This window comes from Bradyrhizobium sp. AUGA SZCCT0105, from assembly GCF_018129565.1.
Classification (GTDB): domain Bacteria; phylum Pseudomonadota; class Alphaproteobacteria; order Rhizobiales; family Xanthobacteraceae; genus Bradyrhizobium.
Window position 1 is genome coordinate 513121 of the sequence record NZ_JAFCMK010000004.1, and the last position, 56190, is coordinate 569310.

The 56190-nt window shown below is 64.9% G+C and carries 55 protein-coding genes and 2 pseudogenes (2 of these 57 cut by a window edge); 23 read left to right on the plus strand and 34 right to left on the minus strand.

Annotated features, from left to right (window positions below):
• Together JQ573_RS21990 and JQ573_RS21995 are read right to left on the minus strand one after the other, a co-directional pair.
• Positions 1-228 carry the 5' portion of a CaiB/BaiF CoA-transferase family protein gene (locus JQ573_RS21990; protein WP_212312202.1) on the minus strand. Its footprint begins 1011 nt before the window's first position, so 228 of the gene's 1239 nt are visible here — the first part of the coding sequence; the start codon lies at positions 226-228; its stop codon lies off the left edge, out of view.
• Positions 215-916, minus strand: a complete 702-nt coding sequence (locus JQ573_RS21995; RefSeq protein ID WP_212312204.1) for a haloacid dehalogenase type II — start codon at positions 914-916, stop codon at positions 215-217. The genes JQ573_RS21990 and JQ573_RS21995 overlap by 14 nt, the downstream gene beginning before the upstream one ends.
• Before the next feature lie 96 nt (positions 917-1012).
• On the opposite strand from JQ573_RS21995, the gene JQ573_RS22000 reads away from it, so the two are divergent.
• A complete protein-coding gene (locus tag JQ573_RS22000; protein ID WP_212312206.1) occupies positions 1013-1915 on the plus strand; it encodes a LysR family transcriptional regulator in 903 nt (300 codons plus the stop codon).
• Here the strand turns inward: JQ573_RS22000 and JQ573_RS22005 are convergent.
• Positions 1912-3321: an MFS transporter gene (locus JQ573_RS22005; RefSeq protein WP_212312208.1), complete on the minus strand. Its 1410-nt coding sequence runs from the start codon at positions 3319-3321 to the stop codon at positions 1912-1914. The genes JQ573_RS22000 and JQ573_RS22005 overlap by 4 nt on opposite strands.
• A gap of 300 nt (positions 3322-3621) precedes the next feature.
• Here JQ573_RS22005 and JQ573_RS40630 point away from each other — a divergent pair, with 300 nt between their 5' ends.
• Positions 3622-4968 (plus strand): YXWGXW repeat-containing protein, encoded by a 1347-nt coding sequence (locus tag JQ573_RS40630; protein WP_212312210.1) that lies wholly within the window; start codon positions 3622-3624, stop codon positions 4966-4968.
• Positions 4969-5086: 118 nt separating this feature from the next.
• Here the strand turns inward: JQ573_RS40630 and JQ573_RS22015 are convergent, their stop codons facing one another.
• The 4 genes from JQ573_RS22015 to bioB form a co-directional block, all read right to left on the minus strand.
• Complete coding sequence (locus JQ573_RS22015) at positions 5087-6349, minus strand: adenosylmethionine--8-amino-7-oxononanoate transaminase (RefSeq protein WP_212312212.1); 1263 nt, start codon at positions 6347-6349, stop codon at positions 5087-5089.
• Positions 6346-6978 (minus strand): dethiobiotin synthase, encoded by a 633-nt coding sequence (gene bioD / locus JQ573_RS22020; protein ID WP_212312954.1) that lies wholly within the window; start codon positions 6976-6978, stop codon positions 6346-6348. Before bioD ends, JQ573_RS22015 begins: the two co-directional genes overlap by 4 nt.
• Complete coding sequence (locus JQ573_RS22025) at positions 6975-8129, minus strand: 8-amino-7-oxononanoate synthase (protein WP_212312213.1); 1155 nt, start codon at positions 8127-8129, stop codon at positions 6975-6977. Before JQ573_RS22025 ends, bioD begins: the two co-directional genes overlap by 4 nt.
• 64 nt (positions 8130-8193) lie before the next feature.
• Positions 8194-9189 carry a biotin synthase BioB gene (gene bioB / locus JQ573_RS22030; RefSeq protein ID WP_212312222.1) on the minus strand — a complete coding sequence of 332 codons (996 nt, stop codon included), beginning with the start codon at positions 9187-9189 and terminating at the stop codon, positions 8194-8196.
• A 122-nt stretch (positions 9190-9311) separates the two neighbouring features.
• Between bioB and JQ573_RS22035 the strand changes: the two genes are divergently transcribed.
• On the plus strand, positions 9312-9950 hold the full coding sequence (locus JQ573_RS22035; RefSeq protein WP_212312224.1) for a GntR family transcriptional regulator: 639 nt from the start codon (positions 9312-9314) through the stop codon (positions 9948-9950).
• A 17-nt stretch (positions 9951-9967) separates the two neighbouring features.
• On the opposite strand, the gene greA is transcribed toward JQ573_RS22035, so the two are convergent.
• The 5 genes from greA to JQ573_RS22060 all read right to left on the minus strand — a co-directional run bounded on the left by greA (position 9968) and on the right by JQ573_RS22060 (position 16767).
• A complete protein-coding gene (gene greA / locus JQ573_RS22040; protein WP_212312226.1) occupies positions 9968-10450 on the minus strand; it encodes a transcription elongation factor GreA in 483 nt (160 codons plus the stop codon).
• A 130-nt stretch (positions 10451-10580) separates the two neighbouring features.
• Positions 10581-13727, minus strand: a complete 3147-nt coding sequence (locus tag JQ573_RS22045; RefSeq protein WP_212312228.1) for an efflux RND transporter permease subunit — start codon at positions 13725-13727, stop codon at positions 10581-10583.
• Positions 13724-14959 carry an efflux RND transporter periplasmic adaptor subunit gene (locus JQ573_RS22050; protein WP_249132086.1) on the minus strand — a complete coding sequence of 412 codons (1236 nt, stop codon included), beginning with the start codon at positions 14957-14959 and terminating at the stop codon, positions 13724-13726. The genes JQ573_RS22045 and JQ573_RS22050 overlap by 4 nt, the downstream gene beginning before the upstream one ends.
• 251 nt (positions 14960-15210) lie before the next feature.
• Positions 15211-16344, minus strand: coding sequence for a hypothetical protein (locus tag JQ573_RS22055; RefSeq protein ID WP_212312230.1), 1134 nt, complete (start codon positions 16342-16344; stop codon positions 15211-15213).
• A 282-nt stretch (positions 16345-16626) separates the two neighbouring features.
• On the minus strand, positions 16627-16767 hold the full coding sequence (locus tag JQ573_RS22060) for a hypothetical protein (protein WP_212312238.1): 141 nt from the start codon (positions 16765-16767) through the stop codon (positions 16627-16629).
• A 205-nt stretch (positions 16768-16972) separates the two neighbouring features.
• On the opposite strand from JQ573_RS22060, the gene JQ573_RS22065 reads away from it, so the two are divergent.
• The 5 genes from JQ573_RS22065 (at position 16973) to JQ573_RS22085 (ending at position 20271) form a co-directional block, all read left to right on the plus strand.
• On the plus strand, positions 16973-17350 hold the full coding sequence (locus tag JQ573_RS22065; protein ID WP_249132088.1) for a TfoX/Sxy family protein: 378 nt from the start codon (positions 16973-16975) through the stop codon (positions 17348-17350).
• A gap of 70 nt (positions 17351-17420) precedes the next feature.
• Positions 17421-18533, plus strand: coding sequence for a helix-turn-helix transcriptional regulator (locus JQ573_RS22070; protein WP_212312246.1), 1113 nt, complete (start codon positions 17421-17423; stop codon positions 18531-18533).
• A gap of 254 nt (positions 18534-18787) precedes the next feature.
• A complete protein-coding gene (locus JQ573_RS22075) occupies positions 18788-19093 on the plus strand; it encodes a hypothetical protein (RefSeq protein WP_212312248.1) in 306 nt (101 codons plus the stop codon).
• Between the two features lie 13 nt (positions 19094-19106).
• On the plus strand, positions 19107-19748 hold the full coding sequence (locus tag JQ573_RS22080) for a glutathione S-transferase family protein (protein ID WP_212312250.1): 642 nt from the start codon (positions 19107-19109) through the stop codon (positions 19746-19748).
• A 7-nt stretch (positions 19749-19755) separates the two neighbouring features.
• A complete protein-coding gene (locus JQ573_RS22085) occupies positions 19756-20271 on the plus strand; it encodes a DUF1697 domain-containing protein (protein WP_212312252.1) in 516 nt (171 codons plus the stop codon).
• 166 nt (positions 20272-20437) lie between these two features.
• On the opposite strand, the gene JQ573_RS22090 is transcribed toward JQ573_RS22085, so the two are convergent.
• The 14 genes and pseudogenes from JQ573_RS22090 to JQ573_RS22155 form a co-directional block, all read right to left on the minus strand.
• On the minus strand, positions 20438-21676 hold the full coding sequence (locus JQ573_RS22090; RefSeq protein ID WP_212312254.1) for a threonine ammonia-lyase: 1239 nt from the start codon (positions 21674-21676) through the stop codon (positions 20438-20440).
• 66 nt (positions 21677-21742) lie between these two features.
• Entirely contained in the window at positions 21743-21892 is a 150-nt protein-coding gene (locus JQ573_RS22095; RefSeq protein WP_212312261.1) for a hypothetical protein, read from the minus strand.
• Positions 21893-21981: 89 nt separating this feature from the next.
• Positions 21982-22137, minus strand: a complete 156-nt coding sequence (locus JQ573_RS22100; protein WP_224943765.1) for a response regulator — start codon at positions 22135-22137, stop codon at positions 21982-21984.
• Between the two features lie 54 nt (positions 22138-22191).
• On the minus strand, positions 22192-22602 hold the full coding sequence (locus tag JQ573_RS22105) for an aminoacyl-tRNA deacylase (protein WP_249132090.1): 411 nt from the start codon (positions 22600-22602) through the stop codon (positions 22192-22194).
• Between the two features lie 123 nt (positions 22603-22725).
• The gene (gene bchE / locus JQ573_RS22110; RefSeq protein ID WP_212312263.1) at positions 22726-24252 is read right to left on the minus strand and encodes a magnesium-protoporphyrin IX monomethyl ester anaerobic oxidative cyclase; all 1527 of its coding nucleotides are present in this window, start codon (positions 24250-24252) and stop codon (positions 22726-22728) included.
• Between the two features lie 112 nt (positions 24253-24364).
• On the minus strand, positions 24365-25105 hold the full coding sequence (locus JQ573_RS22115; RefSeq protein WP_212312265.1) for a di-trans,poly-cis-decaprenylcistransferase: 741 nt from the start codon (positions 25103-25105) through the stop codon (positions 24365-24367).
• Positions 25106-25134: 29 nt separating this feature from the next.
• Positions 25135-25515, minus strand: coding sequence for a transcriptional regulator (locus JQ573_RS22120; protein WP_212312267.1), 381 nt, complete (start codon positions 25513-25515; stop codon positions 25135-25137).
• Positions 25502-26119: a hypothetical protein gene (locus JQ573_RS22125; protein WP_212312275.1), complete on the minus strand. Its 618-nt coding sequence runs from the start codon at positions 26117-26119 to the stop codon at positions 25502-25504. The genes JQ573_RS22120 and JQ573_RS22125 overlap by 14 nt, the downstream gene beginning before the upstream one ends.
• A 128-nt stretch (positions 26120-26247) precedes the next feature.
• Positions 26248-26607: a DUF1428 domain-containing protein gene (locus JQ573_RS22130; protein WP_212312277.1), complete on the minus strand. Its 360-nt coding sequence runs from the start codon at positions 26605-26607 to the stop codon at positions 26248-26250.
• Positions 26608-26691: 84 nt separating this feature from the next.
• Positions 26692-27429: a thioredoxin family protein gene (locus tag JQ573_RS22135; protein WP_212312285.1), complete on the minus strand. Its 738-nt coding sequence runs from the start codon at positions 27427-27429 to the stop codon at positions 26692-26694.
• Between the two features lie 18 nt (positions 27430-27447).
• Positions 27448-27810: pseudogene (locus JQ573_RS22140) on the minus strand (SRPBCC domain-containing protein); the annotation flags it as partial.
• Entirely contained in the window at positions 27795-28256 is a 462-nt protein-coding gene (locus JQ573_RS22145) for a helix-turn-helix transcriptional regulator (RefSeq protein ID WP_212312289.1), read from the minus strand. The pseudogene JQ573_RS22140 and the gene JQ573_RS22145, both read right to left, overlap by 16 nt.
• 133 nt (positions 28257-28389) lie before the next feature.
• Positions 28390-28677, minus strand: a complete 288-nt coding sequence (locus tag JQ573_RS22150; RefSeq protein ID WP_212312296.1) for a DUF3551 domain-containing protein — start codon at positions 28675-28677, stop codon at positions 28390-28392.
• 168 nt (positions 28678-28845) lie between these two features.
• On the minus strand, positions 28846-29817 hold the full coding sequence (locus JQ573_RS22155) for a tripartite tricarboxylate transporter substrate binding protein (protein WP_212312304.1): 972 nt from the start codon (positions 29815-29817) through the stop codon (positions 28846-28848).
• 200 nt (positions 29818-30017) lie between these two features.
• Here JQ573_RS22155 and JQ573_RS22160 point away from each other — a divergent pair, with 200 nt between their 5' ends.
• Together JQ573_RS22160 and JQ573_RS22165 are read left to right on the plus strand one after the other, a co-directional pair.
• Complete coding sequence (locus JQ573_RS22160; protein WP_212312306.1) at positions 30018-30437, plus strand: VOC family protein; 420 nt, start codon at positions 30018-30020, stop codon at positions 30435-30437.
• 218 nt (positions 30438-30655) lie between these two features.
• Entirely contained in the window at positions 30656-32236 is a 1581-nt protein-coding gene (locus JQ573_RS22165; RefSeq protein WP_212312308.1) for an AMP-binding protein, read from the plus strand.
• Positions 32237-32349: 113 nt separating this feature from the next.
• Here the strand turns inward: JQ573_RS22165 and JQ573_RS22170 are convergent, their stop codons facing one another.
• The 4 genes from JQ573_RS22170 to JQ573_RS22185 all read right to left on the minus strand — a co-directional run bounded on the left by JQ573_RS22170 (position 32350) and on the right by JQ573_RS22185 (position 37948).
• Positions 32350-33639: a cytochrome P450 gene (locus JQ573_RS22170; protein ID WP_212312310.1), complete on the minus strand. Its 1290-nt coding sequence runs from the start codon at positions 33637-33639 to the stop codon at positions 32350-32352.
• A gap of 142 nt (positions 33640-33781) precedes the next feature.
• A complete protein-coding gene (locus JQ573_RS22175) occupies positions 33782-34879 on the minus strand; it encodes an HD-GYP domain-containing protein (protein ID WP_212312312.1) in 1098 nt (365 codons plus the stop codon).
• A gap of 295 nt (positions 34880-35174) precedes the next feature.
• Complete coding sequence (locus JQ573_RS22180) at positions 35175-37460, minus strand: molybdopterin cofactor-binding domain-containing protein (RefSeq protein ID WP_212312320.1); 2286 nt, start codon at positions 37458-37460, stop codon at positions 35175-35177.
• Positions 37457-37948, minus strand: coding sequence for a (2Fe-2S)-binding protein (locus tag JQ573_RS22185; protein ID WP_050425001.1), 492 nt, complete (start codon positions 37946-37948; stop codon positions 37457-37459). The genes JQ573_RS22180 and JQ573_RS22185 overlap by 4 nt, the downstream gene beginning before the upstream one ends.
• Positions 37949-38235: 287 nt before the next feature.
• Here JQ573_RS22185 and JQ573_RS22190 point away from each other — a divergent pair, with 287 nt between their 5' ends.
• From JQ573_RS22190 to JQ573_RS22200, 3 genes are read left to right on the plus strand one after another with little or no spacing between them, the layout of a single operon-like run.
• The gene (locus JQ573_RS22190; protein ID WP_212312322.1) at positions 38236-39024 is read left to right on the plus strand and encodes an alpha/beta fold hydrolase; all 789 of its coding nucleotides are present in this window, start codon (positions 38236-38238) and stop codon (positions 39022-39024) included.
• Complete coding sequence (locus JQ573_RS22195) at positions 39021-39362, plus strand: hypothetical protein (RefSeq protein ID WP_212312324.1); 342 nt, start codon at positions 39021-39023, stop codon at positions 39360-39362. Before JQ573_RS22190 ends, JQ573_RS22195 begins: the two co-directional genes overlap by 4 nt.
• A 50-nt stretch (positions 39363-39412) precedes the next feature.
• Positions 39413-40087, plus strand: a complete 675-nt coding sequence (locus JQ573_RS22200; protein WP_212312326.1) for a dienelactone hydrolase family protein — start codon at positions 39413-39415, stop codon at positions 40085-40087.
• A 111-nt stretch (positions 40088-40198) separates the two neighbouring features.
• Here the strand turns inward: JQ573_RS22200 and JQ573_RS22205 are convergent, their stop codons facing one another.
• The 3 genes from JQ573_RS22205 to JQ573_RS22215 all read right to left on the minus strand — a co-directional run bounded on the left by JQ573_RS22205 (position 40199) and on the right by JQ573_RS22215 (position 42181).
• On the minus strand, positions 40199-40948 hold the full coding sequence (locus JQ573_RS22205; protein ID WP_212312328.1) for a polysaccharide biosynthesis/export family protein: 750 nt from the start codon (positions 40946-40948) through the stop codon (positions 40199-40201).
• Between the two features lie 118 nt (positions 40949-41066).
• Positions 41067-41723: a peptide-methionine (S)-S-oxide reductase MsrA gene (msrA, locus tag JQ573_RS22210; RefSeq protein ID WP_212312330.1), complete on the minus strand. Its 657-nt coding sequence runs from the start codon at positions 41721-41723 to the stop codon at positions 41067-41069.
• A 140-nt stretch (positions 41724-41863) separates the two neighbouring features.
• The gene (locus JQ573_RS22215) at positions 41864-42181 is read right to left on the minus strand and encodes a hypothetical protein (RefSeq protein ID WP_092120555.1); all 318 of its coding nucleotides are present in this window, start codon (positions 42179-42181) and stop codon (positions 41864-41866) included.
• A gap of 359 nt (positions 42182-42540) precedes the next feature.
• Between JQ573_RS22215 and rpsT the strand changes: the two genes are divergently transcribed.
• The 9 genes and pseudogenes from rpsT (at position 42541) to JQ573_RS22260 (ending at position 54833) form a co-directional block, all read left to right on the plus strand.
• Positions 42541-42807: a 30S ribosomal protein S20 gene (gene rpsT / locus JQ573_RS22220; protein WP_212312332.1), complete on the plus strand. Its 267-nt coding sequence runs from the start codon at positions 42541-42543 to the stop codon at positions 42805-42807.
• Positions 42808-44046: 1239 nt separating this feature from the next.
• Entirely contained in the window at positions 44047-45477 is a 1431-nt protein-coding gene (gene dnaA, locus JQ573_RS22225; protein ID WP_212312334.1) for a chromosomal replication initiator protein DnaA, read from the plus strand.
• 280 nt (positions 45478-45757) lie between these two features.
• Positions 45758-46876 (plus strand): DNA polymerase III subunit beta, encoded by a 1119-nt coding sequence (gene dnaN / locus JQ573_RS22230; protein ID WP_212312336.1) that lies wholly within the window; start codon positions 45758-45760, stop codon positions 46874-46876.
• Positions 46877-46927: 51 nt separating this feature from the next.
• Positions 46928-47214 (plus strand): annotated as a pseudogene (locus JQ573_RS22235) (GIY-YIG nuclease family protein).
• 46 nt (positions 47215-47260) lie between these two features.
• The gene (recF, locus tag JQ573_RS22240) at positions 47261-48397 is read left to right on the plus strand and encodes a DNA replication/repair protein RecF (RefSeq protein ID WP_212312337.1); all 1137 of its coding nucleotides are present in this window, start codon (positions 47261-47263) and stop codon (positions 48395-48397) included.
• Positions 48398-48626: 229 nt separating this feature from the next.
• Entirely contained in the window at positions 48627-51062 is a 2436-nt protein-coding gene (gene gyrB / locus JQ573_RS22245) for a DNA topoisomerase (ATP-hydrolyzing) subunit B (RefSeq protein ID WP_212312339.1), read from the plus strand.
• 224 nt (positions 51063-51286) lie between these two features.
• The gene (murA, locus tag JQ573_RS22250; protein WP_212312341.1) at positions 51287-52579 is read left to right on the plus strand and encodes a UDP-N-acetylglucosamine 1-carboxyvinyltransferase; all 1293 of its coding nucleotides are present in this window, start codon (positions 51287-51289) and stop codon (positions 52577-52579) included.
• Between the two features lie 150 nt (positions 52580-52729).
• Entirely contained in the window at positions 52730-54127 is a 1398-nt protein-coding gene (locus JQ573_RS22255; RefSeq protein WP_212312343.1) for an MATE family efflux transporter, read from the plus strand.
• 49 nt (positions 54128-54176) lie between these two features.
• Positions 54177-54833 (plus strand): 2-hydroxychromene-2-carboxylate isomerase, encoded by a 657-nt coding sequence (locus tag JQ573_RS22260; RefSeq protein ID WP_212312345.1) that lies wholly within the window; start codon positions 54177-54179, stop codon positions 54831-54833.
• Positions 54834-54840: 7 nt separating this feature from the next.
• Here JQ573_RS22260 and JQ573_RS22265 read toward each other — a convergent pair whose 3' ends face one another.
• Complete coding sequence (locus JQ573_RS22265; RefSeq protein ID WP_212312353.1) at positions 54841-55980, minus strand: aromatic acid exporter family protein; 1140 nt, start codon at positions 55978-55980, stop codon at positions 54841-54843.
• Positions 55981-56127: 147 nt separating this feature from the next.
• Here JQ573_RS22265 and JQ573_RS22270 point away from each other — a divergent pair, with 147 nt between their 5' ends.
• On the plus strand, positions 56128-56190 hold the 5' portion of the coding sequence (locus tag JQ573_RS22270) for an MmgE/PrpD family protein (RefSeq protein ID WP_212312361.1). It continues 1308 nt past the right edge of the window; the window shows 63 of its 1371 coding nt (coding positions 1-63); it begins with the start codon at positions 56128-56130; its stop codon lies beyond the right edge, outside the window.

Here is a 56190-nt window from a genome sequence, read left to right on the forward strand (position 1 = left end):
GATGGCGCAACTGCGCTTGTTGCGGTTTACCGACAGGAAATACGCGCTCTCGCCGCCGATGAAGGGCGGCCCGTAGCGGCGGCTCTCGTCGCCCTGTCGCGGATCCTCGATCTTGACGATGTCGGCGCCGAGATCGCCGAGCTGCATCGTGGCAAAGGGGCCGGAGACCACGCGGCAGAGGTCGAGAACCCTGATGCCGGAGAGCGGCTCGCGATCAGACGATCGCATCGGCGAGGTCCTTCATCGACGGCACCAGGATGTCAGGCTGGTGTGGCGTGATGCCGAACGGGCGGCTGCGCCGGTCGATGAAGGCCGTCCGCATGCCGGCGGACTTGGCGCCGATGCAGTCGAAAGCATGATTGGCGACGAACAGCACCTGATCGGGCTTCACGCCCATGATCTCGGCCGCTTTCGTATAGGTCGCGACATGCGGCTTGAACGAATTGGCCTCGGCCACCGAGATCACGCGATCGAACGGGACCTTGTGGTACTGCTTCGCGGTCTCGAGCATGTCGGGATCGCCGTTCGACAGCACCACCAGTTTGTATTTGGCTTGCAGCCGCGCGAGCGCTTCCGGCACTTCCGGAAACGGCACCAGCCTCTCGATCTCGCCGACGAGATAACGCACCTCATCCACCGTGTAGTCGATCTTGGCGCGGTCCATCACGTGCGACACCGCGCGATGCCCGATCTCGCGATAGGGCGTGTGCTCGCGATGCAGCAGCGCATCGATCATCGAGTTCTCGAAATGGGTGCGGCGCCACCATGTAACGAAGGAATTCGGATCGCCCTTCCAGCCTTTCTTCTGAAGGAACGGCGTCGCGATCCTGGTCAGGCCGCCCTGCATGTCGACGACCGTGCCGTACTGATCGAACATGCAGATCTTCACTTCGCGCTTGATCGTCTCGGAATCCATTGGTGCCTCCTTGGTTCAGATCGATTGGATACGCGCCGCATCGCCATAAATGAAATGGATTTGTGATCTCTCGTTATTCACGATATGAATGACGGCATGAACCTCCGATCCATCGACCTCAATCTGCTCGTCGCGCTGGACGCACTGCTGACCGAGCGTCATGTCACCAAGGCGGCCGACCGCGTCGGCCTCAGTCAACCTGCGATGAGCAACGCGCTCAACCGGCTGCGCGCGATGTTCGAGGACGAGCTTCTGGTGCGGACGACGAGCGGGATGAAGCCCACGCCCCGCGCCACCGAACTGGCGGAACCGCTGCGCCAGGTGCTGCGCCAGGTCGAGCGGGTGATGGCGAGCGACGCCGGCTTCGATCCAGGCCGGACCGAACGCACCTTCACGATCAGGATGTCGGATATTCTTGCATGCCTGCTGCTGCCGCGACTCGCCGCGGCGCGGACGCCCGATGCACGGATTTCCTACAACACGATCCATCTGCCACCCGCTTTGACGATCGATGCGCTGGAGCGGGACGAGATCGATGTCGCGGTCAGCATGGGGCTCGAGCATTCCGCATCGATCCGTTCCGAGACGCTGCTGCACGACCGCATGGTCTGCCTGATGCGGGGCGGTCACCAGATCAAGCGCGGGCGGCTGACCTTCGAGCGCTTCATCGCGCAGGAGCACATGAAGGTCTCGATGAGCCCAACCGACCTTCGTTTCGTCGACGACGTGCTCGCCGAACGCGGCCATCGGAGACGCATCGCGCTGAACGTGCCGCATTGGCTGGTCGTACCTCATGTCTTGAAAAGCACCGATCTGCTCGCGGTGATGCCGAGGCATCTCGCCGCCGTGTTGATGGACGACGGTCTGCGGATGGAGGAACTGCCGTTCGAGTCCGCACCGTTCGACTGGATGTTGTACTGGCATCGCAGATACGATCAGAGCAATGCCAACGGCTGGCTCCGCGATCGGCTCAGGGCGGCCTGCTCCGATCTGAGTTAGGCGCCGATGTCCGCCGGCCTCCGTGCGATCGACGATGGATGTCCTGCCTCGGCGTCCGTGACGGCCGACGCGTCCTCCAGCGAGCGTCCCTTGGTTTCGAATCCGAACATGAGAAACACCACGGCCTGGAACACGAGGATGCCGGCCAGCGTCGTCAGCACGCCGGTCAAGCCTTGCCAGGCGAAGATCGCGACCACAACGTACTGCACCAGCGCGGTCGCGATCCGTCCGGACGTGGCGCAGATCGCGGTGCCGCGAAGCCGGTAGCGCGTCGGGAACAGTTCGGGGACGTGCATCGCAAACCCGGTCGCCAGCATGACGTAGATCGCGGTGACCAGCAGGAAGCCAACGCCCGCGAGCGCAGCACCGTCCGGCATGTACGGATAAGCGATACCGAGTACGGCTGCCGCAATCGACGAGCAGACGATCGAGAGCCGGCGTCCCAATCGGTCAGCCAGCACGAGCCCGATCAGCGATCCGACCGGCCCGCCCAGCGCCATCACGGTGGTGTAGCCCAGCGAGGAGACCACGCTGTGGCCGCCCTTGACCATGAAGGTCGGCAGCCAGCCAATGAACCCGTAGAGGCTGAAGCCGACGACGATGTGCAGCAGGCTGCCGAGCAGCGTGCGCGCGAGATACGGCGGCTGGAACAGGCGCCAGACCGCACCGGGAGATTCTTGCGCCGGCGCGCCGGCGGCGACGGGAGCCAGCGCTCCCTTGCGCGCGGCCTCCGCTTCGATCGCCGAAAGAATTGCCTCCGCCTCGTCGGCGCGGCCGTTGGCGGCGAGCCAACGCGGCGATTCCGGCATCGACTTGCGCAAGAACCAGACGATCATCGCGAGGAGGCCGACGAGAGCGAACATGTAGCGCCACCCCAGCGTCGGGATCACCCACAGGCCGATCATGGATGACGCGAACAGCGAGAAGTTGGTGATCACGGCGAGCAGCCCGATCCAGCGGCCGCGCGAGGTGGCCGGCACGAACTCGGTCAAGGTCGCGTAGCCGACCACGATCTCGGCGCCGAGGCCGATGCCGATGATGAAGCGCAGGCCGATCAGAACCGTCATGCTGGGCGCGAAGGCGGCGGCGATCGACGCGAGGCCGAAGATCGCAAGGTTCATCTGGTAGGAGAAGCGGCGACCGAAGCGGTCGCCAAGGATGCCGGAGAACCAGGCGCCGATCGTCATTCCGACAAAGGTCGCGGAGACAAATGCGGCGTTGAGCTCGAGCGTCGACCAGCCTTCCTTGAGCACCGCGCCCAGCACACCGCCGGCCAGATAGATGTCGAATGCATCGAGGAACATGCCGGCGCCGATCAGGGCCAGGATACGCCAGTGGAATCCGCAGATCGGCAGCCTGTCGAGGCGCGCGCCCGCGTTGATGTCGATGTCGGCGGATCGCGCCATTCCAAACCTCCCTGCCCGGCTTTGTGCGAGCCGGCTGTTCCGATCATCGATTGATGACGCGCAGGGGGGCGTCGTCCAATTCAAAACGAAAATTCGACTATTTGGCGCAGTGATGAAGCTGACGCGAGCGGCACGATCGCGTTCCATCCTGACACCAAGCTGACTTGCGTACGCCGTCGTTAACGATCCCGCTGTCGCGCGGTCTCGAAATCACGGTGTCAGCACAAACATTCACAACCGGTTCATGTCGGCGCCACTATTCGACTCCAACGCTGGGGGAAGAAGATTGGAGTATGTGCCATGCGCCGCATCGCCGGACTGCCTTTCGCCTTAGCTCTCAGCCTCTGCTGTCTCTCTCCACCTCACGCTGCGCGCGCGCAGCTTGCCATCGGCATCGGCATCAGCGTCGATGCAGCACCGCCGCCCTTGCCGGTCTACGAGCAGCCGCCGATCCCCGGCGAGGGCTACATCTGGACTCCCGGCTATTGGGCGTGGAGCGACGATATCGGTTACTACTGGGTTCCCGGCACGTGGGTGCTTCCGCCCGCGCCTGAGTTGCTCTGGACACCCGGCTATTGGGGCTGGAACGATGGCGTCTACGCCTTCCACGCCGGTTATTGGGGAGCGACCGTCGGCTTCTACGGCGGCATCTCTTATGGCTTCGGCTACACCGGCATCGGCTATGAAGGCGGCTATTGGCGCGGCGGCAGCTTCTTCTACAACCGCTCCGTCACCAACATCACGAATGTCTCGGTCACCAACGTCTACAACAAGACCGTCATCAACAACACGACCAACGTCAGCTACAACGGCGGCACCGGTGGCACCACGGTGAGACCGACGCCGCAGCAGGTCGCGGCCGCGAGCGAGCACCACGTGGCTGCGACCGGCGAGCAGACGCGGCACGCCGAAGCGGCGATGAAGGATCCGGCGCTGGCGCTCGCCAGCAATCATGGTCACCCGGCGATCGCGGCGACCGCGCACGCGGCACGGTTCAGCGGCGCCGGCGTGATCGCCGCGCACCCGGGCAAGCCGATCGCGGCGCCGCCGCCCCGGCATGCGCAACCCGCGACAGGACACGCTCCGCCGTCAGGGAATGCGCTGCCGCCAACACACGCCCTGCCGACAGGAAATGCCCTGCCGCCAGGACACGCTCTGCCGAGCGGAAACGCTCTGCCGGCAACACCTGCATCGCCGACGGGGCACGCCCTGCCTTCCGGAAACGCGCTGCCGCAAGCACAGACAACGACGACAGGACACGCCCTGCCGACCGGAAACGCGCTACCGCCGGCACACGCGTCGACAACGGGACACGCCTTGCCTGCGGCAAGCGCTTCGCCGGCTGTACACGCACTGCCGACGGGACACGCTCGGCCTGTTGCCGTCAACCATCCCGCTCCGGCACCGCCCGTCGCAGCGCCAGCCGTGCATGCGCCGAGACCGCAGATCGCACAGCACGCACCACCCGCGCCACGCCCGGCCGCGCATCCGCCGGCGCCGCGCGTCGCGCAAGCGGCTGTGCACCGAGCTCCGCCGCCGCCCCGGCGTCCGCCGCCACCGCATGTGTCGCGGCCGGCTCCGCGGCCCCATCCTGCGCCGCGGCCGCAGCATCCCGCTGCGCGGCCAGCGCCACACAGGCACGCGTGATCCAGCCTATCGGCGTGCCCGCAACGGCACGCCGATTTCGTATGAGAACCCATCGCGTGCAGAACAGCACGCGATGCAAATCGTCAGTCACGGGATTTCAGGAGCGCAAGGCGTACCGTCAGGCCAGCTCCTCGGCTGCGTCCGCGATCGCGGCATAAATCTCAACGAGATCAGCCTCCGTCACGCAGTAGGGCGGCATGACGTAGATTGTGTTGCCGAGCGGGCGCAGCAGCAGGTTTCGACGCGCGAAGAAGGCCTGAAGCTTTGGACCGATGCCTGCGAGATAGCCGGCATCGCTTGCCTTCAAGTCAAGCGCGGTGATGGTGCCGGTGCGGCGGACGTTCTCAAAGCGTGCGTCGGCGCGGAATGGTGCGATCAGGCGCTCCTGCATCGCGGCGAGCGGGGCTGTGCGCTCGCCCGCGCCGCGCTGCCAGAGTTCGAGGTTTGCCCTTGCGGCGGCGCAGGCGACCGGGTTTGCCGTATAGGAACTGGAATGGAAGAAGGTTCGCGAACGATCGCTGGAATAATGCGCGTCGTAGATCTCGGCGCGGCAGAGCGTCACTGCGAGCGGCAGCGATCCGCCGGTGAGGCCCTTCGAATAGCAGGCGATGTCCGGCGTGACGTCGGCTTGCTCGCACGCGAACAATGTGCCGGTGCGGCCCCAGCCGGTCATCACCTCATCGGCAATGAACAGCACATCGGAGGCCTCGCAGATGCGCTTCATTTCCTTCAGCACCCAGGGCGGATACATCAGCATCCCGCCCGCGCCGAGGATCAGCGGTTCGACAATGAATGCGGCCGCGGCTTCCGTCTTGCACGCGGCGTCGAGCGCATCGAGTGTCGCCTGCTCGTGGCCGGCGGCCGGAAACGGGATTGATTCGACATCGAACAGCAGCGGCTCATAGGCCTTGTTGAAGACGCCGCGTGCGCCGACCGACATCGTCCCCACGGTGTCGCCGTGGTAGGAGTGCTGCATGACGATGATGCGCGTGCGCGGCACGCCGATATTGTGCCAGTAGCCGAGCGCCATCTTCAGCGCCACTTCCACGCTGGTAGATCCAGAGTCGGAGAAGAACACATAGTCGAGGCCACGCGGCGCCAGCTTCAGGAGCTGCGCCGCAACCTCTTCCGCCGGATCGTGGGTATGGCCGGCAAAGATGATCTGGTTGAGCTGTTCCGCCTGGTTCTGGATCGCGCGTACGATATGCGGATGGCAATGGCCATGGGTCACCACCCACCAGGATGAGATCGCATCGATGATCCGGCGGTCGTCCGCGGTGTAGAGATAGGCGCCCTCCCCGCGCACGATCCTTGTCATCTCGCCGTGCAGAGCGTGCTGGGTGAACGGGTGCCAGATCGGCGATTTCTGAGCTGATGTCATGGGTTGAAATCGTCGCGCCGGAACGACGCCTTGAACGCCGCCCGCAGCGTGTCGGCCGCGAGGGGCGAAAGCCAGGGCAACCGGCCCAGCCGGCGCACTTGCCCGATCTCGCAGATCGCGCGCTCGCTCTCGGGATTGTTTTCACCAATGAAGGCAATCCCGAGAACATCGATGTTGCGCTTGCGCAGCGCCTCGACCGACAACAGCGAGTGATTGATGGTGCCGAGCGCGGTGCGGGCGCAGAGCACGACCGGAAGCCGCCACCGCTCGAACATGTCGATAAAGAGCGTGTCGCCATTCAGCGGCACCATCAGCCCGCCGGCGCCCTCGACCACCAGCGGCCGGTCCCCCGTGTTGGGCAGATCGAGCGCGGCAGGATCGATGCGTACGCCGTCGATCGCCGCGGACTGATGCGGCGAAGCCGGCGTGCGAAGCCGGTAACGCTCCGGCACGATGCGATCGGCCGCGAGACCGGCAAGCCGCGTCACCAGTTGCGCATCGGTCTCTTCCTCGAGGCCGGACTGAACCGGCTTCCAGTAGCTCGCGCCGAGGAAACCGGCGAGGCCCGCGGAGAAGATCGTCTTTCCAATCCCGGTATCGGTGCCGGTCACCACGATGCCGCTGATCATCGCGACCAACCTCGCGTCTCCTCGACGAGCGCATCGAGCAGCGCGCGCACGTCGTCCTCGTCGACATTGAGGGTCAGCGCAATCCGCAGCCGCGCGGTGCCCGCCGGCACGGTCGGCGGGCGGATGCCTCTGACGTCGAAGCCGCGCGCTTGCAGCGCAGACGCAAGCTGCATCACGCGCGCATTGTCGCCCACGATATAGGGCACGATCTGCGAGCGCGACGGGCTGTTCCGGCCGCGCCGATCGAGCTCGCGATGCGTGAACGCGACCAGCTTTGCGAGGCGCTGCTGGCGCTCAGGCTCCTGCTGCAGGATCAGCAGCGCCTCGCGGACGGCGACGGCCACAAGCGGTGATGGCGCGGTAGCGAAGATGAACGGGCGGCAGCGATTGACCATGAAGTCGCGCAGCACGGTGGAGGCCGTGACCAGCGCACCTGCTGCGCCCAGCGCCTTGCCGCAGGTATGCACGATCACGAGATTCTCGCGCCCTTCATAGGGCGCCGTCAGCCCTCGCCCCTGTTCGCCGTAGACGCCGGTGCCGTGCGCCTCGTCCACCATCACGAACGCGTCGTGTCGTTCGGCGATGGCGACGAGGTCGTCGAGCGGCGCGACATCGCCGTCCATGCTGTAGACGCTTTCGACCACGATCCAGACCCGGCCCGTTCCGCCCTCGGCGCGCCAGCCGCGAATGGTGTCCTCGACCGACCCGGGGTCGTTGTGCGCACTGAATCGGAACGCGGCCCGGCCGGACCGCGCGCCTTCATGGATGCTGGCGTGCACCAGCGAATCGAGCACGAGCAGATCGCCGCGCTGCGGCAGCGTCGTCAGCACGGCAAAGTTGGCGACATAGCCGCCGCCGAAGAACAGCGCGGTCTCGGCGCGGAAGAACGCGGCGGCCTCGGCCTCCAGCCTTTCGTGCTCCTCGCAATTGCCGCGCAACAGCCGCGACCCGCCGGCGCCGATCGGCGTGCCGGCCTCGAGCGCGGCCGCGACGGCCCGCTTGATGCGTGGCGCGCTCGCGAGCGCCAGATAGTCGTTCGATACGAAATCGATGCCCGCGCGCGGCTTGAGACCGCGCAGCCGATCGTCCTTGCTCAGGGCGTGCAAGGCCGCGGCGTAATCAGCGGCCTTGGCCGCATGGATTGCGCTCATGCTTTACTCTCAGGATGGTAGTTAGTCGCGCGGCGAATGACGCCGCGCGCGCCGAAGGTTGCGGTCAGGCGAGGCGGGATGTGATGCCGAGCCGATCCAGCAGATCGGCGTCGCGATCGCGCTGCGGGTTCTTGGTGGTCAGCAGCACATCGCCGATGAAGATCGAATTCGCGCCGGCGAGGAAGCACATCGCCTGCAGTTCATCGGTCATGTATTGCCGTCCGGCCGACAACCGCACCACGCTCTTCGGCATCATGATCCGCGCGGTCGCAACCAGCCGCACCAGCGCGATCGGATCGGGCCGCTCGGCGGTGTCGTTGACCGGCACGCCCTTGACCTCGTTCCACAGATTGATCGGCACGCTTTCGGGATGGCTGGGGAGATTGGCGAGCAGCATCAGCATGCCGAGCCGGTCCTCGACCTGTTCACCCATGCCGATAATGCCGCCACAGCAGACCTTGATGCCGGCGTCGCGCACATGCGCGAGCGTATCGATGCGATCCTGCAGGGTGCGGGTGGTGATGATCTTGTCGTAGAACTCCGGCGAGGTATCGACGTTGTGGTTGTAGAAATCGAGCCCGGCGTCGGAGAGGCGTTCGGCCTGGTCCGGCGTCAGCATGCCGAGCGTAACGCAGGTTTCCATGCCGAGCCCTTTCACCGCGCTGACCATGTCGCAGACCTGATCGAGGTCGCGGTCCTTGGGACTGCGCCAGGCCGCGGCCATGCAGAAGCGGGTTGCGCCAGCGTCCTTGGCGCGCTGCGCGACCGCGACCACCTCGTCCCGCGGCATCAGGCGGGTGGCCTTCAGGCCGGTGTCGTAATGCGCGCTCTGGGAGCAGTAGCCGCAGTCTTCCGGGCAGCCGCCGGTCTTGATGCTGAGCAGGCTCGCGGTCTCGACGTGGTTCGGATTGAAGTTGGCACGGTGGGTGCCCTGCGCCTGGAACATCAGATCCGCGAACGGCAGGTTGTAGAGCGCCTCGGCCTCGGCGCGCTCCCAGTTCTTGCGGAGCGGTGCACTGCTGCGGCTGTCGGTCCGTTCGATCTCAACGACATCAACCATCGGGCTTGCCTTCTTGCTTGTGTAAATCATAGATAATTCTGTATATTATCTATGATATTGGACTTAGAATGATGCTAGCCGAGCCCGGTCGAGAGCGCATCCGTTTTTATGATAGATAATCTATGACCAGCGAGGGCGAGAACACGACGACTGCCGGGCGCATCGCCGAGGCGATCGGCGAGCGCATCATCGGCGGCGCATTGCCGCCGGATGCTCCGCTCCGGCAGGACCATGTCGCGCGGGAATTCCATTCCAGTCACGTCCCGGTGCGCGAGGCCTTCAGGCAATTGGAGGCGCAGCATCTCGTCGTTGCGGTGCCGCGTCGCGGGGTGCGGGTTGCGCCGCTCGACACCAAGTCGGTGAAGGAGATCGCCGAGATGCGCGCCGCGCTCGAGGTGGTGGCGCTCCGCAATGCCGCTCCCAGGTACACATCCGCCCATCTGGCACGGATCGAGGTCGCGCTGATCGAAGGCGACAATGCCGAGACGGTTCAGGAATTCGAACTGGCCAATCGCGCCTTCCATCACGCGCTGGTGGCGCCCTGCGCGATGCCGCGACTGCTCGCCAGCCTCGACGGATTGCAGCTCGCAAATTCACGACTGGTGTTCGCGATGGCGCGCAACGCCGGCTGGCGGCCGCGACCGAGCCAGGATCATCGCGTGATCCTGCAAGCGCTGCGCGCCCGCAACATCGAGCAAGCCTGCAGCCTGCTCGCGCGGCATATTCAGACGATCGAGCGGCTTGCCTTGCCGGCGGAATGATCGGGAGCTGCGATCCGCTAGGCGATCGCCACGATCTCCAGCTCCTGGGCGCCCGAGCCGGCGACGTCGCCCACGGCTTTGCCCATCAGCGACCTTGCCACCGGCGAGACGAAAGAGATCGAGCCGGCCTTTGGATCGGCTTCGTCCTCGCCGACAATGCGATAGGTCTGCACCCGCCCATCGGCGCGGCTGAAGGTCACCGTGCTGCCGAAGGCAACGGTTTCGGTCGAAGCCGGGTCTGGCACCACCTGCGCGGTGCGGAGCCTTTCCGTGAGATAGCGTGTGTCGCGCAACGGCACCGCCGACTGCCGTCGCCGTTCATTGATGTCGTCCAGCTGCTGCGCGGTCTCGTAGGCCTCGCGTGCCTCCAGGAGCTGGCGCTCCAGCGCCTTGCGTCCTGCTTCGGTCACCAGATTGGGATGCGGCGAAATCGGGCGGTCCGGCAACAGCGTTTCGGACGCGGTCTCGGCACTTTCTTCCTTGGTGAAGGCAACGCTCAATCCAGAACTCCATCGCTGAGGCCGGTAGTATAGCCCCGCCTCGCCCGCGCCGCTAATGCGCGATGGGATTAGGCTGGATCGTCATCGCAGATTAGCTCGTTGTTCACGCATGATCCTTCCGGATCATACGCTAGTGCGACGCCGGCTGTTCCGCCTTGCCCCGACGACCAAACCGGTTCTTTACACCCTCGCGCCAGCCCTGGAAGGTGACGAACAGCATCGGTACCAGGAAGATGCCGATCGAGCTCGCGGCCAGCATGCCGCCGAACACCGCGGTGCCGACCGCACGGCGGCTGATTTCCGCCGCGCCGGTCGCGACCACCAGCGGCACCAGGCCGAGGATGAAGGCGATCGAGGTCATCATGACCGCGCGGAAGCGCATCTGCGCGCCCATCGTCGCGGCCTCCGCAATCGGCTTGCCGGCCTCGCGCTGCTCCTTGGCGAATTCGACGATCAGAATGCCGTTCTTGGCGGCGAGCGCGATCAGCACCACGAGACCGATCTGGCCGTAGAGATCGAGATTGAGACCCGCGAGCTTGATGCCGAGATAGGAGCCCAGCACGCCGACCGTGACCGACAGCAGCACCGGAATCGGGATTGTCCAGCTCTCATACAGCGCCACCAGGAACAGATAGGCAAACAGCACCGCGAGCGCGAGGATGATGCCGGTCTGGCCGGAGGCCGCCTGCTCCTGATAGGCCGTGCCGGTCCATTCATAGGAATAGCCTGAAGGCAGCGTCGTCTTGGACAGGTCGGCCATCGTCGCAATCGCGGTGCCCGAGGACACGCCCGCCGCCGGGCTGCCGTTCACCGTGACCGAACGATAATTGTTGTAGCGCGTGATCACCTGCGGGCCGGTGACGATGCGCAAGCTTGCGATCGAGCGGATCGGCACCATCTCGCCGCCGGTGTTGCGCACATAGATCTGCCAGATGTCGGGGATGTCGCCGCGGTCGGACGCATCGCCTTGCACGTTGACCTGCCAGGTACGGCCAAACAGGTTGAAATTGTTGACGTAGATGCCGCCGAGCGTGGCCTGCAGCGCGGTGAACACGTCGGCCATGTTGAGGCCGAGCGCCTGCGCCTTGGCGCGGTCGATGTCGAGATAGACCGATGGATTGGTCGCGGTGAAGGTCGAGAACACGCGGGTCAGATTTGGATTGCGGTTCGCGGCGCCGATCAAGCCACCCATCACGCTGCTGAGGGCAGCCGGATCCTGCCCTTCCAGCGCCTCGAGCTGATACTCGAAGCCGCCGGAGGTCGAGAGGCCGATGATCGGCGGCAGGTTGAACGGCAGCACCGAGGCCGAACGGATCTGCGATCCCGCGATGAAGGTCTGCCGGATCGCGGCCTGCACCGAGTCGGTGACGGCCTTGCGATCGGCGAACGGCTTCATGCGCGCCACCATGAATGTCGAATTGGGCTCGCTGGCGCCGTCGAGCAGCGAGAAGCCGATGATCGACAGCACATGGTCGACCGCCGGGTTCTTCTTCAGGATCGCTTCGACCTGCTTGGTCACCTCGCTGGTGCGCGCCACCGACGCGCCGTCAGGCAGCTGCACCGCGATGAAGAAGGCGCCCTGGTCCTCCTCGGGCAGGAAGCCGGTCGGCGTGATCTTCGACACGCCGAACACCGCACCGGCAAACACCAGCACCGCGACCAGCGACAACACCGCCACGCGGACCAGCCGCTGCACCACGCCGGCATAGCCGTCGCGCACCCAATCGATGCCGCCGAGCACCCGTCCCATGATGCCGCGGCGCGGCCCGCCATGACGCAGGAATACGGCGCACAACGCCGGCGACAGCGTCAGCGCATTCAGCGCCGAGATCACCATCGCGGCGCTGATCGTCACCGCGAACTGGCGGAACAGCGTACCGGAGATGCCGGGAATGAACGCAATCGGCACGAACACCGAGAGCAGCACCAGCGAGATCGCGATGATCGGCGCCGTGATCTGCGCCATCGCCTTCTTGGTGGCGTCGGCCGGCGACAGCTCCGGCTCCTCCTCCATGACGCGTTCGACGTTCTCGACCACGACGATGGCGTCATCGACCACGATGCCGATCGCAAGCACCATCGCCAGCAGCGAGACCGTGTTGGCGGAATAGCCGAGCGCCAGCAGCACCGCGAAGGCGCCGATCAGGCTGACCGGAACCGCGACCGCAGGGATCACGGTGGCGCGCAGATTGCCGAGGAACAGGAACACCACGATCACGACGAGCACGAAGGCCTCGCCGAGCGTCTTCATCACTTCCTTGATCGTATCGGAGACGAAGGTCGTGGAGTCGTACTGCACGAGGTAGGTCAGCCCCGACGGGAACCGCTCCGACAACTTCGCAAGCGTGGCCTGCACGGCCTTGGCCGTGGTCACGGCGTTGGCGCCGGGTGCAAGATAGATGCCCATCGGCACGCCGGGATTGCCGTCGATCCGCGATTCCGAATCCATGTTCTGCGCGCCGATTTCGACGCGGGCGACATCCCTGATCCGCAGCACCGATCCGTCCGGATTGGCCCGTAGCACGATGTCGCCGAACTGCTTGGATGTCGTCAGGCGGCCCTGGGTCTGCACGTTGAACTGGAATTGCTGGTCGTTGCTGATCGGACGCGCGCCGATGCGGCCGACCGGCGCCTGCACGCTCTGGGCACGGATCGCGGCGATCACGTCCGACGGCGCCAAATTGAGGCTGGTCAGGCGCTGAGTGTCGAACCAGACCCGCATCGAATAGTTCAGCTTGGCGAACAGCGAGGCCTGTCCGACGCCGGGCGTGCGCGAGATCGCGTCCAGCACGTTGATGATGGCGTAGTTGGTGATGAACAGCGGGTCCTGCTCGCCGCTCTTGCTGTAGAGCACGATGAACTGCAGCACGGCCGAGGATTTCTTCTGCACGGTCAGGCCCTGCGCCTGCACCTCGGTCGGCAATTGCGCGAGCGCGCTCTGCACGCGGTTGTTGACGTTGACGGTGTTGATATCGGGGTCGGTGCCGAGCGCAAACGAGACCGTCAGCGTATAGCTGCCATCATTGCCGCTGGTCGACTTCATGTAGAGCATCTTGTCGACGCCGACGACCTGCGCTTCCAGCGGCTGGGCGACGCTCGATTCGACGACTTCGGCCGAAGCACCGGGGAATACGGCCGAGACCGTTACTTGCGGCGGCACGATGTCCGGGAACTGGGCGACCGGGATTTGCATCAGCGCCAGCGCGCCCGCGATCGTGATCACGAACGCGATGACGATCGCAAGCCGCGGACGATCGACGAAGACAGCGGAAATCATGGGTTATTGCCCGTCGATTTCGGCGTGCTGCTGGCGCCGCCGTCCGCAGAAACCTTCATGCTCGACTGGATCAGCGCGCTGGCGGGTCCCGGCGCTACCACATCGCCCGGCCTGACCTTCTGCAACCCCTCGACGATCACCTTGTCGCCGAGCGCGATGCCGCTCGTCACCGCGGCAATCGTCGATGTCGATTGCCCAAGCTGGATCCGCTTTTGCTCGGCCTTGTTGTCCGCGCCGACGACGTAGACATATTCGCCCTGCTGGTCCGACAGCACCGCCGAGCGCGGGATCGCCAGCACCTCGACCGGCTGCACGCCTTCCAGCAGCACAGTCACGAACTCATTGTCGGTCAGCTCGCGGACCGCACCGCCGGCTGCGACGGATGTGTACGTCGACGGGTTGGGGATGGTGCCGCGCAAGGAGATGGTGTCCGTGTTCTGCGCGATGGTGTTGTTGACGAAGTTCAGCTCGCCGACCTTGTCGTAGAGCCGGCCGTCGGGCAGGCGCACCCGGATGACCACGGCCTTGAAGCCGCCGCGCGTCGCATAGCGTTCGCGCAGATCGAGCGCCTCGCGCACCGGCACCGGGAACGTGACATACATCGGGTCCTGGCTGACGATGGTCGTCAGGATTCCCGAGCTCGGCGTCACGACGTTGCCCTCGGTGACTGCGGTGCGCCCGATCCTGCCGTCGATCGGCGAGTGGATCTGGGTGTAGTCGAGATTGATCTGGGACAGGTCGACCTGCGCCTGCGCGGCCTGCACCTGTGCCTCGAGGCTCTGCTGGTTGGCGACTGCGGCGTCGACGCTCGATTGCTGGCCGGCCGGTCCGCCGAGCAGCGATTTGGCGCGGTCGGTGGTCAGCTTGGCGTTGACCAGCGTCGCCTGCAGCTGGGCGACCTGCGCCTTCTTCGAGGCCAGGTCGGCCTCGAACGGCCCGCGCTCGAGTTGATACAGCAGGTCACCGGCCTTGACCTCGGAGCCCTCGACGAAGTTCCGCTTCTCTAGGAACGCGGTGACGCGCGCCACCACATTGACGCGGTTGGGAGCCTCGATGCGTCCCAGGAATTCACTGGTTTCGGTGACCGGCCGATTCACCGCCTCGAACACGCCCACGGCAGGAGGCCCGGGCGGTCCCGCCTGCGCATGGGCCGCCGACATCCCGATGGCCGCCAATCCCGCCGATACCAGAAGCCCTGCCAATCCACCGAGCATTCGTTCCGTACCACTCATGCTGTCCAACCCTTCGGCTACCAACAAGCTCTACGAGACGGATATGACGTCGAGTTCCCTCAGACCGCAGAGGGTCAGGATGGGCAAGGTGCATCACAGGAGATCATAACGCGGCCAATCCGACAATCCTGTAACCCGGTCGCCCCGTTTCACTGATCCCGGCAACAGGCGCCTCGAGCTATGTATGGTCGAGGTCAGACGTGGCGCCTCTGTGACGGCGTCTTGAAAGCGGACGCAACGGCCCGTCCCGCTCACAACGCGATGGCGTTCTTCAAGCGCGACGTCTCTTGATAGGCCGGTGACGCCAGATGGCCGTATAGCCATGGCCTTGCGCGCTTGCCGCTGGCCTCGTGCACGCCGTCGAAGACATCCATGTCGATCAGATTCGGATGAGCCGACGATGCATAGACGGATCGCATCTCCGCGAACTTCTCGTCCCGCCCAAGCTCGATCGCGTTTGCAGCATCACGGCTGCCGATCTCGACGAACAGCGGACACGGACGGAGCAGATACGCCAGCTCTGCGCCGGTGTATTTGGCGCGGCTGTTGGCAAAATGAATGTAGGCCGCAAGTTCAATGCCGAGGTTCTTGCTGATGGCGGACGACATCAGAAACTTCTTCTCGTCACGCATATATCCGGAGGCGACGGTCGGCCGCATCCGCCCCGTCGCCGCTTCCAGGTGCAGCACGAGAAAGGCGCCCGAGGACACCCCATAGACGCCGACATTCAGACCAGCCGCTCCGGTCAGCTTCCGGCAGACGGTTTCGCCGGCGTCGATCGATGCACACGACACGTTGTGCGCCGAGATGCCATGGGATGCCAGCATCGCGGCGATGTTGTTCTGGCTCTCCTGATTTCCGATCTGAACGATGTAAGGACACCACACGACATAGCCGTCCTGGCAAAGCTGCTTGCCGAGCGCGTTCATGTAATCCTTGTCGGCATCATCGAAGCACCGCTCCGGCGTGCTCGCCATGCCGTGGCCGAGCAGGATCAATCCCTTGAACGCGCCGTCGGGAATCCCGAGACATCCGCGCACCGGCACGCCGCATTCCAGATCGAACTCGACCTTCACGACCGAGAATCCATCCGCCATGCCGCGCCAGAGAACCCGGATCTCGTCGTGCGATGGCCGATATAGCCGCCGCTCCCGGAACAGCGAGTGCATCTCCCTTCGAATGCCGGGGCCGGTGGCGACGGCGCGCAGCTTTCCTCTGGTCGCGATATCGAAGAACGACTGGCAGAACGTATCGTAGCCCAGCGCCGGCAGATCGACGTTCGCGCACGATCCCTGGCAGTGACTCAGCGTCAACGTGTTGCCGGTGACCGACGAGGGCCCGACCAGCGTCATCAACAATCCGGAAAGCGCCCTGCGGCTGATCATCGGCCCTCCCCGAGCCGGCGATGGCTCGACTGCATGTCACGGATCGCCGCCTAGCAGGCGCGACAAGTCGCGCGGATACAAATTAAAGGATGTTCATGGTCGAATGATCGCGCGCAGCGTTGCAAACGTGTGACGCTGGCGAGCCTTGCGCCGCAGCAAATCATGCCGGATGCGTTTCGAGACGCTTCGGAAATATGTCTGACTGTCTCGCAGGTTCAATTTCGCCACACACAACGATGATCGTCAGGTGCTGACCATCAGGTCCTGGTCTTCAAGTCTTGATCATGTCTTGGGCTTGATGTCGGTGACCTTGGCATCGGCTGCCTTCGGCGCATCGCCGAAATCGAGCTTCTTCTGGAAGCCGATCTGCACGTTCAGCGCCCAGGGCTGAACCTCGTCGGGCCGCCAGGCTAGCCTCGCCATTCGACCAATCGATCCGCTCCCAAGCATCCAGGTAATATCCTTCCCAGACGCCGGATCGCGTCACGGCAGTTGCCGGACGCCGAGGTTCCAGTCATCATTCCGCAGGCCTGATTGCCCTGCGAGACTGGGAATGGTTGCCAGTCCTGCCTTTGCCGAATTCCTGCGCGAGTAACTCGCGCCGCTCGGCCGCATCACGATGCGGCGCATGTTCGGCAAGACCGGCTTGTTCTGCGACGGCGTGATGCTCGGGATGGTCACCGACAATACATTCTACGTGCGGGTCGACGAACAGAACCGTGAGACCTCCAAGGAGGCGGCGACGAGCCCGCCGCTCAACTATGCCAAGCAGGGCGCGACCATCGATCTCGCATTCTGGCGGGTGCCGGAACGGCTGTTGATGAACCCGACTAACTCGTCGTCTGGGCGCAGGCTGCGCTGGCAGCCGCGCGCCGGGTCGCAGCCAAACGAGCGAGGCCCTCCGCGCCCGCGCGAAAACCGCGAACGAGTCCGGCGAAGCGCCGCAATTCCCCGTGATGCGCGGCTGACGCGCACCGGGATAGCCCGGACTCGTGGCTCGGGCTGAATTGCTTTACGCAATACTTTCGCGGTCGATGGGTTTATCTATTGGGCAGCAGTATTTCCTGGAATAGCCGATGGCGAACGACCTGCACGAGCATCTGATTGAACTGGCCTATGAGGCCGCGGTCGTCCCCGAGCTTTGGCCGAATGTGCTGCATCAGGTCGGCGCGATCGCGCGGGCGCGCGGTATCGTGCTGCTGACGGCAGCCCCGCACGACGTCCGCTGGGTCGCATCCCCCGACATGCACGACGACACGGTTGCCTATGTCGAAGGCGGCTGGCACGAGCGCAACGGGCGGTTGCCGCGCCTGCTCGCGGCCAATCATGCGGGCTTCCTGCGCGACATCGACGTGTTCGATACGCCCGAGGAGGTGCAGCAGGATTTCCAGATCCGCGAGTTCTTCCGCCCGCGCGGGCTCGGATGGGGTGCCGGCACCGCGATCCCGGTGCCGAGCGGCGACGTGCTGATCTACAGCGTCGAGCGCGAATACCAGCACGGACCGATCGAGCGGGAAGCGATCGAGCAGCTCGACACGCTGCGCCCGCATCTGGCGCGGGCGGCGCTGCTGTCGGCCCGGCTTGGAATGGAGCGTGCCAGGGCGGCAACCGAGTCGCTGGCGATGCTTGGACTGCCCGCGGCGGTGCTGCGGCGCGGCGGCCGTCTGATGGCGGCCAACACGCTGTTCGACCGCCTGGTGCCTGATGTGATGCAGGATCGTACCGATCGCCTGACGCTGGCGGCAGCTACCGCCGACGCGCTGTTCGCGCAGGCAGTGGCGGCACTCGATCAGGGTCTCATCAGCGCCGAGGTCCGCTCGGTCCCGATCGCGGCACAGGACGATCGTCCGCCGCTGATCGTGCATCTGGTCCCGATCCAGGGCGCCGCGCGCGACCTGTTCGACCGGGCGCTGGCGATCGTGATCGTGACGCCGGTGGTGCCATCAGAGGTGCCGACCGCGGAAGTGCTGCAAGGCCTGTTCGACCTGACGCCGGCCGAGGCGCGCGTCGCGCGCGGTATCGGCGAAGGACGCACCGTCGAGGCCATCGCCATCGCATTCGGCATCTCCCGCGAAACCGTGCGCAACCAGCTCAAGGCCGTGCTGGCGAAGACCGGGCTCGGCCGACAGGTGGAATTGGCCGGACTGCTCGCCGGCGCCAAGGTGCCGCCGGGTTCGTCTGCCGACTGAGACTCAAGCCGCATTCAGACGGGCCTGGAAGAAACCGGCAACACGGTTAACTGCATCGGCCGTCATTGGATCATTGTCCGCGAAGTCGAAGCGGTGCGCCTGGCCTGGATAGAGAGCGCGCAACCATCTGCCACACCCCTCGGGGGCATCGCAAAGGATCGCATGTTCAAACGGCGCGGGTTGCGCTAGTGATACCTCCCCTCCTCCCACCGTGCGCCCACCCCGGCGTACGTCCAGTCAATGAGTGTATCTGAATGGCCGAAGCCGACCTCGACGCCGTCATCCGGCAAACCGCAAGAGCGCAGACCAAGGCCGTGATGGCGGCTGCCAAGAAGCGCCAGGCCGTCTGGGTCGCGCGCGCCGCCAAGGCCAAGGACAAGGAGACCAAGGCGCGCTTCCGCTTCCTGGCCAAGAGCACGATCCTGAACGCGACCGCGACCGCCAAGCGGTTGCAGAATTCCGCGGAGAACGCCGCCGACGCCTATGCCCGCGCCATGAAGAAGGCGATGGAAGAGCCGCCGCCGGCCCAGAAGCCTGCGAAGAAGAAAGAGGACGCTTAGCTAAGGAGCGCGCATGCTCACCGTTCACCATCTCGGCAAGTCGCAATCGGAGCGGATCGTCTGGCTCTGCGAGGAGCTGGAGATTCCGTACGAGCTGAAGTGCACCACGCGCGATCCAGTCACGATGCTGGCGCCGGCCGATTACAAGGCGCTGCATCCGATCGGCGCCGCACCTGTCATCACCGACGGCGCCCTGGTGCTGGCCGAATCCGGCGCGGTCGTCGAGTATATCGTCGCCAGGTATGGCAATGGACGGCTGACGCTGACATCAGACCATCCCGACTTCGCGCAGTTCCTGTACTGGTTTCACTTCGCCAACGGCACGCTGCAGGCGCAGATGGGCCGCAGCATGATCCTGAACCGGCTCAACCTCGCGGCCGACAATCCGATGCTGGTCGCGACCCGGGCGCGGGTCGACCGCTCGTTCGATCTGATCGAGGCGCGGGTGCGCGACGCCACATATCTTGCGGGCGATGTGTTCACGACGGCCGATATCATGATCGGCTTTTCGCTGACGACGATGCGCTATTTCCTGCCCTACGATCTCGGCCACCGCCCCAACATCAGGAATTATCTCGGCCGCATCGCCGCGCGCCCGGCCTATCAGCGCGCGATGCAGAAGGGCGATCCGGGCATGGCGCTGCTGCTGACCTGAGATCGTGATGCCGCGTTATGTCGCCTTGCTGCGCGCGGTCAACGTCGGCGGTACCGGCAAGCTGCCGATGAGCGAGTTGAAGGCAATGTGCGTCGACGAGGGATTTGCCGACGTGCAGACCTATATCGCCAGCGGCAATGTCGTGTTCTCCTCGAAGCTCGGCGCGCCTAAGGTCAAGGCCGCGCTGGAGAAGCGGCTGCACGCCTATGCCGGCAAGCCGGTCGGCGTCGCAGTGCGGAGCGCGGACGAGATCGCCGCGGTGCTGAAAGCCAATCCGTTTCCGAAAGCGCCGCCGAACACGACGGTCGCGATCTTTCTCGACGCGCCGCCACCCAAGGACGCCCTGAAGGACATCAAGGGCCAGCAGGACGAGCAGATGCGGCTCGGCAAGCGCGAGATCTATGTCGCCTATGGCAGCGGCATGGGCCGCTCGAAGCTGAAGATCCCCGCCGCCGCCAACGGCACCGCGCGCAACATCAACACGATCGCGAAGCTCGCCGAGCTCGCGGCGGGTGATGATTGAGCCTAGTCCGAGAACCCAACCCCGTCATCCTGAGGTGCGAGCCACTTCGGCGAGCCTCGAAGGATAAATCGGCCACCAGCCGGGCCGTGCATCCTTCGAGGCTCGCTCCGCTCGCGCCTCAGGATGACGGGTTAGGTGCTTTGACTCGCGGATAGGAACAGCATTGCTAGCTCTCCCGCACCGCAAATCCTTCGGCGCCGAGCCTCGCCAGCACCTCTTCCAGATGCGCGCGGTCGCGGGTTTCGATTACGAGCTCGAGCAGCGTCGCCTTGGCCGGCAGGTCGGAGAAGGTGCGCTGATGCGAGACCTCGATGATGTTGGCGCCGGCGTCCGCGAGCAGGATCGACACCGCCGCGAGCTGGCCGGGCCGGTCGACGATATCGAGCGCCAGCTGGGTCAGCCGTCCCTCGCGCGCCAGCTCGCGGGTCAGCACCGAGGCGATCAGCCTGGTGTCGATATTGCCGCCGGTGAGCACGAGGCCGACATTGCGGCCGGCAAAGCGGCCGGGTGCCGCGAGCACCGCCGCGAGGCCGGCGGCGCCGGCGCCCTCGACCACCGTCTTCTCGATCGAGATCAGGGTCGCGACCGCGCGCTCAATCTGGTCCTCGCTGACCAGCACGATGTCGTCGACGAGGTCGCGGACGATCCTGGTGGTGATCTGCCCGGGCGCCTTGACCGCGATGCCTTCGGCGAGCGTGTCGCCGCGCATCGGCAGTTGCTCGCCTTTGACGGCATTGTACATCGACGGATAGAGCTGGGCCTGCACGCCGACGATCTGCACCGACGGCTTGATCGCCTTCGCGGCGGTGGCGATGCCTGAGATCAGCCCGCCGCCGCCGATCGGCACCACCAGAATATCGAGCTCCGGCACCGCCGCGAGCATTTCGAGCCCGATCGTGCCCTGTCCGGCAATGATCAGCGGATCGTCATAGGGATGGATCAGGATCAGGCCGCGCTCGGCGGCATGCGCGCTGACGAACGCGAAGCATTCTTCCAGCGTCTGCCCGGTGATGATGACCTCGGCGCCGTGCCGCCTGGTGTTCTCGATCTTCACCATCGGCGTGCCAATTGGCATCACGATGGTGGCGGGGATGCCGAGCCGCTTGGCGTGATAGGCGACGCCCTGGGCGTGATTGCCGGCCGACATCGCGATCACCCCGCGCTTGCGCTCTTCGGGGGACAGCGCCTGCAGCCGGTTCAGCGCACCGCGCTCCTTGAAGGTCGAGGTGAACTGCAGGTTCTCGAATTTGAGGAACAGGCGGCAGCCGCAGATCTCGCCCAGCGTGCGGCTCTCGTTGCACGCCGTGACCATGACCGAATCCCGGATCACGTCGGCGGCACGGCGCACGTCAGCAAGAGTGACGTTAGCAGGAGTTACGGCGGTAGTATCGGAAGGATGCGGCATCGGGTTTCGCTTTGGACCGTTTCGTCAGACGGAACCTAGCGTGTTTCGACGCCGAAAACGACCGCGCTATCGCTCGGTCAATGCCCCTTCCTCCGGCTTGGCCGGCCCGGCCAGCTCGATCTCATCGCATTTGGGGCAAACCAGCGCGGTCCGGAAATGCTTGTCGAGCACAATGGTGCGCGTCCTGCCGCACTGGCAGCGCATCGGCTTGTCCATGGAAGGTCGGCCCGGGTTCGAGATGCAGGGAAAGCGTGTGCCTAGCTATCCCGGTCCGGTTAACCCAATATGACGTGCCGCCGGAATATCTAGAAGAAGCCCGCGCTGAGATCGAGGCCATAGCTCGCCCTGAGCACTGCGACGAACAGGACCGCAAAGCCGAACAGCAGGACATGCCGGGCGATGCTGCTCCGAAGCGAATTGGCCGGAAACACGCGTGCGATCGATTGAGCCAAAGCAGTCATTTGCGACCTCCAGAGCCACGTCCCGAAGTTAGGTCGCGCGCAGAGCTATGAGGTTCAACGCGGCTCGCGGAACGGCCGGCGGCGCACCGATGCGCTCGGCTCCGGGCTACGCTGTGGCCGTGCCCTGTTCCTGAAGCGGTGACCGACCACGATCAGCTTGCCTTCTTCGCGGATCGCGGCCTCGGCCAATGGCTCAGGCGGCAGATTGTCTTGGGTGACGGCCTCCAGCGCCTGCAGGAACTCACGACCGGCCGCTGTGATCTCCCAGCCTTCGGCGTCACGCAGCACGTAGCCATTGCTAAAGATGTCGAGTTCGGGAACCCGCGACGCGAGGCGCTTGATCCGCGCATGCCAATCCTCGCCGCTCGACGAGAGGATAGCGAGGTCGTGCTTGAGTGAATCGAGCGTAGCTCTGCCGCTGACGTGACTGGCCAATATTTTTAAGATCGCAACCTGTATGCTCAACTCGACGCCTCGACCGCCACGGTTCTTTTTGTTCTGCGCAGCCGATCTGGAAATTATCGCGCTGATGACTCAGGCGTCCAGTCATCAGCGCCAGTTATCCAGAGACGGCATGACGGTATCGATTTACGCTGCGCGTGATGTGCCGACGCGGCGCTCGGGCCGCTGCGACGACATCGATTCCTCTTCCATATCCTGCGGCGCGCCCCAAAATTCCCGCACCGTCGGCCCGTGCTTCAACCTGCGGGCGCGCAGGAAGCCGAGAATCTCGTGCGGCCAGACCCGACGCCCCATCTGCGTGTACCAGCGCATCGCATGACGAAGTCCGGTGTCGCGATGCAGCAGCACGCGGAGCAATGCCTTCGGGCGGCACTGCAACACCATCTCGGTGAACTTGAACCACAGCAGCACGCGCCACGGCGCCATGTGCCGCGTGGCCAGCACCTGATGCTTGTAGTCCCAGAGCCGGCGATCGGTCTGGATGACGCGCCGACCTGCCGCGAGACGGAAATACGGCGTCCAGCGATGCGGCGTGACGTAGAGCATCTGGATCTGATCGGGATCGTAGGACAACAGCTGCCGCAAGCCGCGCCAGTGATCGCGATCGGTCTCCTCCTCGAAGCCGACTACCCAGGTCGCCATCGACAGGATGCCGTGCTGGCGCATCAGGCGAATGGCCTCGCGATCGATCGTGGTGGTCGCGCCCTTGCGGATCAACTCCAGCGTCTTCTCGTCGGTGTTCTCCATGCCGAGCAGGAAGCGCTGCCAGCCCGCCTTCTTGTAGAGATGCAGGATGTCGGCATCGCGGACGATGTCGTCGGCGCGGGTGGAGCCGACCAGGATCAAATCGACATTCTCCGCGATCAGGGCCTCGAGGAAAGCCCGCCAGGCCTTCTTCGAGACGGTGGGATTCTCGTCGGCAAAATTGATCACCTTGACGCCGTGCTCGCGATGGAGTCGTGCCAGTTCCCTGGCAAAGCGCACGGGATCGCGGCGTCGCCATCGCGTCCAGAAGCCGCGCTGGCCGCAATAATTGCAGAGATGCGGACAGCCGCGCGAGAACTGCACCACGACGGCGCGGAGCCCGCCCCAGTAGCTGTAGCGCGCGTGATCGATCAACTCCCAGCCGACGCGATAGGCATCGAGATCGCGGATGACAGGCGCGGGCCGCGTGGCACGTGGCTCATCATCGTCGCGGAATGCAATGCCGTCGATGCCGGCAAGATCGCCGCCATATTCCAGCGCCCGCATCAGGCGGCGCGCGGTCTCCTCGCCTTCGCCGCGCACGATCGCGGTGACGTAGGGCTCCTCGCGCAGCACTTCACGCCAGTGATAGGTCGGGAATACGCCGCCATAGACGATCAGCGCCCCGGGCACGGCCCTGACGATCGCCTGCGCCACCTCTGCGATGACGGGATGGCCCGAGGTCGAGCCGGAATGGCCGAACAACACCGCATCCGGCGAAAACCGCGATGCCTCCGCCAGGATGGCGGCAAGCGGCATTGGCCCGAACTCGGCATCGAGAAGCCGGACTTCATGTCCGTCGTCGATCAGGGGACCGCCGATCGACAGCAGGCCGAGCGGCGGCAAATGGTCGTCGGGAATCCGGCTGCCGATCGCCGGATGCGGCACGTTGATGAGAAGAATGCGCATGGATGATCGCTCCCGCTTTGGTTGGCGTGATCGTTCGTCCCCGCATCTTGTGGAAGAGAGCCCAACCCCCGGCCGGGCTTTGAGAAGAGAGCAGTTGGCGCGGCTTGACGCGCTAGAGGTTCGGCACCTCCGCCGGCATGATCGCGGTCAGCCCGCCGAAACGGCGCTCGCGGCGATGGAACGAAGAAAGCGCGTCGGCGAGATCGTCGGCATCGAATTCGGGCCACATCCGCTCGGTGAAATGCAGCTCGGCATAGGCGCCCTCCCAGAGCAGGAAGTCCGACAGCCGCTTCTCGCCCGAAGTGCGGATGATCAGGTCGACATCGCGCAGGCCGGCCTCGCCTGTGATCAGATCGGCAAAGGCCTCGCGGCTCAGCGGGCCTGCGCCGGCCACGCGCGCGGCGGCGTTCAGGATGGCGTCGCGCGCCGAATAGTCGATCGCGATGCGCAGATGCAGCGTGGTGCCGTCGGCGGTCTCGGCCTCGGCCCGCGTGATCGCGGCGGCGATGCCGTCGGGCAACCGGTCGCGGCGGCCGATCACGGTGAGGCGAACGCCGTTGCGCACGAGGGCTGCGATCTCGTTGGCGAGATAGAACCGCAGCAGCCCCATCAGCGCCGTGACTTCGGCCTTCGGGCGGCGCCAATTGTCGCTCGAGAACGCGTAGAGGGTCAGCGTGCCGACGCCCTGGTCCGGCGCGGCCTCGACGATGCGGCGGATCGCCTCGACGCCCGCCTCATGTCCGCGCAGGCGCGACAGGCCGCGCCGTGTCGCCCAGCGGCCATTGCCGTCCATGATGATGCCGACGTGGAGCCGTCCGGCTACCTCCGGCTTGAGCGCGACGTTACTTTGCATCACAAAGTCTCCGGACAAAAATGGGATGATCAAATCGGCTGGATACCAAGGCGGCGAGACCTGCCTTCGTCTTTGCCGGCGGCGCTGGCCGCATCGCGCACCAGTTGCTCGAGCACGGCGAGATAATCGAGGAAACGGCGGCGGCCGCTCCTGGTCAAACGGCAGGTGGTGTGCGGGCGATTGCCTTCATAGCCCTTGATGACGTCGACGAGGCCGGCCTCCTGCAGCACCTGCAGATGCCGGCTGAGATTGCCGTCGGTCAGGCCGCAGAGCTGCTTGAGATCGGCGAAGGCGAGCCCCTTCGGATGTGCCATCAGCGAGGTCAGCAGGCCGAGCCGCGCCTTCTCGTGGATGACGCGGTCGAGGCCATCATAGGCGAATGGCGCGGTGGTCACGTCAGTCTTCGACATCATTGCCTCCGGAAGCGAAATACAACAGTGCTGCGAGCAGCAACTGGCCGATCGCGAATGGCAGGCCCATGGTCCAGGGCGACAGTGCGTGGCTCTGGCTTGCGATCAGCAGCACCGTGAAGCCCGACAGGAAATACCAGGCGCCGCCGAGCGCGATCGTGCGCGGCAGCAGGCGGACCGAGGCGAACACGCCGAGGCTGACCAGCACCTGCCACAGGCCGGGGAGCATCCACAGCGTCTCGGGCGCGAATTTCCATTGCAGGATCGCGAGCAGCACGCCGGCGATCACAGCGGGAACGAACTGCTCGATCGCCTGCTGAATCATCGCATCCGCAAGGCCCGAATGATGCCGCCGCGAGCGCGCCTGCATCTCGATCCAGATCAAGACCGCAGAGAGCAACGCGGCTGCGGCCCAGCCCGCGAGGAACAAGATCGGATGATGAGTCGGATCATCGAGCCAGAGATATTGCGCAAGCGCCGTGACCAGCGCGATGCCGCTGGTGGCGGCGACCGTCGCCGGACCGTAGCCGCGGAACGCGGTTCCGGCCGCAATCTGGCTGCGGATCGCGAGAATATCGGCCAACGCCTTGTCGAGGTCGCGCATGTTTTGTCCGAACTTTGTATTGCAAAGTATACGGGATCGCCAAGTAAACGCAAGCGGCATCGCGCGGCGTGCCGAGCGTGATGTTTAACAGCCGGTTACTGCGCGGATTGCGGCGAAAGCGTGCCGCCTCAGACCTTCACCAGGCTCGCAAAGCCGCCATAGATCATCCGCTTGACGTCGAACGGCGCCGTCTTCGGATCCATCGACGACGCCAGGCGGGGATCGGCCATCACCTTGGCGTTGATCCTGTCGCGCTGGGCGCGCGACTTGTAAGTGATCCAGGCGAACACGACGGTTTCGCCGGCCTTCAGTTTCACGCTCTGCGGAAACGAGGTCAGCTTGCCCCGCTTGACGTCGTCGGCGACCCATTCGCGATAATCCAGCGCACCATGCTCGCGCCAGACCTTGCCGGCCTTCTTGGAGAGCTGGGCGTAGACCTTGAGTTTCTTCTTCGGCACGGCGACCACGAAACCATCGACGTAAGGCATTGGCGTTTCCTGTTGTCTGGTTCCCCGTCATTGCGAGGAGCCAACGGGCGCGCGCTCGCGCGACCTGTTGGCTCGCAATGACGATCAGGAGTGACAGCAGGATGCCTGAACCGGTGCCGGTTGGTATTGGTCACGTAGCCGCACCCAATCCATCGGATAGGGCAAGCCCTCCTCGTGGCGGCCGAGCGGCGTCAGGTCGAGATAGTGATAGGCGGCGTTCATCATGTCGAGGCCGCGCGCGAAGGTCGAGTAGGTGTGGAACACGCCCCCCTTCTCGTCGCGGAAGAACACGCTGATGCCGGGCAGTTCGGGACCATAGAGCGGGGTCGTTCCATAATTGTATTTCGCGTCCCCGGCATCGATCTGGCCTTGCGTGAACGACACACCGTAGTCGTAGTTGAAGTCGTTGGCGCCCGACGACACCCAGTCGAAGGTCCAGCCCATCCGCTGTTTGAAGGCCTCGAGCTTGGCCAGCGGCGCAAGCGAGACCGCGACCATCGTCGTGTCGCGCGCGGCCAGATGCGGCACCATGCGCTCGAAGCCATCGACCCAGAACGAGCAACTCTTGCAGGCTGCGTCCCACTCCGGCGCGAACATCACGTGTTGCACCACGAGCTGCGGCCTGCCCTTGAAGAGATCGCCGAGCGTCACCTCGCCATCCCGTCCGTCGAACACATAGTCCTTGTCGACCTTCACCCAGGGCAGTTCGCGGCGCTGCCGGCTCAGCGCTTCGCGGGCCTGCGTGAGTTCCTTCTCGTGGGCCATCAGCGCCTTGCGGGCCGCGATCCATTCGTCGCGTGAAACGATCTTGTGCTGTTGCATGAGATGCTCCCTTGCGGTTCAGGCGTCGACATATTGCGCGAGATTGCCGAGGAATTCGGTCCAGCCGCGCTGGTGGTTGTCGCGCGCGGTCTCGTCGACGAACTGCGCGTGATGGAAGGTGAGCAACGTGCCGCCGGCGTCGGGCTTGATCGACACGGTCACCTCGGACTCGCGTTCCGGCGTCGAATGCCAGGCCCAGCTGAACACCAGTCTCTCGTTCGGCACCACCTCGCGATAGATGCCGCCGACCTCGTGATACTCGCCGTTGGTGCCGGTGAACTGGATCCGGTAGCGGCCGCCGACACGGACGTCGAGCTGGGCCTGCGTCGTGCCGGGCTTGACCTGGCCCGGGCCGAACCACCGCACTAGGTTTTCCGGCTCGGTCCACGCGGCGTAGACTTTTTCCGGCCGGGCGCGGAGGCGCCGCGTGAGGGTGAGGCTTGGACGCGCGGCAAGGCCGGCGTCGGCTGCGGATTTAGTTGCCGATTTAACTGCCATGGGTCTTCCTCCACAAAAGCGGCAAGGCGGTCGAGATTGTCGGACCAGAATTGCGCATAGCGATTGAGCCAGTTCATCGCCTGCTCCATCGGTCTCGCGGTGAGCCGGCACGCCACCGTGCGGCCGGTCTTTTCGCGAGCAACTAGGCCGGCATCCGTGAGCACGTCGAGATGCTTCATGATCGCCGGCAACGACATCGCGAATGGCTGCGCCAGCTCGCTCACCGACAGGCTTTCCTGCTCACCGAGCCGCGCCAGCAGCGCGCGGCGGGTGGGGTCGGAAAGCGCCGCAAAGGTGCGGTCCAGCGTCTCGTCCTGATACTTAACCATATGGTTTAGTATAGACGCAAACGACGCGGCGTCAAGCGCCCGGCTTCACGATCACGTCAATGCCGGGGCGCCACGACGCCGGATGGTTGGGACGATCGCAGGCGGAGAGCAGAAGCGCCCTCCCAGCCGGCGGCTACTGCCGGTGGTGCCGATGCCGGTGACGGTGCGGCCGAGGTTGCTCCGGCTCGAGCTGCTCGCGAAACAGGAATCGCGGATTTTCTCCGCAAGCAAGGAAGCGTCCGGACACGCTCGCAAGGCACTGATCGTAGGTCCGATAGGCGCATTCGCCGGGATAGCCGAGGCTCGGGCCCTGTGCGCACCACGGGTAATCATAGGGATCGGCGGACGCGCGATCGATGCCGGCCACGGCGGCTAGCGTCATCGTTCCCAACGCCAGCACTGCCAATCGCGATGTGCGCATGATCCCACCCGTTCCGGTTCTGAAGAGCCGCAGTCAATCAAGCGCGGCATAACCGGTATGGTTCCTGAAGGCCACTTTATTCCGCATCAGGATCGCTCAACTTTTGCAGCAGGGTGCAGGACAAGTCCGCGCTCGCGGCCGGACTCGTCCCACCCGTTCAGTGTGAGGCTACTCGACCTTGAGGCCGGCGAACTCGACCACCTTCTTCCACTTGTCGGTCTCGGCCTTGATGTCGTTGCCAAAAGCGTCCGGCGCCTGGATCAGCGAGTCGCCGCCGAGCTCGACCAGGCGCTTCCTCATGTCGGGCTCGGCGAGCACGGCGTTGATCTCGGTGTTGAGCTTGGCGATCAGGTCCTTCGGCGTGTTCTTCGGCGCGCCCATGCCGAACAGCGCGCTTGCCTCATAGCCCTTCACGGTCTCGGCGATCGCCGGCACGTCCGGCAATTGCGAGGAGCGCTCCGTCGTGGTCACGCCGAGCGCGCGCAGCGAACCGGAGCGGATGTGCTGGATGATCGAAGGCATGTTATCGAAGATCACCTGCACCTGGCCACCGAGCATGTCGGTGATCGCAGGCGCGGCGCCTCGATACGGCACGTGCTGCATCTTGCAACCGGTCATCGACATGAACATCTCGCCGGAGAGGTGCACCGAGGTGCCGTTGCCGGAAGAGGCCATGTTCACCTTGCCGGGATTGGCCTTCACATACTCGATGAACTCGGCGACGTTCTTCGCCGGCACGTCCTTGTTGACGGTCATCACGTTCGGCACCCGGTTGAAGGAAGCAACCGGCGCGACATCGCGCACGAAGTTGAACTTCAGATTGGCGTACAGCGAGGCGTTGATGTAGTTCGCCGGATTGACCAGCAGCACGGTGTAGCCGTCGGGCTCGGCATTGATCGCAGCTTCGGTGCCGATATTGTTGCCGGCGCCCGGCTTGTTCTCGATCACGAACTGCTGGCCGAGCTTCTCCGCCAGCCGCTGCCCGATCAGGCGCGCGATGATGTCGGTGGCGCCGCCCGGCGGATAGCCCACGATCCAGCGCACCGGTCGCGCCGGATAGTCGGCAGCCGAAGCGCGGCCGATCGCGAATGTCGAAATCCCCGACCCGATCAGGCCCAGCGCGGCGCGGCGTGAAATCATGAAGTCTCTCCCAATCCCGCAGGGTTTGACCCCTGCCCGTTTCTGTTGCGTTGCGTGCGGCGCGGTTTTAACAAACAATGTCTGAAGCGGCCAGTGCGACACGTGCGCCACCGCCCGCGACGAAAGGCTAAGCCTCGGCTCTGCATCAGACCCGAAGCATTGAATTCTTGTTTAAGACTCTGGACCGAAGAGGATCGATCATGTCCGTCAAGGTGAATGGGCTCGACCATCTCGTGATCAATGTCGCCGATGTGGTGCGCTCGGTTGCCTGGTACAGCAGGATCCTCGGCATGGAGGTGAAGGTGTTCGACCCCGGCAAGGGCAAGACACCGCGCACCTCGCTTGTGTTCGGCAACCAGAAGATCAATGTGCGGCCGCGCGATGCCGACAAGGTGGACTGGTTCACCGCCGATCATGAAGCGGCCGGCAGCGACGATCTCTGCTTCCTCACCTCGAGCACGCCCGAGGCGGTGGTCGCGCATCTGAAGGCCCATGGCGTCAAGATCGAGGAAGGCCCCGTCGCCAAGCAGGGCGCGCGCGGCACGCTGCGCTCGGTCTATTGCCGCGACCCCGACGGCAGCCTGATCGAGATCTCGTCGTATGAGAGGGATCCAAGCTAGCTGTCATTCGTCACTGCGAGCTGGCTGTTCGCGCGAATGCGCGCCCCGTGACAGGCAGCGCGAATGGACCCATCCGTTCCGTGCGACGGAACGGAATCGCTTCGTCGTGTCGGCGCAAAATGACTTTGCAAATCCCGATTTGCTCTCGGCGCACGCCGATGGCAGAACTGCTCCCAACCAAGATCAATGGCGGCCGGCAAGGCTGCGCGGGAGGACATATGACGACTTCACAGCCAGTGCCGGGCATCGTCGGACCGTTTGCGGGGCTCGACGTGCCATGGTTGCTCAGGATGCGCGCCGAGGTGCGCCGCGATCATCCGTTCCTGATCTGGGCGCCGTTCGATGCGCCGGCGCGGCGCTGGAGCTACGGCGAATTCCATGAGCGCGTCGGCTCGCTCGCGGCGGGCCTCGCCAAGCGCGGCATCAGGCAGGGCGACTATGTCCTGATCCATCTCGACAACTGCGTCGAGGCGATCATGTCGTGGTTCGCGTGCGCCGAACTTGGCGCCATTGCCGTCACCACCAACACCCGCTCGGCTGCGGCCGAGATCGACTATTTTGCCGGCCATTGCGGCGCGGTCGCCGCGATCACCCAGCCGGCCTATGCCGAACTGCTATCAGCCAACTGCAAGGGGCTGCGCTGGATCGCGGTGACCTCGCATGATGCGGGCCAGGCGCCAGCACAAGCACCCGCGCGCGGCGATAGCTTTGACGCACTGTTCGCCGACAGCGCCGACCGGCCGAAGCGCCCGATCGATCCGCTCGCACCGTGCAGCGTGCAATACACCTCGGGGACCACGTCGCGGCCGAAGGCGGTGCTATGGACGCATGCCAACGCGCTGTGGGGCGCCAAGATCAACGCCGCGCATCAGGATCTGCACGCGACCGACGTGCACCAGACCTATCTGCCGCTGTTCCACACCAACGCGTTGGCCTATTCGATGCTGGCAAGCCTGTGGGTCGGCGCGACCTGCGTGATCCAGCCGCGCTTCTCGGCGAGCCGCTTCTGGCCGGTGGCGCTCGAGCACGGCTCGACCTGGACTTCGACGATCCCGTTCTGCATGAAGGCGCTGCTCGAGCACGAGGTTCCGAAGAACCACAAGTTCAGGCTCTGGGGCACGGCCGTGAACGAGCCGCCGGCATTCGCCGTGTTCGGCATCAAGATCATCGGCTGGTGGGGCATGACCGAAACCATCACCCACGGCATCATCGGCGAGGTCGACCAGCCGAACCCGCCGATGTCGATCGGCCGCGCCGCACCCGAATACGAAATCCGCATCACCAATGATGATGGCGTGCCGACCGCCGTCGGCGAGACCGGCAATCTCCTGATCAAGGGCATCCCCGGCCTGTCGTTGTTCGCCGAATACCTGCACAACGAGAAGGCGACGCGCGAGAGCTTTGACGAGCACGGCTATTTCATCACCGGTGATCGCGTCACGATGCTGGAGCGCGGCTATGTCAGGTTCGGCGATCGCTCCAAGGACATGCTCAAGGTCGGCGGCGAGAATGTCGCGGCCTCCGAGATCGAGCAGGTGATCGGGGTGGTGCCGGGCGTGCGCGAGGCCGCGGTGGTGGCGAAGAAGCATCCGATGCTGGACGAGGTGCCGGTCGTCTTCATCATCCCGCAAACCGGCGTCGCGGCGCTGCCTGCCGACCTCCACGACAAGGTCATGACGGCCTGCCGCTCCGCGCTCGCCGACTTCAAGGTGCCGCGGGAAATCCGCTTCGTCGACGAGATGCCGCGCTCGACGCTGGAGAAGGTTGCGAAGGCGGAGTTGAGGAAGATGCTGGAGTAAGAACAGCGCTTTGCCTCGCCGTCATTGCGAGCGAAGCGAAGCAATCCACCGCTCCGCATACGCTGAAGTATGGATTGCTTCGTCGCTTCGCTCCTCGCAATGACGCGAAGTTCTCAATTCACCTCAAACCGGATCGGCAGCTTCTTCGGGCCGTTGACGAAATAGGCCTGCGTCATCTTCACCTCACCGTCGAGCGACAGCGATTTCAGGTGCGGCAGCAGTTCCTCGAACAGGATGCGCATCTCGAGCTTGGCCAGATACTGGCCGAGGCAGAGATGCGCGCCATAGCCGAACGCGACGTGGCGATTGGGCTTGCGGTCGCTGCGGAAACGATCGGGGTCCGCGAACACCTCCTCGTCGCGGTTGCCCGAGGCGTAGCACAGCATCAGCCAGTCGCCTTTCGCGATCTTGCGGCCGCCGAGCTCGGTATCCGCGGTGGCCGAGCGCATGAAATGCTTGACCGGCGTCATCCAGCGGATCGCCTCGTCGACCAGGCCCGGGATCAATTCCGGGTTGGCCTTCACCTTGGCGAATTCCGCGGGGTCCCTGGCCAGCGCCCAGATCGCGCCCGCGGTCGAGGATGAGGTGGTGTCGTGGCCCGCGGTCGCGACGATCATGTAATAGCTGGTCTGATCGTGCTCCGGCATGTAGTCACCGCCGATCTTCGCATTGGCGATCACGGTGGCGAGATCGTCGCGCGGGTTCTGGCGGCGATTTTCGGTGATCTTGCGGAAGTAGGCGGAGAAGTCGGCGACGATCGCCTGCAACATCGCCGAGACCTGTTCCGCACTCAGCGCCTCGCGGACGCGCGCGGTGTCGGGATCCTGCGGGCCGAACAGCTCCTGCGTCAGCTTGAGCATACGCGGCTCGTCCGCCTCGGGCACGCCGAGGATCTCCATGATGACGTGCAGGGGATAGCCGAGCGCGACGTCCTCGACGAAATCGCAGGCGCCGCCGCGGTCGAGCATGCGCTGCACCGTGGCGCGCGCGATCTCGCGGACGCGGCCCTCGAACTTGCCGAGATTGGCCGGCATGAACCAGCCCTGCGTCAGCGCGCGGTACTTCGGATGGTCGGGCGCATCCATCTGCACCAGCGAGCGCACCAGATTGGGCCCGCCGGTGATCTTGCGCACCCGCTCCTCGAGCGCCTGCGTCGTCAGCGTGGTCGGGCGGTCGGCATTGTGGAACAGCTCGTTCTGCCGGCTGATCGCCTGGATATGGGCGTGCTTGGTCACCACCCAGAACGGATCGAAGCGGTCAGGCCGCGCGATGCCGAGCGGGTTGTTGGCGCGCAGCCAGCGATAGCTGTCGTGGATGCGGTCGTCGGCATAGGCGACGGGATCGACGAGGGTTTCCGCGATGTTGGCGGGGATATCGAGATCCCCGGTCGTTGTCGTGCCCATGATCGTCCTCACCTGCCGAAGCACCGGTCGCGCCGATGATCGCCGAAATCTAGGCGGAGGTAAGGAAGACGACTTGCGTTGATTGGCTAAACGCCGCGCCACACACGCTATTGCGCGGCGTGGCGGAGTGATGACGGCGGGCTCAATAATGCCCGAACGCCACCGGGCGGAACGCCTGCAGCAATTGCTGGTCGAGCTTGCCGCCCATCTCCTCCATCATGGAGAACGCCTTGGCGTGGGTGAATTGCAGCCGGTAGGCGCGCTTCTCGACCAAGGCGGCATAGACATCGACGATCGTGGTGACGCGGACGATGTCGCTGATCTGGTTGCCGCTGAGCCCGTTCGGATAGCCGGTGCCATCGAGGAATTCGTGATGATGCAGGATCACGTCGAGCATTTCCGGCGGGAAGCCGCCCTGCGCCGACAGCGCCTCGTAGCCGCGGCGCGGATGTTCGCGCATCTCGGCCATTTCCTCGACCGTGAAAGAGCCGGGCTTGTCGAGCAACGCGACCGGAACGAACGCCTTGCCGACATCATGCAGCAGTGCGGCACGGGCGAGCCGGCGCTGGTCGTCGTCGCGCATGCCGAGATGCTGCGCGAATGCCACCGCAAAGCCGGTTACGAACAGACAGTGGCGATAGGTCTCCTGGTGATGGCAGCCGACGGTGGTCAGCCATTCACGCAGCGAGTTGTGCTTGATCGCCTTGAGGATCTTGTTTTCGGCGGCAACGATGTCCTCGAACCTAAGCGGCTCGCCGGCGCGCATCCGCTCGAACATCTTGACCATGACGCCATGCGCGGCTTCGACGCCGCGATTGAGCGCCTTGCCGCGGTCGGTTTCGTCATAGCCGCTGTTGTCGGGAAACGCGGCGCGGATGCGCTGCAGGATGCCGCGCGCATCGAACGGCCGCGAGATCGTGTCGGTGGCGCCGAGCGCCCAGGCCTGCATCGAGGCGTGATGCAACGCATCCGCCAGCACGAACAGCCGCGGCATCTCGCGATAGGCGTCGGCCTGCAGCTTGGCGCGGACCATTTGCACGGCTTCGGGCGAGCGCAGATTGATGTCGACCACAATGCCGGAGAGATCGCGGGCCGGCTGCTCGGGAATGTCCGAGGTCGGCACGGTATCGACCTCGCCCACCGAGCGCAGGATGCTGGCGAGTTCGTTGCTCTGATCGCTTCGATCTGACGCCAGCAGCAGGCGGCGCTTCGAAGTCTGGTTATTGGCCAAGGCAGTCATGACATCCCCGTCGCGGTAACGACCGACAGCGGACGCTACCTGACGATGCGTTCCCTCCGGCTTAATGGGGATGCTGAATGGCGGTTAAGCGCAATGGATACAATTTGAGGAACCGCCAAATCCGCCAGCAGAATCAGGCCAGCAGAAAATGCATGGGGGCGGCTGCAGCGCCGGCCAATCATGAATTTTTGCAGCGTCAAAGGCGTCGACGCCGCCACCATCCGGCGGACGCTTGGGGCAAAGAAAAACGCCGGAGAGCGGTCAAGCTCTCCGGCGTCTTCATTGGTTCAGGGCGTTACGCCTTCATCGCAGCCTTGACGGCCTCCGCGGTGATCGGCAGGCCGCGGACGCGGGCACCGACCGCGTTGAAGACGGCATTGCCGATCGCCGGCGCCACCACCGTCACGGCGGGCTCGCCGACGCCGGTCGCCTTCTCGCCATTGGCGATGACGTTGACCGCGACTTCCGGCAGCTGGCTCATCCGAAGCGGAGTGTAGGTGTCGAAATTGGTCTGCTCGATGCCGCCGTCCTTCAACGTCGCCTTCTCGAACAGCGCCAATGACATGCCCCACAGCGCCGCGCCCTCGACCTGGGCCCGGATGCCGTCGGGATTCACCTGCGTACCAACGTCGGTCGCAACCGTCAGCTTCTTCACCGTCACCTCGCCCGACGGGGCGACGGCGACGTGGGCGACGCAGGCGGTCCAGCTCGCCGTGGCGCGCTCCTGCGACGACACGCAGGCAACGCCCATGCCTTCGCCCTTGGGCAGCTTCTTGGTGCCGTAGCCGGCGAGACCCATCGCGGCGAGCAAGGTGTTACGGAGGCGCTGCGCGCCGCCGTCGTTCTTGCCCTTGCCGTCGAGCAGTTCGACGCGAAGCTGGGCCGGGTCCTTGCCGGTCGCATGCGCGATCTCATCGACCATGCTTTCGACCGCCCAGAACGTCCAGCCCGGCGCCACCGAACGGAGCTGACCCGACGGGGTGGCGTTGTGCGCCATCTCGTTCTTGATCGCCCGCACATAGTGGTTGGGAACGGTGTAGAAGAAGTCCGAACCGTTCACCGTGAAAGCATCGAGTGGTCCCTTCTTGTCGACCGAGGGCGACAGGAAGTCGGGGATACCCCAACGCTGGGTCGGCCAGGCCGAGACGACGTCGTGGCTCAATGCGACGAGCTTGCCGTCGCCGTCCACGCCAGCCTTTACTTTCTGGTAGGTCAGCGGACGCGAGAAATCCATCGTCATGTCGTTCTCGCGCGTGTAGATGACCTTGACCGGCTTGCCGACGGCCTTGGCCGCCTGCACCGCGGGCACCATCATGTCCGCGTCGAGACGCCGGCCGAAGCCGCCGCCCAGCCACATCTGATGCATCACCACGAACTTCGGATCGATCCCGGCGGCGCCGGCCGCGATCGCACCGGAGCGCGTCGCGAACTGGTTGCCGGAATAGATGTGCAGGATGTCGCCCTTGAACTCCGCGGTGGCGTTCATCGGCTCCATCGGCGCGTGGATGTTGATGTTGGTGGTGTATTCCGCCTCCAACACCTTGGCCGCCGTGCCGAAGGCTGCGTTCGGATCGCCGTCCTTGACGAAGAACTCGCCGGAATCGCTCAATCCCTGAAGCCGCTTGGCCTCGGCGAACAGCGATTCGCTCGAAAGTTTGGCGTTCGGACCGCCATCGTAGTCGATCTTCAGCGCCGCCGCCGCCTTCTTGGCGTTGGCGTAGGTGTTGGCGACCGCGACGACCCAGCCGGTCGTGGTTGTGGTCTTGTCGTCCAGGGTGACGGCCTTGATGAAGCCCGGCACCTTCTTGGCCGCGCTATCGTCCACCGACTTCACGGTGGCGCCGTAGCGGACCGGCGGAGTGACCAGCGCGCCGTAGACCATGCCCGGAAGCATCACGTCGATGCCGTACTTGGCCGTGCCGTTGACCTTCAACGGAATGTCGAGCTGCGGCACCGAGACGCCGATCATGGTGTACTGGTCGGCAGACTTCAGCTTGATCGCCTTCAGATCGTCCGCCGTAAACGTCTTGGTCGCCTTGCCGCTCTTCACCACTTCGGCAAACGACATCGACTTCTTCGACTTCGGATGGCTGATCGTCGACGCGCGCACCACCAGCTCGCTGGCCGGCACGCCCATCGAGGCCGCCGCCGCCTCGGTCAATGCGATGCGGCCGGCAGCGCCGGCACGGCTCATGGCGTCGAAGTTCATCATCGTCGACCAGCTGCCGCCTGTGATCTGCGCTCCCAGCACGGGGTCGTTGAACTTCGGATCGTTGGATGCGAGCTGGACCCGCATGTCCTTCCAGTTCGCGCCGAGCTCTTCGGCCACGATCTGCGCCATCGTCGAGGCGACGTGCTGGCCCATGTCGGCCTTGCCGCAGGTCACGGTGACGAGACCATCGGGCGCGATCGAGTACCAGACGCTCGGCTCGACGTTAGCGGGCGCGGGTGCCGCGAGCGCGTGGTCGATGCCAGACGCGGCGTAGCCGAGCACGAGACCGGTTGCAGCGGTGCCGACCAGGAAGGAACGGCGGCTGAGATCGGTCGTCTCGGGGGCGAGGTCTTTCACGTGCTTGTTCATGTGGCCCTCCGCTCGGATCCGGTGGCCGATGCGGTGCGCATGTCGGACGCAGCGCGCATGATCGCCTTCTGGATTCGTGAATAGGTCATGCAGCGGCAGAGATTGCCGTCCATATGCGCGACCACTTCTTCCTTCGTCGGATTGGTATTCTTCGACAGCAGCGCGGCTGCCTGCATGATCTGGCCGGACTGGCAGTAGCCGCATTGCGGCACCTGCTCGGCGACCCAGGCCTTCTGCAAGGGATGTTCGCCCTTGGCGGAGAGGCCTTCAATGGTGGTGATCTTCTTGCCGACGGCGTCGGCGAGCGAGGTCTGGCAGGACCGCACCGCTTCGCCGTTGAGGTGAACCGTGCAGGCGCCACAGAGACCGGCGCCGCAACCGAATTTGGTGCCTGTCATCTGCAATTGCTCGCGGATGACCCAAAGCAGCGGCGTGTCATTGGCCGCCTCGACGGACATATTCCGTCCGTTGATATTGAGATTTGGCATCTCTCTCCCCTTCCGGTGTAGGAAGCCGCTTACGGCGGCAACTCACTGTTGGGTCATGGCTGGCGCCCACCGGGTAAGCGACAGTTGCCGAAACAATGATCCGGTTCCCGGCTGGAGGCAATCCAATTTGGAATTGCTCGAAAGGAATAAATTTCGGAAACTACCCGTTGTGCGATGCGGCAACGGCATGAAGCTTTTGAAATGCCAGTATTGATGCCGTATCGATCACTCCTACCAAGGTCGGTAGCGCTGCCGGACCTGACATCGACAACAGAAGGAGCCCGTCAATGGCCAAGCTCAACCGCAGCGGCGTCGATATCTACTACGAGATTCACGGCAGCGGCCCGCCCCTGATCCTCACCCACGGCTATTCGTCGACCTCTGCGATGTGGCACGGCCAGATCGAGGCGCTGTCGAAGCGGCACAGGCTGATCCTGTGGGACATGCGCGGACACGGCCAGTCCGACTATCCCGACAGTCCGGATGCTTATAGTGAAGCGGCGACGGTCGGCGACATCGCCGCCCTGCTCGATGTTGCCGGCGCCGACAAGGCGATCGTCGGCGGCCTGTCGCTCGGCGGCTACATGTCGCTTGCCTTCCACCGCGCCCATCCGGAGCGGGTGCGCGCGCTCTTGATCATCGACACCGGCCCGGGATTCAAGAAGGACGACGCCCGCGAGGTCTGGAACACGCGCGCCCGCGACACCGGCGACCGCTTCGACCGTGAGGGGCTCGAGGTGCTGAAGTCCTTGAGCGCCGAGCGCGCGTCGGTCACGCATCGCAATGCCAGGGGCCTGGCGCTCGCCGCGCGCGGCATGCTGGCGCAGCGCGATGCGCGGGTGATCGAGTCATTGCCCGAAATCAAGGTGCCGTCGCTGGTTGTGGTCGGGGCCGACGACACGCCGTTCCTGGCGGCGTCCGACTACATGGCGGCAAAGATCCCGGGTGCGCAGAAGGCGGTGATTCCGAACGCCGGCCATGCCGTCAACATCGACCAGCCGCAGGCCTTCATCGCCGCCGTGCTGCCGTTCCTCGATGGCCTCGAGGCCAACGCGCCGGGAAAGGCCGCCTCATGAAGCCGATTGTCGTCGCCTTGTTGCTGACGGCGGCCGCGACAGGAGCGAACGCCCAGAAGCTGCGGCCGTTCACCGACTCGGCCACGCCAACATTCACCGCGACGCTGTCGAACCACACACCGCTGGTGTTCGGCATGGACGTCGCGGACGCGCAGCGCGCGCTGGGCACCCCCTTCACCCATGTCAGCGGACGGCCCGGCAACGAGATCTTCCTGACCTTCCGCGACCTCGGCGGCAGCGGGCTGTTTCCGCACCATGATCGTCTCTATCTGCAATTCCGCAAAGGCCGGCTCGCCGGCTGGAAGGCCGACTGGGGCGAGAACTGGATGTGGCGCTAAACCTCATCACCGAAAGCTTCATGCAACCCCCAACATGACAAGGATGGACTATGGGACAAGACATCAAGCTGAAGGCTTCGGACGGATTTGAACTCGGCGCCTATCGCGCCGATCCCGCTGGCGCGCCAAAGGGCGCGATCGTGGTGATCCAGGAGATCTTTGGCGTCAACCACCACATCCGCTCGGTTTGCGACCGGCTGGCGAAGGAAGGCTATGTCGCGGTTGCGCCGTCGATCTTCGACCGCATCACGCCGAACTTCCAGAGCGGCTATTCCCCCGATGAGGTGGCCGAAGCGCGCAAGTTCGTCGCCAATCCGGACTTTGCCGCGATGCTGCGCGACAGCCAGGCAGCGATCGACGCGGTGAAGTCGGCCGGGCCGGTCGGCATCATCGGCTTCTGCCTCGGCGGCAGCATCGCCTATGCGGCCGCCACCAAGCTAACCGGGCTCTCGGCCGCGATCGGCTACTACGGCGGCGCCGTCATCCGCTTCGCCGACGACAAGCCGGCCGTGCCGACGCAACTGCATTTCGGCGAGAAGGATGCCGGCATTCCTTTGAGCGATGTCGAGACCATCAAGTCGAAGCGGCCCGAGGTCGAGGTCTTCATCTATCCGGGCGCGCAGCACGGCTTCCATTGCGACGAGCGCGCAAGCTACGACAAGGCGAGCGCCGACACCGCCTGGCCGCGCAGCATGGAATTTTTCGGAAAGCATCTGCGGAAATAGGGCGCACCCCTATTCCACCGTCATTCCGGGACGCGCGAGGCGCGAGCCAATCTCGAGATTCCGGGTTCGAGCTGCGCATCGCCCCGGAATGACGAAGGACGTTGTCCTTCGTCAGAACCAGCGCTCGCCGACGAACACCGTATCGCCCGGGCTCATCGGCGTGCCCAGCGGCACCACGAAGCGGCCGGAGCCGGACGCATCGGTATGGGTGAGGGTGACCTGGTCGCGCTTGGCGCGCGGCGAGAAGCCGCCGGCGATCGCGACCGCGCTTTCGACGGTCATGTTCGGCACATAGGGATACTGGCCGGGAGCCTGGACCTCGCCGAGGATGAAGAACGGCCGGTAGGACTCGATCTCGACCGCCACCGAAGGATCGCGGATGAAGCCGTTGCGCAGCCGTGCCGAGATTTCACCGGCGAGCCCGGCCGGCGTGCGGCCGCGCGCCGGCACCGAGCCGATCAGCGGCATGGTGATCGAGCCGGCGGCGTCGATCGCGTAGGAGTTGGTCAGGCCTTCCTGGCCGTAGACCACGACCCGGAGCTTGTCGCCCGGGCCGAGATGATAGGAGTTGTCGTAACCGGCGGGCCCACCCGGTGCGGCGGCATAAACCACCGGAGCGGCGCCCGGGGCGGCATAGCCATAACCAGGAGAAGCACTGGCAAAGGCGGAACGCAGAGCGCTGATCGCACCGCCACCGCCGGCATCAGCAACCGGAGCGGATGCGTAAGCCGGTCCATAGGTGACGGCATCGACACCTTGCGGGCCCATGGCAACCGGACCCGACGTGCTCATGCAGCCAGACAACGCGAGCGCAGCCACAACGGCAGTGATCGGCAATCGTAACGCGCGTGCAACCGGCACCGGACCTATCCCTCAACGGCGAGACAAGCCCAGTCTTGCACCACTTATGGTTAATAAAGGGTTTTCGAGAACCGAGTGGGGAGCCGGAAAGCCCGCCTCCCCCTCGATGACAGAGCGATCAGGCGGTGACGCCGACGCCGATCGGGCAGGACACGCCGGTGCCGCCAAGCCCGCAATAGCCCGCCGGATTCTTGGCGAGGTATTGCTGATGGTAGTCCTCCGCGAAGTAGAACTCGCCGGCCGGTGCCACTTCCGTCGTGATCGCGCCGAGGCCCTTGGCAGCGAGCGCCTTCTGATACATCGCCTGCGACGCATCGGCGGCTTTGTGCTGCGCGTCGCTGAACGTGTAGATCGCAGAACGATACTGCGTGCCGATGTCGTTGCCCTGACGCATGCCCTGCGTCGGGTTGTGGTTCTCCCAGAACGTCTTCAGCAGCTTCTCGTAGGAGATCTTCTTCGGGTCGAACACGACCAGCACGACTTCGGTGTGGCCGGTGCGTCCCGAGCACACCTCTTCATAGGTCGGGTTCGGCGTGTGGCCGCCGGCATAGCCGACCGCGGTGGTGTAGATTCCGTCGCCGAGTTCCCAGAACTTCCGCTCCGCGCCCCAGAAGCAGCCGAGGCCGAACACGGCCTGCTCGAGGCCTTGCGGATAAGGCGGCGTCAATTTGCTGCCACTGACGAAGTGCGTGGTCGCGGTCGGGATCGGCGTCGCGCGGCCAGGCAGCGCCTCGGCGGCGCTCGGCAACGCGGTGGTCTTGCGCATGAACAACATGGATACCTCCGGGCGGGACATCGGCCGACGCGGCAACGGCCTGCGGGCCGGCTGTCACCTATATATGTCCTTACGCGGATGATGGCAGCCCCGTTACTGACGGCAGCGGCCAAGAGAAGCTCAAGAGGGCTGCAGCCAGTTCAGTCGCGTGCGTAGCCGATCAGCGGCTTGCGCGGCCGGAACAGGATCATCAGCAGGATGCCGGCAATGCCGAGCACCGCGAACACCGGCTGCTCCAGAAGCACGCGGATCACGCCGTTCCAGAGCCAGGGCGCGAAGCGATCCACCCAGGCATGGAACGCCTGCTGGCTCGACTGATGGATATCGTTCCAGAACTGGCCGAATTGGGTGAACCGCAGGCTCTGGTCGGCGACGTAGCGGGCCCCGTCATAGACCATGAAGATGAAACTGCCGGCCAGCAGCAAAAGGCCGATCAGGCGGAAAAAGCCGCGGATCATGCGTCACCCTAACTCCCTGTCACGCCCCACGCGTCGACAGGCCTTACCGGGCGCCCCCCGGAAATTCAACCTCTTCAGCGGCTTATCTGGCTCTCGCGAGGCCGATTTCAGGCCCATTTTCGGTCCCGAAAGCGTTGACGGTTAAGCCTGCGCCATCTATAAGACCGGCCGATGGCGGCGGGCGCAATCCTGCCGCCGCTGTTCTTTGGACAGTGCCGCATGCGGGGGCAGCATTATGCGCCTTGGCATGGCCGCCTCAAGGACACCTTGGACAAATACATCAGAGTTGAGATTTGAACCGGCCGGTGCGCGCAAGCCCGACCACCGAGCGATCACCGCCGAAGGACAGTTAGAGAACCATGGCCAACACCACTTCCGCCAAGAAGGCGACCCGCAAGATTGCCCGCCGCACCATCGTCAACAAGTCGCGCCGCACGCAGATGCGTGGCGCGGTGCGCACCGTCGAGGAAGCAATCAAGAGCGGCGACCGCGAGGCGGCACTCAAGGCGATGAGCAAGGCCGAGCCCGAACTGATGAAGGCAGCGCAGCGCAACATCATTCACAAGAACCTCGCGAGCCGGAAGGTGTCTCGCCTCGCGCAGAGCATCGCCAAGCTCGCCAAGTAAGCCTGCGGAGTACAGCTCGCCGCGTGAGCTGACCGAAGAACACATTTGTCACCAAGCCCGGCTCGCGCCGGGCTTTTTGTTTTGGTCTCGCATTTTGTCGTGGAAGTTTCGTAGCGCGAGAAGACTCGGCGTTGCCGCGCAACGAACTGCGTGTCATGTTTCGTCGCGTCCGTAGTTCTACCGGCTCAACATGCTTAACGTGCCGCACTCGCGTACAGATTGTTCTGCGCTAAGCTAGATAGATGGAATAGCGCGCGAATATCTCGCGTTGAAAATTGCGCAGCGGGGTTACCCTGCAAAAGTAATCGCGAAAAATGACGTCTCGCGAATTACTTATGCACATAGCGCCGAACAGCGATTGGAAAAATGACCGGCGCGAGACCAAATGTAAATTTTCTATGAAAAATTTTTGGTATTGCACCGTCGTTTGTGACACGCGTGAATCTGTGCGCTGATTCAAAACCTTGCTTTCGCAACTCAGCGTCGACAACACCGCAACAGTCGCCAAGAGTCTCGACCCCCGTCGAATCCACGGATTGTCAGAAAATGCGCTTGGTGTATTTATTTCTTGTTCGCGACGCCCACGGCTCTCCAGATCAGCGCGGTTTGAGACCCAAGGGCGGACGTGCAAATCGGCGGCGGTGTGCGCGTTAGCGACGCTTTCCAAGCGAAGCTAGATTGACGGCTCATAGCGATGTGAGGACGGTCGACCTGTGTCAAAATATCTCCCGCGATGTCCCCGGCAATTTGGGGGATCGAACAAGAGAGACCAGGACGTCAGTCGGAATCTGGCAGCGGGAACGCGGCGCAAGCGAACGGATTGACGACGACACGCGGCGGCGAAGCGCCGGGCATTTCGGTGTTCGGTAGCGGCAGTTCGATTTTGAAGACACCAGCAAGCTGACAACTTGCCGCGATACGTCGCGGTGGGAGGGGGAGGACTTATGTCTTACGGTATCATCACTGCAGTCGAACCAACGACAGCCCAAGTGCAGATTTCCTGTGGTGCCGTAATCAACCCCTCGGACGCTGGCTCTTACCCGCAGAGGCCGTCGAGTACGCGCTGACCTCGCGGGACGCATCTTCTCCAAACAGCTGACCTGTCGCGTGGCGCATGGCCGCCACACGGGAGAGCTTTGTCCGGAGCAGACCGCGCCCGCTAGAGGTCGCGTCGTGGCAGGACCCCTGCGCGGCGCTTTCGCAATCATCATCTCTCAGTTTTGGAAAAGTACGAAGGCAATGACGAACACGGAACAGGATCGCTGGTCGCGGGTAAAGGGACGTTTGCGGACGAGCGTTGGTGAGGACGTCTACACGAGCTGGTTCGCGCGGATGGATCTCGAGAGCGTGCACGATGAGAGCGTGCATCTGTCGGTTCCGACCCGGTTCCTCAAGAGCTGGATCCAGGCGCATTACGCCGAACGCGTGCTCTCCTGCTGGCAGGCCGAGATGCCCGAAGTGCATCGCATCGACCTCACCGTGCGCTCGGCGATCCGCGCGATGGCCCCTGTGAAGGAAGCGGCTGCGCCGGCCGAAGTGCGCCGTGTCGAACGCAATGACGGCCGTCCCGCGCCTGAACTGCGCTCGTTCGCGACGGCGCCGGTGTCCGCCAGCCATGACGCGCTTGGCGGCTCGCCGCTCGATCCGCGCCTGACCTTTGCAAGCTTCGTCGTCGGCCGCTCCAACACGCTGGCCCATGCGGCTGCGCGCCAGGTCGCGGAAGGTCGCCGCGGCGATCCCGTGATGTTCAACCCGCTCTACATCCATGCCGGCGTCGGCCTCGGCAAGACGCACCTGCTGCAGGCCGTGACCTGGGCCGGCAATTCCGGCGGCGAGCGCAAGGTGCTGTATCTCACTGCCGAGAAGTTCATGTACGGCTTCGTCGCGGCGCTGAAGACGCAGACGGCGCTGGCGTTCAAGGAGGCCCTGCGCGGCATCGACGTGCTGGTCATCGACGATCTGCAGTTCCTGCAGGGCAAGTCGACGCAGGCCGAGTTCTGCCACACGCTGAACGCGCTGATCGACGCCGGCCGCCAGGTCGTGATCGCCGCCGACCGTCCGCCGTCCGACCTCGAAAGCCTCGACGACCGCGTGCGCTCGCGGCTCGCCGGTGGCCTGGTGGTCGAGATGGGTTCGCTCGGCGAGGAACTGCGGCTTGGCATCCTCAAGTCGCGCGTCGCCGCGGCCCGCGCCCACCATGCGACCTTCGATGTGCCGGAGGAAGTGCTCGACTATCTGGCGCGCACCATCACCCATAACGGCCGCGACCTCGAAGGCGCGATCAACCGCCTCTTGGCGCACTCCAAGCTCAACAACCAGCCGGTGACGCTGGAGATGGCCGAGCGCGAGGTGCGCGACCTGATCCGCCCGCAGGAGCCGAAGCGGATCAAGATCGAGGACATCCAGCGCGTGGTCGCCCGGCAATACAATGTCAGCCGCTCCGACCTCTTGTCGTCCCGCCGCACCGCCAACGTGGTGCGTCCGCGCCAGGTTGCGATGTATCTGGCCAAGACGCTGACCCTGCGTTCGCTGCCGGAGATCGGCCGGCGCTTCGGCGGCCGCGACCACACCACGGTGTTGCACGCGGTGCGCAAGATTGAGGCACTGGTCGCCAAGGACACGGCGCTGTCGGAGGAAGTCGAATCGCTGAAGCGTCAATTGCAGGAATAAGACTGCAGGAATAAGGCCGCCTCATTTGGCCGGCTCGTTCCATGGCCCTCCCCTTTATCAAGAGGGGAGGGCTAAACTTTTTTCCGACCCAAAACGTGGGGAACGGGGCCCGTTTCGCGCCCGTATCCCTTGCACCGGCCGCCCATCCGCGCCACCTTGCGGTCCCCCCGTGGGTTTGATCAAATCCGGTATTGATCCGGCTTATCGGGTTTCCAATGCTGCGGTGCTGCCCTGAACGGCCGCCCGGCTTTTTCATCTGAGGGATCTGGCGGGTATTGCAATGAAGGTCACCGTCGAGCGCGCGCAACTCCTGAAATCGCTGGGTCACGTTCACCGCGTGGTCGAGCGCCGCAACACCATCCCGATCCTCGGCAACGTGTTGATCCGCGCCGAGGGCGCCAAATTGTCGCTGAAGGCAACCGACCTCGATCTCGAGGTGACGGAGACCTTGGCCGCCGAGACCGGAACCGCCGGCTCGACCACGGTGCCCGCGCACATGTTCTATGACATCGTCCGCAAGCTGCCCGACGGCTCGCAGATCGTGCTCGAGGCCGACGGCGACCGCTCGGTGCTCGCGGTGCGCGCCGGCCGCTCGCGCTTCACGCTGCAAACCCTGCCCGAGAGCGATTTCCCGGGCCTTGCCGCCGGCGACATGACGCATTCGTTCTCGCTGCCGGCATCCGACATCAAGCGGCTGATCGACCGCACCCAGTTTGCGATCTCGACCGAAGAGACCCGCTATTACCTCAACGGCATCTATCTGCACGCCGCCGGCAGCGCCAAGGCTGCGACCCTGCGCGGGGTTGCGACCGACGGCCATCGTCTGGCGCAGATCGACCTCCCGCTGCCCAAGGGCGCGACCGGCATGCCCGGCGTGATCGTCCCGCGCAAGACGGTCGGCGAGGTGCAGCGGCTGATCGAGGGCGACGACGCCGAGATCTCGATCGAGCTGTCGGATGGCAAGATCCGCTTCACGCTCGGCAATGTGGTGCTCACCTCGAAGCTGATCGACGGCACCTTCCCGGACTATGGCCGCGTCATTCCGCAGAACAACGACAAGGAACTGGTGGTCGACAAGAAGGATTTCGAGGCCGCCGTCGATCGCGTCTCGACCATTTCCAGCGAACGCGGCCGCGCCGTGAAGCTGGCCTTGTCCGCCGGCAAGCTGGTGCTCTCGGTCACCAACCCGGATTCCGGCAGCGCCACCGAAGAGCTCGAGGTCGAGTACGCCTCGGACGCGCTCGATATCGGTTTCAACTCGCGCTATCTGCTCGACATCGCCGCCCAGATCGAGGGCGAGGTCGCAGTGCTGAAGCTCGCCGATCCCGGCTCCCCGACCCTGGTGCAGGACCGCGACAGCAAGGGCGCGCTCTACGTGCTGATGCCGATGCGGGTGTGATTTCTCCTCTCGTCATGGCCGGGCTTGACCCGGCCATCCATCGAACAAGAGATGACCTATTGGGTGTACATCCTCGCGAGCAAGCCCGGTGGAACTCTCTACGTTGGCGTGACCAATAATCTGGTCCGGCGAGTTTACGAGCATCGCGAGGGTCTCGCCGAAGGCTTTACCAAGCGGTACGGCATCAAGACCCTCGTCTACTTGAGGCGCATGAGACAATCGCCGCGGCGCTTCAGCGCGAGAAAAACATCAAGCACTGGTCGCGTGAGTGGAAGATTGATCTGATCGTTGCCGGCAATCCCGACTGGCGAGACTTATATGGTGAAATTGTCCGCTAGCGCGGACGATGGATTGCCGGGTCAAGCCCGGCAATGACAAGGTAACATGACCCCGTCCCGCATTCATCGCCTGTCGCTGACGCATTTCCGGAATTACCGGACGGCGACGCTGCAGGTCGCGGGCGACATGGTGGTGCTGGTCGGGCCGAACGGCGCCGGCAAGACCAATTGCATGGAGGCGGTCTCGTTCCTGTCGCCGGGCCGCGGGCTGCGCCGCGCGACCTTGGAGGACATCGCCGACAATCAGGGCGACGGCTCCTGGGCGGTCTCGGCCGAAGTCGAGGGTGCGCTCGGCCTCGCCACGCTCGGCACCGGCATCGATCCCCCGACCGGCGAGGCGAGCAACAGCCGACGCTGCCGCATCGATCGCGAACCGGTGGGGTCCGCGACCGCGTTCGGCGACCACCTGCGCATGGTGTGGCTGACGCCGGCGATGGACGGCCTGTTCATGGGCGCCGCCTCCGAGCGGCGGCGCTTCTTCGACCGCCTGGTGCTGGCGATCGATTCCGAGCACTCCAGCCGGGTCTCGGCGCTGGAGCGCTCGCTGCGCTCGCGCAACCGGCTGCTCGAAGTGCGCAACTACGACGACCATTGGTGTGACGCGATCGAGCGCGAGACCGCCGAGCTTGCGGTCGCAGTCGCCGCATCGCGCGGCCAGACCGCCGCCAAGCTCGCCGCGATGCTGCACGAGCGCGGCGCCGCCTCGGCCTTCCCCTCCGCCGAGATCATGCTCGACGGCTGGATGGAGAACGCGCTGCTGCAGGAGCCCGCGACCGCGGTGGAGGACCGCTACCGCGAGATCCTGCGCGCCAGCCGTCCGCGCGACGCCGCCGCCGGGCGCACGCTCGACGGACCGCATCTGACCGATCTGCAGGTGATCTACGCGCCGAAGAGCATGCCGGCGCGCGACGCCTCGACCGGCGAGCAGAAGGCGCTGTTGATCGGGCTGGTGCTGGCGCATGCCACGATGGTCGCGGAGATGACCGGCATCGTGCCGCTGCTGCTGCTCGACGAGGTCGTCGCCCATCTCGATCCCAATAGGCGCAAGGCGCTCTTCGACGAGCTCGCCAAGCTCGGCGCACAGGTCTGGATGACCGGCGCCGACCCTGCCGCCTTCGTCGATATCGGCCCGACGGGAGAGATTTTCGACGTCGAATCCGGCCGCGCCACACGGCGCGCCTAAGGGCGGGGAATCGTCTCCGAAAGGGGCTCGAATCTGCCTTCGAATCGGGCTTTTCAGAGCCTCCGGAATCGGCCTTTGAGAGCCTTGAAACAGGTCGAAAAAATCCTATTTATTCAATAGTTTGTAGACAGAGACTTTGCGCTAGGCGCAACTGCTCTTTCATGGCACAAATAGCGGAATCAGCGCCTCATTTTGTGCAGCTGATTCGGGACATCCTCGAAGGCCTCACATGACTGAACCTGCCCGGCAGACCCCTGCCGAATCTGAGCATCCCATTCCGGCCGAATATGGTGCGGAATCGATCCGGGTGCTGAAGGGCCTCGACGCCGTCCGCAAGCGGCCCGGCATGTATATCGGCGACACCGACGACGGTTCCGGCCTGCACCACATGGTCTACGAGGTCGTCGACAACGCGATCGACGAGGCGCTGGCGGGCCATGCAAGCCGCGTCCTGGTCACCCTCAACGCCGACAATTCCGTCACCGTGTACGACGACGGCCGCGGCATTCCGGTCGGCATCCACAAGGGCGAAGGCGTCTCGGCGGCCGAGGTCATCATGACCCAGCTCCACGCCGGCGGAAAGTTCGACCAGAACTCCTACAAGGTCTCCGGCGGTCTGCACGGCGTCGGCGTCTCCGTCGTCAACGCGCTGTCCAGCAAGCTGGGCTTGCGGATCTGGCGCGACGACAAGGAGCACTACATCGAATTCGCGCACGGCGATGCCGTCGCGCCGCTCAAGGTGGTCGGCGATGCCCCGGGCAAGCGCGGGACCGAGGTCACCTTCCTCGCCTCGCCCGAGACCTTCAAGAACATCGAATATGATTTCGCGACGCTCGAGCACCGGCTGCGCGAGCTCGCCTTCCTCAATTCCGGCGTCCACATCGTGCTGTCCGACATGCGTCACGCGGTCGAGAAGCGCGAGGAGATGCACTATTCCGGCGGCGTCGAGGAATTCGTCAAATATCTCGACCGCAACAAGAAGGCGATCGTGCCGGCGCCGATCATGGTGCGCGCGGAAGCCAACGGCATCGGCGTCGAAGCCGCGCTGTGGTGGAACGACAGCTACCACGAGAACGTGCTGTGCTTCACCAACAACATCCCGCAGCGCGACGGCGGCACCCATCTGGCCGGCTTCCGCGGCGCGCTGACGCGCCAGGTCAACGGCTATGCCGAGGCCAATGCGAAGAAGGAAAAGATCGCGCTGACCGGCGACGATTGCCGCGAAGGCCTCACCGCGGTGTTGTCGGTGAAGGTGCCCGATCCGAAATTCTCGTCGCAGACCAAGGACAAGCTGGTGTCCTCGGAGGTTCGACCGGTGGTCGAGAACGTCCTGAACGAGGCGCTGGCGGCCTGGTTCGAGGAGAATCCGAAGGAAGCCAAGGAAATCGTCGGCAAGGTGATCCAGGCCGCCGCCGCCCGCGAGGCTGCGCGCAAGGCACGCGAGCTGACCCGCAAGAATCCGCTCAGCGTCTCCTCGCTGCCCGGCAAGCTCGCCGACTGCCAGGAGAAGGATCCGGCGAAGTCCGAACTGTTCATCGTCGAGGGTGACTCGGCAGGCGGCAGCGCCAAGCAGGGCCGCAACCGCGAATTCCAGGCGGTGCTGCCGCTGCGCGGCAAGATCCTCAATGTCGAGCGCGTGCGCCCCGACAAGATGCTGTCGTCGGAGCAGATCGGCACGCTGATCACCGCGCTCGGCACCGGCATCAGCGACGACTTCTCGGTCGACAAGCTGCGCTACCACAAGATCATCGTGATGACCGACGCCGACGTCGACGGCGCCCATATCCGCACGCTGCTGCTGACCTTCTTCTATCGCCAGATGCGCTCGATCATCGATGGCGGCTTTCTCTACATCGCCCAGCCGCCGCTCTATAAGGTCTCGCGCGGCAAGTCCGAGCAATATCTGAAGGACGAGCGCGCCCTCGAGGATTATCTGATCTCGACCGGGCTCGACGAATGCGTCTTCAAGCCGGCCTCCGGCGAAGACCGCTCGGGCCGTGACTTGCTGTCGCTGGTCGAAGACGCCCGGACGATCCGCTCCGTGCTGCGCAACCTGCACAGCCGCTACAATCGCGCGGTGATCGAGCAGGCCGCGATCGCCGGCGTGCTGACCCCGAGAATCACCAGCGATATCGCGACCGCCAACTCCGCGGCTGATTACATCGCCAAGCGGCTGGATGCGGTTGCCGACGAAGTGGAGCGCGGCTGGATCGGCATCTTCACGGAAGGCCAGGGCTTCCAGTTCGAGCGCACCGTGCGCGGCGTCAAGGAAGTGGCCGTGATCGACGACGCGTTTCTCGGCTCGGCCGATGCACGCAAGCTCGACGAGTATGCGACCAGGCTGCAGGAGATCTACGTGCGGGCGGGCAAGCTCCGGCGCAAGGATGCCGAGCAGACCATTCACGGCCCGATCGACCTGTTCGAGGCCGTGACCGATGCCGCCCGCAAGGGCATCTCGCTGCAGCGCTACAAAGGTCTCGGCGAGATGAACCCGGAGCAGCTGTGGGAGACGACGCTGGACACCGAGGCGCGCTCGCTGCTCCAGGTGAAGATCAAGGAGGTCGACGAGGCCGACGATATCTTCACCAAGCTGATGGGCGACGTGGTCGAACCACGCCGCGACTTCATCCAGGAAAACTCGCTCAGCGCCACCATCGACATCTAGGGACCTGCTCCCGGCGGCCAGGCGGACATGCGCTGCCGACGCGACGGCTCGGCCGAGATGACGTGTCCGTGACCGCGCGCTCCGCACCGTCGCGCGGCTACCTTTCGTGTAGAAGCTGCGCCGGGAGTTGTGTTACGGTGCCGGACAGCCATTGATTCCGTTACGGAATTTCGCGTGGCCACATTCGAATCCAAGTCTGGATGATGCGTTAGGGGACATTCCGCGTGCCGCCGATCCAATACATCGTCGAAGGCGGCCGCCGCCTTTCGGGCACCATCGAGCCGTCGGGCAACAAGAACTCCGCGCTGCCAATCATCGCAGCTGCCCTGCTCACCGAGCATCCGGTCACGCTGACCAACGTGCCGCGCATTCGCGACACCGAAACGCTGGTCGAGCTGTGCCGCTCGGTCGGCGCCAGCGCCGAATGGACCGAGCGCAACACGCTGCAGATCCATGCCAAGGAGATCCGCGCCGCCGATCTCGATCCGGCTCTGTGCGCGCGGATCCGCGCCTCGATCCTGCTGGCAGGTCCGCTGCTCGCCCGCTGCGGCGAGGTCGCGTTGCCGCCGCCCGGCGGCGACGTGATCGGCCGCCGCCGGCTCGACACGCATTTTCTGGCCTTCGAGCAGCTCGGCGCCACGGTCACCGCGACGCACCGGCTGGAATTCCGCGCCGCGCGCCTGAAGGGCGCCGATGTGTTCCTCGACGAGCCCAGCGTCACCGCGACGGAGAACGCGCTGGTCGCCGCCGTCGCCGCCCGCGGCACCACCTATCTGCGCAACGCGGCCTCCGAGCCGCATGTGCAGGATCTCGCCAATTTCCTGGTCGCGCTCGGCGCGAAGATCGAAGGTATCGGCACCAACACCATCACCGTGCACGGCCAGGCGACGCTCGGCGGCACGAGCTACGCGATCCAGCCCGACCATATCGAAGTCGGATCGCTGATCGGGCTTGCCGCGGTGACCCGCTCGCCGCTGCGCATCGCGCGCGCCGGCGTCGAGCATTTGCGCTCGATCCGGATGGGCTTTGAGCGGCTCGGCATCGTCTGCGGCGTCGAGGGCGACGACCTCGTCGTGCCGTCGAACCAGACCATGAAGATCCAGGACGATTTCGGCGGCCACGTGCCGAAGCTCGAGGACCAGCCCTGGCCCGCCTTCCCGGCGGACCTGATGTCGATCGCGATCGTCACCGCGACGCAGTGCGACGGCGTCATCCTGATGCACGAGAAGATGTTCGAGTCGCGGATGTTCTTCGTCGACAACCTGATCGCGATGGGTGGCCGGATCGTGCTGTGCGATCCGCACCGCGCGATCGTGGCCGGTCCGAGCCGGCTGCGCGGCGCGCCGATGAACTCGCCCGACATCCGCGCCGGTATGGCGATGTTGCTGGCCGCGGTGTGCGCCAACGGCACCTCCACCATCAACAATGCCGACCAGATCGAGCGCGGCTATGAGCGGATCGACGAACGACTCAACGCGCTCGGCGCCAAGATCAAGCGGATACCAGCGCGATCGTGATCCGGGCATGATCCGGAAAAACGTGAAGCGTTCTTCCGGTCGGACCATGCTCAAACGACAATTTGGGAGGCGATGATCTCTGCGTGAGATCGTCGCGTTTGGGCAGTTTGGCCATCCTTCCGGCCGGTTTGCCGTGCTAAGCGTGCCGTCATGACCTGCATCGACAAGATCGACCCGGCCGCGTCGCGCGCGGCCGTCGTCCCCTCTCGCAAGCTGCTCACGGCCGAGCTCGCCGAAACGCTGAAGCTCGCCGTGCCGCTTGCGCTGACACAGCTCGGGCAGATCGCGATGATGACGACCGATCTCGCCTTCATCGGCCGGCTCGGCAGCGAGAACGTCGCCGCGGCGGCGCTGGCGCACACCGTGTATTTCGTCAGCTTCACGATCGGCATGGGCATGATGTCGGCGGTCTCGCCGCTGGCCGCGCAGGCATTCGGCGCCCGCAACCCGCGCGTGATGCGGCGCGCGCTCCGCGTCGGCCTGTGGACCGGGTTCTTCATGGTGCTGCCGCTGATGGCGCTGCCGTTCCATGGCGAGCGCATCCTGCTCGCGCTCGGCCAGACCCAGGCCACCGCGCATCTGGCGCAGCAATATCTGTTCGGGCTCGCCTGGGGCATCCTGCCGGCGCTGTGGTTCATTGCGATCCGCGGCTTCATGAGCGCGGTGAACCGGCCGGAGCCGGTGCTGTGGATCACGCTCGCGGCGATCCCGGCCAATGCGCTGATGGTCTACCTGTTGCTGTACGGCAAATGGGGCATGCCTGAACTCGGCATGTTCGGCGCCGGACTTGCGACCACGATCGTCAACCTCGGCACCTTCCTCGCCGGCGTGTGGTTCGCGGCACGGCGCCGCCCGTTCAGCAAGTACCATGTGTTCAGCCGCGTCTGGCGCATCGACTGGCCGTTGATGGGCAAGCTGGTCGCCGTCGGCGCACCGATCTCGATCGCCTTTTTGCTCGAGTACGGCTTGTTCGGCGCGGCCGGCCTGCTGATGGGGCTGATCAGCACCACGGCGCTGGCGGCGCACCAGATCGCGCTGCAGATCGCGGCGATCCTGTTCATGGTGCCGTTCGGCGTCAGCATGGCCGCCACCGTGCGGGTCGGCCACGCCGTCGGCCGCCGTGACCCCGACGCGGTGCAGCGTGCCGGCTTCGTCGCGGTCGCGCTCTCCGGCGTCTTCATGAGCATCATGACGCTCGCGGTGATTCTGGCGCGCTTCGAGATCGCGGCCCTGTTCCTCGGCGAAGCCTCCGACGCCACCGCGCAGCTCACCGCAATGCTGCTCCTGATCGGCGCGACGTTCTTCATCGCCGATGGCGTGCAGACCACCACCGCCGGCGCGCTGCGCGGCATGAACGACACCCAGGTGCCGCTGCTGTTCGCCGTCATCAGCTATTGGCTGATCGGCTTCGCGTCGGCCTCTGCGCTGGCCTTCTGGGCCAACCTCAACGCCCCCGGCGTCTGGATCGGATTGTCGCTCGGAACTGCGGTCTACGCGACCCTCCTGATCTTGCGTTTCCGCCTGCTGGCACGCAGACTGGTAGGATGAAGGTTGCCGGATGAAGGTCGACGAGGTCACACCGAACGGAGGCTAGCGCATGACCTTGTCGGTCGACCTGTTCTTCTCGTTCCGCAGTCCGTACAGCTATCTGGCGTTGCCGAAGACGCTGAAGATGGTCGCCGACTACGATATCGCGGTGAATTTGCGGCCGGTCTATCCGCTCGCGGTGCGCGTGCCCGGCTTCTTCAAGAAGACCAATCCGCAATTCGCCCGCTATGTCGTGCTGGATTCCAGCCGCGTCGCCAAGCACGAGAACATCCCGTTCCGCTTTCCGCGCCCGGACCCGATCGTGCAAGACATGACGACGCTCGACGTCGCCACGCATCAGCCCTACATCCACCGCCTGACCCGGCTCGGCGCCGCCGCGCAGCTCGAGGGGCGGTCGCTTGCCTTCACCTCCGCCATCAGCCGCGTGCTGTGGGACGGCTCGGTGAAGGGCTGGAACGAGGGCGATCATCTGGCGAAAGCGGCCGATGCCGCGGGCTTCGATCTCGCCGCGATGGATGCGGCGATCGCGGCCGATCCCGATCGCCATGAAGCGGTCATCAAGGGCAACGAGGACGCGCATGCGGCCTCCGGCCATTGGGGTGTGCCGACCTTTGTATTCGCCAACGAACCGTTCTTCGGTCAGGACCGTATCGATCTCCTGATCTGGCGCATGGAGAGCAAGGGCCTGACGCGCCGCACGGCATAGCCACGGGTCATGCCGCGCTCTTCTCCGAAGTTTCCGCAACGATCTTCTCGGAAGAATCCTCGTTCGTGCACCAATTGCCGTGGCAGCGCTTGAGGTCGTTCAGGTTCTGCCGCATCTGGTCGAGCGAAAAGCCGAGCGCGAAGAACCGCTCCATGGCATCGACCGGAAGGCCCCGGGTCAGGCCCTCGCTGCGCACCGCGGCAACCTCCTCGCTGTAGGCATGCAGCGCGGCATCGACCGGCGCCATGTCGGCCGGGCCGCTGCCGGCGCGCAGGGCGGTCGCGACCGCCACCATGTAAGTCACGATGGCATGGCTGACGTCGGCCAATGGCCGCGCCAGCCTGGCCTGGATATCGGCCGGCAGCGGCACCACGCAGGCGCGCCCGATCATCACAACGTCGTGCCGTAGCCGCTGGATGGTCCGCAGCAGCGGACCGGTGTCCGGCCCGGATGACAGATGCATGGTGCGTTCACGCTCGGCCTCGAGGCCGGTCGCGTGCAGATTGGTCACCGCGGTGCCGATGCCATCCTGGATCCGGTGCAGTGCGTCGTTGTCGAGCCCGCGGGTCAGGCCGGCGAGCAATTCGGCGAACGCTGCTGAGAGCAGTTCCAGCAGCTTCGATGCATTGACCCTGATCTGGCTGACCGCGCGCGACGGCAGCACCAGGAACGAGATCACAAGGCCAGTCAGCGCACCGACCGTGACCTCGAGGACGCGGTCGATCGCTGAGTCCAGCGGATTGGAATGATGCATCGTCGGCAGCAGCAGCACGATCACCGCCGTCACCGTCGCCGAGTTCAGGCTGGGATTGAGCGCGGCGATGAACGCCAGCGGCACGATCGCCAGCACCAGCAGCGCCAGCAGGCTGCCCTCGCCGGAATGCGGGATCAGCACCGCGATCGCGCCGCCATAGATGGCGCCGCCGATGGTGCCGAGCATGTAGTCGCGGGTCGCCTTCAGCGAGCGGCCGACGCTCATCTGGGTCACGATCAGCGAGGTCAGCACCGCCCATAGCGGCAGCATGAGGTGCAACGCGAGCGCGATGGTATAGGCGGCCACGCCGGCGGATGCGATCCGGACCGCCAGCGCCAACTGCGTCCTGCGGGTCCAGAGCTGGTCGAACATGCGTTTTGCGAAGGTCCTCATGCACCCTGATCCGCAATCAATGGAAAGGCCCGTGTTACATGACTTGACGTCCAGCGACCGTAAGCATGGCTGCTGCCCGCGGCGGCAAGGTGGCTTGAAAGGCCAAACCCGCCCGCCTACCCTGCGCCGCAAAATTGAGGAAACACGATGGCCCACGAAACCGCAACGCTCGCCGCCTACGTCGCCGACCTGAAATATTACGACATTCCG

What these genes read in the sequence shown, in the direction of transcription:
- JQ573_RS21995 (WP_212312204.1), bottom strand. Translation starts at nt 916, where the DNA reads ATGGATTCCGAGACGATCAAGCGCGAAGTGAAGATCTGCATGTTCGAT.
- JQ573_RS22000 (WP_212312206.1), top strand. Translation starts at nt 1,013, where the DNA reads ATGAACCTCCGATCCATCGACCTCAATCTGCTCGTCGCGCTGGACGCA.
- JQ573_RS22005 (WP_212312208.1), bottom strand. Translation starts at nt 3,321, where the DNA reads ATGGCGCGATCCGCCGACATCGACATCAACGCGGGCGCGCGCCTCGAC.
- JQ573_RS40630 (WP_212312210.1), top strand. Translation starts at nt 3,622, where the DNA reads ATGCGCCGCATCGCCGGACTGCCTTTCGCCTTAGCTCTCAGCCTCTGC.
- JQ573_RS22015 (WP_212312212.1), bottom strand. Translation starts at nt 6,349, where the DNA reads ATGACATCAGCTCAGAAATCGCCGATCTGGCACCCGTTCACCCAGCAC.
- bioD (WP_212312954.1), bottom strand. Translation starts at nt 6,978, where the DNA reads ATGATCAGCGGCATCGTGGTGACCGGCACCGATACCGGGATTGGAAAG.
- JQ573_RS22025 (WP_212312213.1), bottom strand. Translation starts at nt 8,129, where the DNA reads ATGAGCGCAATCCATGCGGCCAAGGCCGCTGATTACGCCGCGGCCTTG.
- bioB (WP_212312222.1), bottom strand. Translation starts at nt 9,189, where the DNA reads ATGGTTGATGTCGTTGAGATCGAACGGACCGACAGCCGCAGCAGTGCA.
- JQ573_RS22035 (WP_212312224.1), top strand. Translation starts at nt 9,312, where the DNA reads ATGACCAGCGAGGGCGAGAACACGACGACTGCCGGGCGCATCGCCGAG.
- JQ573_RS22045 (WP_212312228.1), bottom strand. Translation starts at nt 13,727, where the DNA reads ATGATTTCCGCTGTCTTCGTCGATCGTCCGCGGCTTGCGATCGTCATC.
- JQ573_RS22050 (WP_249132086.1), bottom strand. Translation starts at nt 14,959, where the DNA reads ATGAGTGGTACGGAACGAATGCTCGGTGGATTGGCAGGGCTTCTGGTA.
- JQ573_RS22055 (WP_212312230.1), bottom strand. Translation starts at nt 16,344, where the DNA reads ATGATCAGCCGCAGGGCGCTTTCCGGATTGTTGATGACGCTGGTCGGG.
- JQ573_RS22060 (WP_212312238.1), bottom strand. Translation starts at nt 16,767, where the DNA reads ATGGCGAGGCTAGCCTGGCGGCCCGACGAGGTTCAGCCCTGGGCGCTG.
- JQ573_RS22065 (WP_249132088.1), top strand. Translation starts at nt 16,973, where the DNA reads ATGTTCGGCAAGACCGGCTTGTTCTGCGACGGCGTGATGCTCGGGATG.
- JQ573_RS22070 (WP_212312246.1), top strand. Translation starts at nt 17,421, where the DNA reads ATGGCGAACGACCTGCACGAGCATCTGATTGAACTGGCCTATGAGGCC.
- JQ573_RS22075 (WP_212312248.1), top strand. Translation starts at nt 18,788, where the DNA reads ATGGCCGAAGCCGACCTCGACGCCGTCATCCGGCAAACCGCAAGAGCG.
- JQ573_RS22080 (WP_212312250.1), top strand. Translation starts at nt 19,107, where the DNA reads ATGCTCACCGTTCACCATCTCGGCAAGTCGCAATCGGAGCGGATCGTC.
- JQ573_RS22085 (WP_212312252.1), top strand. Translation starts at nt 19,756, where the DNA reads ATGCCGCGTTATGTCGCCTTGCTGCGCGCGGTCAACGTCGGCGGTACC.
- JQ573_RS22090 (WP_212312254.1), bottom strand. Translation starts at nt 21,676, where the DNA reads ATGCCGCATCCTTCCGATACTACCGCCGTAACTCCTGCTAACGTCACT.
- JQ573_RS22095 (WP_212312261.1), bottom strand. Translation starts at nt 21,892, where the DNA reads ATGGACAAGCCGATGCGCTGCCAGTGCGGCAGGACGCGCACCATTGTG.
- JQ573_RS22100 (WP_224943765.1), bottom strand. Translation starts at nt 22,137, where the DNA reads ATGACTGCTTTGGCTCAATCGATCGCACGCGTGTTTCCGGCCAATTCG.
- bchE (WP_212312263.1), bottom strand. Translation starts at nt 24,252, where the DNA reads ATGCGCATTCTTCTCATCAACGTGCCGCATCCGGCGATCGGCAGCCGG.
- JQ573_RS22115 (WP_212312265.1), bottom strand. Translation starts at nt 25,105, where the DNA reads ATGCAAAGTAACGTCGCGCTCAAGCCGGAGGTAGCCGGACGGCTCCAC.
- JQ573_RS22120 (WP_212312267.1), bottom strand. Translation starts at nt 25,515, where the DNA reads ATGTCGAAGACTGACGTGACCACCGCGCCATTCGCCTATGATGGCCTC.
- JQ573_RS22125 (WP_212312275.1), bottom strand. Translation starts at nt 26,119, where the DNA reads ATGCGCGACCTCGACAAGGCGTTGGCCGATATTCTCGCGATCCGCAGC.
- JQ573_RS22130 (WP_212312277.1), bottom strand. Translation starts at nt 26,607, where the DNA reads ATGCCTTACGTCGATGGTTTCGTGGTCGCCGTGCCGAAGAAGAAACTC.
- JQ573_RS22135 (WP_212312285.1), bottom strand. Translation starts at nt 27,429, where the DNA reads ATGCAACAGCACAAGATCGTTTCACGCGACGAATGGATCGCGGCCCGC.
- JQ573_RS22145 (WP_212312289.1), bottom strand. Translation starts at nt 28,256, where the DNA reads ATGGTTAAGTATCAGGACGAGACGCTGGACCGCACCTTTGCGGCGCTT.
- JQ573_RS22150 (WP_212312296.1), bottom strand. Translation starts at nt 28,677, where the DNA reads ATGCGCACATCGCGATTGGCAGTGCTGGCGTTGGGAACGATGACGCTA.
- JQ573_RS22155 (WP_212312304.1), bottom strand. Translation starts at nt 29,817, where the DNA reads ATGATTTCACGCCGCGCCGCGCTGGGCCTGATCGGGTCGGGGATTTCG.
- JQ573_RS22160 (WP_212312306.1), top strand. Translation starts at nt 30,018, where the DNA reads ATGTCCGTCAAGGTGAATGGGCTCGACCATCTCGTGATCAATGTCGCC.
- JQ573_RS22165 (WP_212312308.1), top strand. Translation starts at nt 30,656, where the DNA reads ATGACGACTTCACAGCCAGTGCCGGGCATCGTCGGACCGTTTGCGGGG.
- JQ573_RS22170 (WP_212312310.1), bottom strand. Translation starts at nt 33,639, where the DNA reads ATGGGCACGACAACGACCGGGGATCTCGATATCCCCGCCAACATCGCG.
- JQ573_RS22175 (WP_212312312.1), bottom strand. Translation starts at nt 34,879, where the DNA reads ATGACTGCCTTGGCCAATAACCAGACTTCGAAGCGCCGCCTGCTGCTG.
- JQ573_RS22180 (WP_212312320.1), bottom strand. Translation starts at nt 37,460, where the DNA reads ATGAACAAGCACGTGAAAGACCTCGCCCCCGAGACGACCGATCTCAGC.
- JQ573_RS22185 (WP_050425001.1), bottom strand. Translation starts at nt 37,948, where the DNA reads ATGCCAAATCTCAATATCAACGGACGGAATATGTCCGTCGAGGCGGCC.
- JQ573_RS22190 (WP_212312322.1), top strand. Translation starts at nt 38,236, where the DNA reads ATGGCCAAGCTCAACCGCAGCGGCGTCGATATCTACTACGAGATTCAC.
- JQ573_RS22195 (WP_212312324.1), top strand. Translation starts at nt 39,021, where the DNA reads ATGAAGCCGATTGTCGTCGCCTTGTTGCTGACGGCGGCCGCGACAGGA.
- JQ573_RS22200 (WP_212312326.1), top strand. Translation starts at nt 39,413, where the DNA reads ATGGGACAAGACATCAAGCTGAAGGCTTCGGACGGATTTGAACTCGGC.
- msrA (WP_212312330.1), bottom strand. Translation starts at nt 41,723, where the DNA reads ATGTTGTTCATGCGCAAGACCACCGCGTTGCCGAGCGCCGCCGAGGCG.
- JQ573_RS22215 (WP_092120555.1), bottom strand. Translation starts at nt 42,181, where the DNA reads ATGATCCGCGGCTTTTTCCGCCTGATCGGCCTTTTGCTGCTGGCCGGC.
- rpsT (WP_212312332.1), top strand. Translation starts at nt 42,541, where the DNA reads ATGGCCAACACCACTTCCGCCAAGAAGGCGACCCGCAAGATTGCCCGC.
- dnaA (WP_212312334.1), top strand. Translation starts at nt 44,047, where the DNA reads ATGACGAACACGGAACAGGATCGCTGGTCGCGGGTAAAGGGACGTTTG.
- dnaN (WP_212312336.1), top strand. Translation starts at nt 45,758, where the DNA reads ATGAAGGTCACCGTCGAGCGCGCGCAACTCCTGAAATCGCTGGGTCAC.
- recF (WP_212312337.1), top strand. Translation starts at nt 47,261, where the DNA reads ATGACCCCGTCCCGCATTCATCGCCTGTCGCTGACGCATTTCCGGAAT.
- gyrB (WP_212312339.1), top strand. Translation starts at nt 48,627, where the DNA reads ATGACTGAACCTGCCCGGCAGACCCCTGCCGAATCTGAGCATCCCATT.
- JQ573_RS22255 (WP_212312343.1), top strand. Translation starts at nt 52,730, where the DNA reads ATGACCTGCATCGACAAGATCGACCCGGCCGCGTCGCGCGCGGCCGTC.
- JQ573_RS22260 (WP_212312345.1), top strand. Translation starts at nt 54,177, where the DNA reads ATGACCTTGTCGGTCGACCTGTTCTTCTCGTTCCGCAGTCCGTACAGC.
- JQ573_RS22265 (WP_212312353.1), bottom strand. Translation starts at nt 55,980, where the DNA reads ATGAGGACCTTCGCAAAACGCATGTTCGACCAGCTCTGGACCCGCAGG.